We start from the raw sequence: 57,671 nt of genomic DNA on the forward strand, positions 1-57,671 counted from the left end.
AACAAGTCTTTGAGCCGCTCCCATTGGTCATCGCGCAGGGCATACCGTCGTGTCATTGCTCAGCCTTTTCTTCTCTCTCTTGCTCTAGCTTATCTAATTGATGACACGCCCTAGCTTATCTAATTGATGACACGCCCTAGGCGTGTCATCTCAATATTGAAGCTGGCAGGGCCACCGCCACAATCTAGAATTTTTAACTGGAGGTCGTCAGGCGTTAAGTTGAACATCCTGATGTATTCTGCCAGGGAACGTCCCCAAGGAATGACGCTTTCAAGTTTTAATCCCATTTTTTCGAGCGATCGCATACTTTCCTTGGCTGATTATAAAATGACTGAAGGCTCTGTAATCAACCAACTAAGATGGAAAATTGACTTGGTGATGGTTAGATAGTTGAGTAAGTTATTTAAATTTGCTGCACAAAATTTTAATAAATATAAGAGATTTTGAGTAGATCGTTTTTGTGCCATCCTCATACAGGAAATGCCGGGTTCCGTACCTCAAACTGGACTTTCCAATTTATAAGATGACTAGCATTTTTTCTGTGTCTGGCAATGTCACTGATGCCTTTCTAGTTTAAGTTTCACTTTCCTCAGTCTCTATCCATGAGGTTGTCTGTGCTGTTGTTGGCTGTAGCGGAGGCTTTGGGGCAAGTTCTGTTTCTCTTTTAATAACTCTCATTGGCTGCAAAGAAATGGCTGATGCGAGTAGAGCGGGCACTCCCACAAGCGTTGTCATGAGCAACGAAGTCAAAAGCGATTCTCCTGCATTTTTAGGTTTCTGTTCGGAGTGATTTTCTAATGAGATTTCGACCTCTGTCAGATTTTGTTGAGGTATCTTGAAAAGTAGCTGTTTGACTACTTTTCCCAGTAAAATAAGGGGTAAAGTAATGAGTGCTGCGGGCAGAACTACCAGCCACACAAGTAAGCCGGAAATTAACCAAAATACAGTCGAATATACCATTTCTGAAAGTTTATGCATTGCCCTAGCCTTGCCCTCCATTGGTTGCCACACAGCTAACTCATGAGGAATCGTTGTTTGGCAGGAATTGCCTTTTTGCCTAAGCTTATAATCGGGTAGTATCGTCGCCGCACTTCGCCTCGTATATTTCAATTTTAAGGGTACGGCAATCAGGTACCCCTACTTTTTGGTTGAGTTGTAAATTGAGAAGTCAGACTTTGACGTACAATACTTCCCGATTCCAAGCTAATTCTGCTTGCCAGAGCGATCGCTCGTTCTCGATCGAAGATGATGTAGACAAAGCCGAAGCTTTCATGCCATTTTTTCGCACTCTTGGGCGTCGTGCCCATGTTGCGAGAAAACTACTATCTTATGGCATGAGTGATTATTGTTGATGGATTTGTATTAAAACCTAATTTAGTTGCTAGAAGCGATCGCAACTTTTGAGAGGATGGGGGATCGTAATCTCGATCGGCGTTGAGGGGGTAGACACGTCCCCATCCCCTAGAATCTATTTAACTTTGTACAACTTAACTTTGTACAACGCCAGAATTTTAGGCTTTTACTGCCAGCGGTAACACCTGATTGAGTTTGCCACTGCGGTAGCCTTCTAAATCGAGGGTGACGTAAATAAAGCCGAATTCTTGAAAGGCGGAAACCAGGGTGGATAAATCGGTGGTAAAAACAAATTCTTTAATTTGTTCTGACGGTAACTCGATTCTGGCGGTATCACCTTCGGAACGAACGCGGAGATTTTTTAATCCTAATTTACGCAGATAGATTTCTGCGCGTCCGACTCGTTGCAGCTTGCTGACGGTGATTTCTTCGCCGTAGGGGAAGCGGGAACTTAGGCAAGGTTGGGCGGGTTTATCCCACCAGGAAAGTCCGAGGTGTTGAGAAAGTTGGCGGACTTCAGCTTTGGTAATGCCTAATTCTGCTAAAGGCGATCGCGCACCCCTCTCTTTTGCCGCTTGAATTCCCGGACGATAATCCCCCAAATCGTCGGCGTTCACGCCATCTACAACATAGGGATAACCCAGTTGAAGTGCCAGGGGTTTAAGGTTGTCGTGAAGTTCGCTTTTACAAAAATAGCAACGGTTGACAGGATTCGAGGTGTAATTAGGATTGTCCATTTCGTGCGTCTGTATCACTTGATGGGCAATTCCAATCGCTGCTGCTTGGATTTGGGCGTCTTCGAGTTCTTCTGGGAGGAGGGAGGGAGAAACGGCGGTAACGGCTAAAGCGCGATCGCCCAAAACGTCGTAAGCAATCTTGGCAACCAAGGTACTATCGACGCCCCCAGAATAGGCAATTAATGCCCGATCCATTTCTGCAAAGAGGGTTTTTAGTTGCTCAAGTTTCTGCTTTATCATGGTTTGTTTAAAATCGAATCACAGAGGACGCAAAGGTGCTTCAGGTGCTTCAGGCGCTTCCGGTGCAGAGGAGATGGGGAGAAGTTTTTCATCCTTCCCTCAGTCCTCAGTCCTAAGTCCTCAGCACTCTCCAAATGGTGCAGAGGAGATGGGGAGAAGTTTTTCATCCTTCCCTCAGTCCTCAGTCCTAAGTCCTCAGCACTCTCCAGATCGTAACGAATTTCAAGCTTTATTCAATTCGTCTGGTGGCTGGATCGGTAAGTGTAAAGTAAAGCAGCTGCCTTGTCCCAGTTCTGAATCTACGGTGATATTGCCGCCATGAAGGAATGCCAGTTTGCGGGATAAAGCTAAGCCGAGACCCGTTCCTTCATATTGACGATTTAAACCACTATCTATCTGTAGAAACGGTTCAAAGAGGTTGGCATGATTGGCTTCGGCGATGCCAATTCCAGTGTCAATCACTGAAAATAAGATGGCGTCTGCGGTTTTTTCCACTTTCAGCGTAACTGAGCCAACTTGTGTAAATTTCACCGCATTAGAGAGCAGGTTGACTAAAATCTGCCTCAAGCGGTGATGGTCGCCTAGGCAGGTGGCGATGTCTGGGGCAATATCTACAATTAATTGCAATCCTTTGTTTTGCGCGCGTTCACGCACGACTGAAATAGACGCCTGACACACTTCCTCCACTAACAAGATTTCTAGGCTGAATTCTTCTCGACCGGCATCAATCATGGATAAATCTAAAAGGTCGTTAATCAGTTCCAATAAATGTTCGCCACCGGATGTAATGGAAGTGAGGTATTCTTGCTGTTTGTCATTGAGCGATCCGACAATTTGATCGACTAGCAGGCGAGAAAGCCCCAAAATGCTAGTTAGAGGGGTTCGCAGTTCGTGGCTCATCGTAGCGATAAATTCGCTTTTGGCACGATTCGCGGCTTCTGAGAGTTGTTTTTCTTGCTCTAATTGTTGGGTACGTTCTTTGACAAGTTGCTCGCTTGCTTCATAGCTTTGGGCATTGTAAAGCGCGATCGCCACTTGGTCAGCAATTCTTTCGAGAAGGTGAATTTCGTCTTCGGTGAAAGTTCGGTAACGGGTTGTGGATTGTAACGAAATTCCACCAAAAATCTGACCGCGAATAAAAATTGGCACTCTTACCATAGACAGGATTTGTAGCTGCCGAATTTGCTCTTCGCGGTTGGGAGAAGAGGGGATGTCTGCAATTTTGGGGGCATGAAAAACTTGATGAACCGAATAGTTAGAGGAAGGAGCTAATACATCGGGGTTTTCCGATCTAGGAAATTTGAGGTTCAAGACGGAAACCACTTGTTCGCTGACTCGCCATTCTTTGAGAATCTTAATTTCCTCTGGTTCTAAGGCAAAGATAGCGACTCGATCAATGCCGAAGAACTCTCCAGTTAGATTCACAATTTCCTGCAAAATATATTGTGGATCGAGGCTGGAATTTAAGCTCTGACAGATATTATTTAACAATCGCTCCCGCGTTGCTTGTTGTTGAACTTGAGCGAACAGCTGCGCTTGGTGGATGGCGATCGCGCATTGATTCGCGATCGCACTTACCAAAGCGATTTCATCTTCTGTCCATTGCCGTTCGCTAACACATTGATGCAGGCTAATCCCCCCCACCAAGGATTGCTGATACAACATCGGCATCGTCAGCATGGAGCAAACTTCATACTCTCTGGCTAATTCTTGCAGTTTGAGTGGGATGCGGTCGTCAATTTGGTTGAATATCAGCGGCTCACCTTGAGCAAGGGAGGAATGGTAATAGGAGTAGAAGCCGCAATAGACGCCAATCAGGCTATGCCTTTGAGGGGTAGATTCGCTAGCAAGGCAAGCCTGCATTTGTTGATTGGGATCGGGCAGAAAAATTAGACACCGACTGAGGTTGAGCGCTTCGTGCAGCAAATTGACGGTGGTTTGCAGCACTTCCTCCAGAACCAGCGTTTCTCGCATTGCTTGCACAATGCGGTTGATAATTGCCTCTCGCTGAGCTTGCTGCTGAATTTTGACAATGCGATCGCGCTCGATTCGGTGTTGTTCAAATTCGTGGAGCGATCGCATCAAAATCTCTGGCAGATGTTTCATCTGTTCTGAGCCAACATCGGCGATTTCAGCTTCCGGCGCGATCGCAATCAAAGGAATAAACTGCCCGGATTGTTGGACTAACTCTAATGCTTCTAAGGAGCTTGGGGCATCTGTGAGGGGGTGAGAAGGGGAATTTTCTAGTTTTCCCTGCCTCCCAGCCTTCCTATCTGTCATTGAGCTAGCATCCCCGCTCCCCTGGACTGACAACACTGCATCGTAGGTGTTTTGCTGCAATTGTTCTCGACAAGCGGCAGATGTAGCGGCAATTTCGTAAGTAAAATCAATGTCCGCTTCCCGCAGTGGATTTGTAATCAGCCCGACATCCGCGCTTGAAGCTATCACGATCAAGAGGCGGAGGGCATCTGGGGACGGAGCTTGTTGCAGTTGTGGCATCACGAGGCGAAGTACGAGCTGGAAACAAGGAGTAACGGACGAAGGATTAGGGACGGGTTTGCTTCTTTTACTTTCGCGCTTCTTCTAGCTAGTTTGTATCGCGAGGCAGCTCAAAACTCACGTCGCGAAAAAATTATGATAGCGATCGCTAAGAGGAGGACGGTATACACCAAACCATACAAAGCATCGGTTAGGAGCGCCGAGGAAGAAGGCAAAAGACCATAAACCGCCTGATTTTTGAGGTCTAGCCGAGATAAATCTGGCAGTACCACATATAAAGCATTTACGATCCGTTCGATGTCTACATTCCGACTTAATTTTCCCAGCTCTACTAAATCTCGGCTGGAATGTCCCATCAAATACACTGCAAATGTAAACAAGGTCGCTAACAGCGAACTTGTAAAGACGCCAAACATCAACGCGACAGCAGTCAGTAAAGATAGCTTAAAAAACAAGTACAGCGCCGAAATCAGAATGCTACCTAGCGGGTAAGAAATCTTACTTAAACTGAGGATGCCAAGATAAATTGCCGTCATAGCTGCGATCGAGACGCCTAAAACGGCTGATAGCCCCAGATGTTTGCCAATAATAAATTCGGCGCGACTGAGCGGTTTGGGAATTAACACTAAGACAGTGCGCTTTTCGATTTCTTTATTAATCAATCCAGTCCCGACAAATACAGCAACAATGGTTCCCAGTACATCCATTGCTGCTAATCCAACATCTTTAAGAATTTTATCCTCTGTTGTTGCTGCCACTTCTGGCAACAGTCGCCACGCCGCCACCATTAACAGCGCAAACAAACCGATGATATAGAGAACGCGATCGCGGATGACTTCCCGAAACCCATTCACTGCGATCGCCCAAATTCTCTTTAAACTCTCGATTGCTGCCCGAAACACATTTTTTTTCCTCGATTCTACTGTGCTTAAACTCATCGTCCTTCTAAATCATCATTGATGATTTCTCTCAACGATTTATATTTTATCGTTGGCACGAATACAAAATAACTCTTTTGTTACTAATAGTTAATTCTTTATGCGCTCAACTATCTTCCACGAGCAGCCACTTCCTAGCTCTATTGATAAGTTTTAGAGAGAGACTTCATCATTCATAGCTTTTTAGTTCGCTGATAGGTTGACAATTGACTTGTGCAACCGCAATATTTTGTGCTGCTGTCTGGCTAGGCGTCGTCCTTGCTCCAGTTACTATTGGTTGATAGCTTTGAGTAATTTGACAGTTTTTTTCCACATAATATGCTTCGGTTTGCGAACGAGGACCTTGCCAAATTGCGCGTAATTGTAAGTTGTATCCTGAGTTAATCGAACCAATATTATAGGTATAACGCCACCAAAAATCTTCTTCCACAAGCGGAATTTTTTTTGCGGCTTCTGCCCGAATTGCTTCTATACGCGGTTGTGGTTCTAGCAGCCATCGCTCCACTTCCGACCAAGGTTTATTTTCTAATTCTTGTACGATCAAGGGTTCCATAAATTCTAAAATAACCGTACCTCTAAGAGTCCTTGTTGATTGAGATGCTGATTGGGATACCATCGTGGTTTTCCCAAAATGATCCGACAGCAAGGTAGGATATTGTTCTAACCAATCTTGACTAATAAAATAAAATTGAATCCAGCAGCTAATTACCATATTGCTGCCAATCAAAATAACACTTCTTTGACGAAATTGCAGCGCCGGTACTTTTAATCTAAATCTTTCATCAAAAAAGGTTGGAAACACAGCAATCACTGATGAAAGCGTAGGCCAAACTATTAAAGCAATCGGTGGGATACTCCCAGTCCAATCGCCAAATAAAAACATACAGATTAAGGCACCCGTAATCCAAGGACCAATCGGAATACCCCAAATTTTTATTGGATTCTCTGTTGTAGCCCAGCTCACTCCAATAATTAAAAATAACCAACCGCAATGAGTGATAATATCATGTACTAAGTCAGTTGCAAAAAATGACATCACCCAAGAAAAGAAACTGAGATAAATAAACGTTTTCCAGGAATAAGCACGGGAAGGAGCTAGGGATTTCCATAATACTTTAAAAGTATTGATTAAGTATTTGAAAATAAAAAAGTCAAGAATTGATGCCATATTCTTTGTAAGTCTTTATTAAGTTAAGCCTAACTTGATAAATTGGTCGCAACTAAAATTTAAATTCATCTGTCAAAAGATGATTAACTCAAAAAATGTTTGTAGTTTAACTAAATTGAGTCCGAATAAATAGAAGCAACACGAATCCCCCAAAACTGTATATATTAGCCTGAAAAATAGTATTAGTTAAAAGAGGGTTGGAATTAAAAGTAAGAAGTCGAAAATCTTGTAGGTTAAACTTTTCTTGGTTTTGTCTTTCCCCATAAGACGGTGTTTCAAGTAACATTTGTAAAAGTTCTAATCCTTTTAGTTTAACGATAAAGGTGGCAAAGAAGACAACAAAGCCACTTAAGATTAGTTCTGTTACAATATTGGACGACTGAGCAAATGGAAAGAATCGATCAAAAAAGATATAACTGATTAACTGAGATTTCAGCGATCGGGGAAGCCAAGGATGTACATAAAAGAAAACTACCCAACCCAAAATTGTTGAAAATAAATTAATCGAAATGGCATAGTCAATGCTTCTTCTTTGGCTAAGATTTAATTGTCGGTATAAAATGAATGATTCAATTGCAATTCCAACCAACAGCAATAAAAATTGAAATAAAATCGTTTGAAGCGGGAAAACATTTGCAAGCATAAGGTTGTCTCTCTGACACCTGTTTAATTAAGTTTAGACGTAAATTTTGATGTTGTTGATGGCAGCTTGTTCTTTACTTCTATTATCCTGCGGATTTGGGAATATCAAGAAACCTTTTATGTAAAGAAAGCATATTTGAAATACTCATAAATTAAGTAGAGGGGTGGGTAGTTTAGCGCGAAAAATAACTCAGTAGAAGAGAAAAAAGAACTGACAACTGAATGATGGATAATTGAGTCCCTATCCCCGACTACCTATTCCTAGTCTCAACTTTAGCTTTTGTGGAACGGCTACTCTTGATTCTTTTCACTTTACCCTTCTAAGCTGCTATTGTTAACAGTTTGTGACAGCTAAGATTCATGAGAATTATGAGTAGAATGGGGATCGGCATTCGCACTGCTCAAGTGCGTTCTGAGCGTCTCGTCGGTCAGATTCATGTTTACGATGGGGCGGGGAAGGGAAAGTCCCAGGCAGCGCTGGGCGTGGTGTTACGCTCAATTGGGCTGGGAATTAATACTGATTTAGCAACGAGAGTGCTGCTGTTGCGGTTTCTCAAAGGACCGGGACGCTCCTACGATGAAGATGGGGCGATCGCGGCCTTGCAACAAGGCTTCCCTCACTTGATTGACCAAGTTCGCACAGGGCGGTCAGAATTTTTTGGTGCGGAGGAAATAACGCGCTTTGACCGGCAGGAGGCGCAGCGCGGTTGGGATGTGGCAAAAGGCGCGATCGCATCTGACCTCTATTCTGTCCTAGTTCTGGACGAACTGAACCCGTTACTGGACTTGGGTTTGTTGCCAGTGGAGGAAGTGGTTCGGACGCTCAAGCATAAACCGCAGGAGTTGGAAGTAATTGTTACAGGTCGGGCTGCCCCCCAACAACTGCTAGAAATTGCGGATTTGCACTCTGAGATGAAGCCGCACCACCCGATTACCGAAGGTAGGGACGGGGTTTCCCTGCCTTTACAGGGGATAGAAATCTACACGGGTGCTGGTAAAGGCAAGTCTACTAGCGCATTGGGTAAAGCATTGCAGGCGATTGGGCGCGGGATTAGTCAGGATCAGTCGCACCGAGTGCTGATTATGCAGTGGCTCAAAGGTGGGACTGGATATACTGAGGATGCCGCGATCGCAGCTTTGCAACAAAGTTACCCAAACTTAGTCGATCATCAGCGCTGCGGACAAGATGCGATTGTCTGGCGCGGACAACAGCAAGAACTAGACTATGTGGAGGCTGAACGCGGTTGGGAGATTGCTAGGGCAGCGATCGCGTCTGGGCTTTATAAGACAATTATCTTAGACGAACTCAATCCTACAGTTGACTTAGAACTGCTGGATCAACAACCAATCGTAGACGCACTGCTACGCAAACCCCGCGACACGGAAGTGATTATCACGGGGCGCTGTCTAAATCGTCCGGCGTATTTTGACCTTGCCAGCGTCCATTCAGAGATGATTTGCCATAAGCATTACGCTGACAGAGGGGTGGACTTGAAGCGTGGCGTAGATTTTTAGAGTTTCAGCGATCGATCGATACAAATGTAACCTGCTCCCGGCAGGTTTCGTTTGTGTGCTTGCTGTCGCTGTACGGTTTCAACCGCCCGTCCGGAGCATGATGTGAGGCAAATCTCTAGGAGGAATTGTATAAAGAAGTTCACCAATGCAACTATCCATAGGAGTATTCTAGAAAAGAAAATAATTTAGTTAGCACTCGCATGACTTTCGGCAACGAGAGTTAACACCTCCGGAGTCTTCCCATGTTCGTACCCATTTCCCTAGTCATCACGGCATACAACCGGGAACTTTATCTTGCTGCCACGATTGAAAGTATTCTGGCGCAGACTAGGCAAGACTTTGAGCTACTGGTGTGGGATGACGGTTCTACAGATAGAACTGTAGAAATTGCCCGTGACTACGAAGCCCGCGATCGCAGAGTTCGGGTAGTTGCAGCAGAACATCAAGGACGAGTCAGCGCCTTGCAAGCAGCGATCGCGCAGACTACCGGCACCTACATCGGTTTGGTAGATAGTGACGATTTGCTTGCCCCCACAGCAGTGCAAGAGACAGCAACCGTGCTGGAGGCGAACCCGGAGGTAGGTTTTGTCTACACCGACTACATCGACATTGACCAAAGCGGCAAAGTCATCGACTACGGGAACCGCTGTCGCATCCCCTACTCCAAAGAGCGGCTTTTGCTCGATTTTATGACCTTTCACTTCCGGTTGATGCGTCGCAGTTTCTTCGACCAAGTGGGGGGAATCGAAGAGTCCTTCGACTACGTTGAAGACTACGATCTGTGCCTGAAGCTGTCAGAAGTTGCCGAAGTACGGCATATTAACAAGCCACTTTACTACTATCGTTGCCATCAGGCGAGTGACTCGCACACCTATACCAAGCAACAGGCGAAAAACGCCTGCAAAGCGATCGCGCGGGCACTGCAAAGGAGAGGATTAAGCGATCGCTTCTCTGTAAAACTGCACATCCTCAGCCATTTCCCTTTCAACTCTAAAGTCCTATTAGTTCGCAAAAAGCAATCAATCCTCGATTACCAATTCTCAATTATTAATTCTCGATTACCGATTGCTAAAAACATCGCCTCTTGCCTTCTCATCCTCACCTGTAGCCTTTCTCCAACTTTTGCCCAAGCACAATCAATTACCACCGCACCTGACGGCACCAACACCAATGTCACCACCTCTGGCAATCAATTCAATATTACTGGTGGAAAACTTTCAGCCGATGGAGGAAATCTTTTCCACAGCTTCAACGAATTTGGCTTAGAACAAAATCAAATTGCCAACTTTCTTTCTAACCCATCTATCCACAATATTTTGGGTCGCGTCACGAGTGGCAACCCTTCTATTATTAACGGACTTATCCAAGTTTCCGGCAGCAACTCCACCAACTTATACTTGATGAACCCGGCTGGCATTGTGTTTGGTTCGGGTGCCACTTTGAACGTACCAGGAAGCTTCACCGCCACCACCGCCACCGGAATAGGGATTGGTGACAATTGGTTCAATGCCTTCGATCCTAATAACTACGCCAACTTGGTAGGCACGCCCAATCTCTTTGCCTTTACCACATCCCAGCCGGGTAGCATTATCAACGCTGGGAATTTAACGGTGGGAGAGGGAAAAAATCTCACTCTTATCGGCGGAACTATCGTCAACACCGGAGAACTCAAAGCACCAGCAGGTAATATCACCGTAGCCGCCGTACCGGGCAAGAAGACGGTACAGATTTCGCAAGCGGGAAACGTGCTGAGTTTAGAAATTCAGCCATCCGTCTTACCTTCCAGCTTTAATGCCCAGTTATCAAATCCTCCCTCACTGCCGCAATTACTCTCCGGTGGAGGTGTCGCCAATGCCACCAAAATGACCGTCAACAGTGCGGGAAAAGTGGTGCTAAGCGGATCGGGTATTACCATTCCCACAGAACCGGGAACTGCAATTGTCTCTGGGAAGCTGGATACCGCCAACACTCAAGCCGGTATTGGCGGTGCAGTAGCTGTACTAGGTAATCAAGTTGGTTTAGTCGAGAACGCCAGCGTTAATGCCTCAGGAGATGCAGGCGGCGGTCAAGTATTGATTGGCGGAGATTATCTGGGGAAAGGTAGCGTACCCAATGCTGCTTTCACCTTTGTCGGCGCAAATGTGACACTCAATGCCGATGCCATTACTAATGGCAATGGCGGTAAAGTCATTGTCTGGTCAGATCAAGCCACCCGTACCTATGGCACCATTAGTGCCCGTGGCGGCGCACAAGGCGGTAACGGCGGATTTATCGAAACTTCCGGCAAAGTTTACCTGGATGTCACCAAAGCAGCGGATGCCAGCGCCCCCACAGGTCTTCCCGGCACTTGGCTGCTCGATCCCTCGAATATCACTATCATCAATGGCGGCGGTTATGGCTATGGTAGCTTGGACAGCTTTTCACCAAATTTCACGGCGAATGCCGACAATTCTACGATTAGTAATGGCGCAATCAATAACGCCCTCAACTTTGGCAGTAGCGTAATCATCTCCACGAATAATCCTTATGGCACCCAGGTAGGCAATATTACGCAGAATGCTGATGCAGCGATTGGCGGTGGGTATTTTTTTGGTGGTCCTGTCACTCTTACTCTTGAGGCAGCCAATGACATTATCCTCAATGGCTCTATCGGCGGTAATGGCTACGCCCTAAATGTCGTGCTTCGAGGTCAAGGGGGTGCGGGAACTAGAGCAAACAATGTAACAATTAATGGTCTGATTGATACTGACGGCGGTGACTTCAGTAGCCTGAGCAACACTTTCAACAGTAGCGCTACTACCATTACCACCCAAGGCGGGAATATCAACATTGATGCTACTGGCAACATTACTACAGGCTTCCTCAACGCCAGTTCTACTTTTTTTAATGGTGGAAATATTGACCTGATAACGAGTGCAGGTGGCAAAATTGCAATTGGAGGCGATCTCAATTCCTCTGGCGGTGCTTATGGTTCCGGATCTGCTATCACCCTCACTGGCGATGTCTTGCTCAGTAACAACGCCACATTCACCACAATCGGTGGTACTGGTTATGGTTATGGTTCTGGTTATGGGGACGGTAACATCGAAATCACCGGAACGGTCAATGGCACGGGTGCAGGCGGTCAAAATCTGACGCTGAATGCAGACACGGGTAACATTACATTTGGGAACGCTGTCGGCAATATTACACCTATCGGAAATTTGAGCGTCAATAGTGCCTCCAATCTCACCCTGAACGACAACGTCACCACAACCAGCGGCAGCACCCTTAGTTTCAATACCCCTGTGACGCTGAGTAACAATGCAACCCTAACCGCAGACGAGATTAACTTTAATGGGGCAGTCAGTGGTGCGGGATACCAGATTGGACTGGCACCCGCAACGGCATCGAAAAATATTCAGGTTGGGAATGCGACTCCTGTAACCGATAGTTTGAATCTGACCGCCGCAAAGTTGGGACAATTGCAAGATGGCTTTAGCTCTATTACAATTGGACGCCTTGACGGCAGTGGTGCCATTACAATCGACAGTGCAGGTGTCACCTTCAAAGATCCTCTCACCATTCAAGCACCCTCTGGCTCAGTGGCGGTTAATGGAGCCATGACAGGCACGGGGGACGCCTCCATCACCCTTGATGCTGGATTAACCACCCTCAACGCAGATATCACGACCGCCGATCAAAACATTACTATCAACGGCGATACGCTTCTGGGTAAAGACATCACCCTCAGTACCGGCGCTCAAGGGGGTGGTGATATTAATCTCAGTGGTAAGACGAATGGAACGGGCGCAGGGGGGCAAAACCTCACTTTAACTGCCGGTACCGGCAGCCTTAAAATCGCTGATGCAGTGGGCAACAGCACTTCCATCGGAGCCTTAACTGCTAACACCAGTGGCTTCACTAGCTTGGATGGCAGTGTCAATGCAGCTAGCGTGACGATACAGGGGAGTAGCGTCATCGACGGGAATGTCACCACCAGTGGAATTCAAAACTATGGCGGCGATGTTTACCTCGTCGGTCAAAACCCGATAGAACTCACCAGTAGCGCTGGCTCGATTACATTTGGCGGTATCCTCGCTAATAGTGGCAATGCTCCCGATCTAACCATCAGTGTCAGCGGCAATGCTACCGACCTAACCATCAGTGTCAGCAGTGATGTCACTTTCCAGGATGCAGTGGGAGGAAATGGTTATTTTCTAGATAATCTGACTGTGAATAGCGGCAACAATGTCATTGCAAAAGATATTACGGCTACCGGGATTAAAATAACAGCGAACAATAGTATCAGTACAGGTTCGCTCAATACTAGCCAGACGACGGGAAATGGGGGAGCGATCGCTCTTACTGCTAAAAACAACCTTGCCACTGCTAACATCGACTCTCATTCTGATAATGGGGTTGGCGGAAATATTACCCTCATCAGCCAAACAGCCGCGATAAAAACCGGAAATCTAACCGCCTCAGGCACCACGAAAGGCGGGAATATCTTTGTATCCGCCATTGACAGCATTACAACGCTGGGAATTAATTCCAGCGCTAGCTTCGGAGATGCTGGTAATGTCACCCTTGACCCCGAAAACGACATTCAAGTTAGCTTCATTAATGCCCAAGGCGGAACGGGAGGCACAGGGGGCATCGTTGACATTACCACCGAAAGTTTGTTTCGAGCTACGGGTACCTTCACTGACCAAAATGGGCAAAAAGCAAGTATTTCCGCCGCTGGGGGTGCTGGTGAAGGTTCCATCATCCTGCGCCACGGAGGCGGTTCCAAAAACGTTCCCTTCGTTGTCAGCAACGCTAGTAATAACGGCACAGCCGGAGTCTTGACAACTGGGTCAGGCAATACAATTGCTTCAGGATCTTTCCCCGGCAGCTATACTCAGGGCAAGATTCAGCTCGTTACTGCCGATCAAGCCGATCAACCTGATACACCGTCCTCACCGAGTCCCCTGCCAGAGGAAATCAAGCCTCCACAGGAAACGCTAACACCCCAATTGTCGGTGTCTGCCAGTTCGGCTCTCGCGGAAGTTGACACCTTGTTCGCTGACCTAGACGAACCGTTCACGCGCCAGTTTGAGCAATATTTTAGTGGAAGTGCGGATACTCCGATTAGAACCCTCACCGAAGCCCGCGATATTCTTCAAAACATTGAAAAATCGACTGGGATAAAACCGGCACTTATCTACATCACTTTTGTTCCTGCCACGGCGGCACCTCCTTCAGCTACCGATAAGACTCTATTACCTGCAACACCGCCAGAATCAGACATCCTTTGGCAGTTTAATCCCCAAGGCTTTGCCCTCAGCCAAGCATCCCCGCAACCCGCCGCTACTCCCGCTACCAGTCCCCCCGCCCAAGACAACGACCAACTCGAATTAGTTGTCATCACTGCCAAGGGTCAACCAATTCGCAAACGGGTGCATGGGACAACACGCGAAGAAGTTCTCACAGTCGCTAAACAATTCCGCAGCGAAGTTACTAACCTTAAAAAACCCAATGGCTACCTGGCACCATCTCAGGAACTTTATCAGTGGATGGTGGCACCTTTAGAAGCCGATTTACAAGCCAGAGGTATCCAAAATCTAGTATTTCTGATGGATACAGGTTTGCGATCGCTGCCAATGGCTGCCCTCCACAATGGTCAACAGTTCCTGGTAGAAAACTACAGCATCGGCATGATGCCCAGTCTTAGCCTCACTGATACCCGCTATGTGAGTATCAAAAACACTCAAGTTTTGGCAATGGGCGCGTCAAAGTTTACCGAACTGAATTCCTTACCAGCCGTGCCGATTGAATTATCTATCATCACTCCGACGCTGTGGTCGGGGAAATCTTTCCTCAACGAGAAATTTACGCTAGGAAATCTCAAGGCACAGCGTCAGCAACAGCCTTATGGAATTATCCACCTGGCGACGCATGGCGAATTTAAACCTGGGAAAATCGAAAACTCCTACATTCAGTTATGGGATACCAAGCTACGACTCAACCAGCTGCGCCAATTGGGCTGGAATGACCCGCCAGTGGAATTGTTGGTACTGAGTGCCTGTCGCACCGCACTGGGAGATGAACAAGCAGAGTTAGGCTTTGGGGGCATAGCAGTGCTGGCAGGGGTGAAATCAGTTGTAGCCAGTTTATGGTATGTCAGCGACGAGGGAACTCAAGGATTGATGGCGGATTTCTATGCCCAATTGAAGAAAGCCCCGATCAAGTCAGAAGCTTTACGGCAAGCGCAGATAGCAATGCTCAAGGGGCAGGTACGCTTGGAGGCGGGCGAACTGCGCCTCCCCACAGGAAACATCAAGCTGCCACCCGAACTCGCCAACCGGGGCGACACGCAGCTAACGCATCCTTATTACTGGGCAGCTTTCACGATGATTGGCAATCCTTGGTAAGAGAAGTAAGGGGTAAAGACTGAGGACTGAGGGCTGAGGGCTGAGGGCTGAGGGCTGAGGGCTGGGGGCTGAGGACTGAGGACTGAGAACTGAGGACTGAGGGCTGAGGACTGAGGCAGAGAAAATCGTACTTGCATTCAGCCCTTCGCATTCGTAACTGATTTGGAAACTCTATTTTTTTCTACGTTTCTATGCGTCCTATAGCCCAGACAGCGCACGACTAAGCGAATCCGCGCCGCTATCGGCTTCGCCAGAGGTTACGGGTTCGCCCTCCATGCACTGGTATTCTCTGGAAAACACAAGGAAGGCGACAATCGAACCCGGTGACTTCGCCCGTCAACAGGTAACTGTGAAGTGTTGTTTGTTTTAGAAGCCACTGGTTCGCCTTTCAGCTTTTTGAAGCTTAGTTATAAAATACTTTCACGCAATGGCAAAATTAGCACTTGCTAATTTAAGTATTGCTACCAAGCTTTAAATTGGTGGTTTCGGCTATTTTAGGAACAGTCTCCAACGTATATCAAACTTAGCTGCGCTTCAACCTGAGGCGTGCCGACAGGAACAGGGGTAAACAGTGCCTAGTGGAAAAATCCACTGCCAGGAACGACTCCCCCATAACCAGGTGACTACACAAAATTGTTGTTTTGAGGAATGCTGCCGTGGAGTCGGGAAAGATTTTAGGCTTTTTCATCGAGGAGGCAAAAGAACACCTCGAAACCCTGGAAAAAGGGCTACTGGATTTGCGAGGCGTAATGGCAGATCAAGAAAGGATTAATGAAATGTTCCGCGCCGCCCATTCTGTCAAGGGAGGGGCAGCGATGCTGGGCTTTAACAGTATTCAAAAAGTTTCCCATCGGTTTGAGGATTGTTTCAAGCTCCTCAAGGAACATCCAGTCAATATCGATAACGATCTGGAGTCCATGTTTTTAGAAGGGTATGACACCCTTAAGCACTTAGTTGACCAGCTTCAGGGGCCATTTGGTCTCCGAGAAGAGGAAGGCGAGAAAATCGTACAAGCAGCAGAACCTAATTTTGTTAAGTTACAGGCACACCTTAACCACCTGCTTGGGGCGGCAGGAAGCGCTCCAGAAGCGAGCAAAACGTCAACTCCAGATATTTCTGCTCAGGTGACTGGGGTTCTAAAACAAATGTTGCCGCTGTTTAAACAAGCAGAAACACCCGCAAATCGTCAACAACTTTGTGCTTTGTGCAGTCGTCTCGTGCAGATGAGTGCTGAAATAAAAACCTGGCAAGTGCTGGTAAGAACTGCAAATCGAGCGATCGCTAATCCCAAAAATACTTATGCCACCTTGGCACCGATTGTAATTAAGGAACTCAAGCAGGCTAGCGATCTGTTGCCACACGGAAAAACTGACGCGATCGCGCCGAGTGCCAGTTTGCGGCTGTTGGCAGCTTCCCCTGAAGCAACTACAGCCCCAATTCCGCCGGCAAAGGTGGCAGTTGGGGAAGGGCCACCCAGCCCAACGGAGTCAAAACCCACTCCGACATCCATCAAACAAATCGCCGTGCCTGTAGAACCTAGGGCGGCGGCAAAGGTTTTGGCTCAAGTGTTTAATAAAGAGCAACTGCTGCTGCTAGCAAAGTTACTCCACCAAGCTTCTCGCTGATTCTCTCTACCACAAAACGCGGCTGTTGCACAAAGCAAGCGGCTACTTTTCCTTTGCTCAACCAGCTACAGAATCAATCGATGGGGCAGTACCCGAAGCACTGCCCCATCGTTTTTTTTGCAATTAGACGAACATTTATCATTAAGCTGTCTTTTGCAATTCAAAAAATAGGTATAAAAACTGCTTTTTCCTTTTACTTTAATTTTTGATTAGGTCAAAACTTTCAGTATGTTTGCGTGTAAAAAATAACGAATACTGACTGGCGAATAACCGATCAATCCTTAGGAATAGTCCTTGTGGTTAATTCCAGAGAACAACTAGCAACAATTTAGCTTTTTGGACATTAAGAAAAGACAAGTATTATTTAAATATTTAAAAATATATACAGAAACCTAAATATCCTATTCAATTTTTTAACCTAGTTTTAGGAAAACAACTCCTTTTAGACCAGAAATTCTCATTACTTGTTAAAACTGATACCAATACAAACTCAAAACCCTTAGCTACAGTGATTAGAGTGTAACTTTTAGAAAAAATAAGCATCTATCTATTTGTAGACAAACTTGTTAATCTGGTGGCTTCAAAGACTTAAATAAAATAGTCTGAAAGTTACGACTCAGGGTGTATGCAGCTCCACAGCTAGAAAGGCTATACCAGAGTAGAGACAAAAGGGTGTATCCAGTCCAACGGCTGAACGAGTTAACAAAGATTGCCATAATAAAAACTCCAGGTACTCAGCCAGTGCCTTGATTGAAAGCTATGCGAAGTTTACAAGCGAATCAGCAAGGCGCTGCCCAATCAGCGCCCAGGATGGATACCCTCCCTCAGGCACTTCTGAGCGAACTAGCAGTTGGCGTCTTGGTGATGGGAGCGCAGGGGGAAATACGCTTTACGAATCAGGCGACACTGGACTTGCTGGATTTAACAGCAGACCAGATGCTGGATCAAACGCCGCTCGATCCCGCTTGGCACGTTATCCAAGAGAATGGAACGCCATTTCAGATGAAACTCCACTCGGCACCAGTCCGGGCAAAGCAAGCATTGTTGCTGCTTTCGACCCGACAATCGCTGCGAAACCTGGTGCTAGGGGTTTATAGACCGACAAAGCGCGATCGCATTTGGATATCTGTTAACACCGAACCGCAGTTAGATCCAGACGGTTGCGTCGAGCAAGTCGTCTGCACGCTGAGTGAAATCACCAACCAAAAGGCAAGCGAACAATTTTCAAAAATCAATGAATGTTTTTCGGGTCTTGGTTCCGACCCAGATGAGAATATTAACCGCATCACGGCATCCGCAGGGGAATTACTAGGCGGTGCTTGGGCAGTCTACAATCGACTGCATCAAGGCTTACTGTGGTCTTGGGGTCAATGGCAAACGCCGTCGGAGTTCCCAAATGTAGGCGATCCGGACGGACATCTCTGTTATGACGTGATTCAGCAGGGAAGCAACCAGCCCTATGTCGTTCAGGATTTACCCAACACCCCCTACGCACACAGAGATCCTTGGGTTATTCCTTACCAACTGCAAACCTACGTTGGACAAGCAGTTAGATGCGCGGGTGAATATATCGGCTCGCTTTGCGTGGTCTATCAGAACCAGTTTGTTCCCACAGAATCTGATAAGAAGCTGATCGGGATCATGGCTGCGGCGATCGGTGTAGAAGAGGAACGCAAGAGGGAAGCAGTGGTGTGGGCGCAAAACGAAGGGAAATGGCGATCGCTACTGCAAAACAGCTCCAATTTGATCACAATCTTGGAAGCCGATGGCACCATCAAATACGCAAGTCCTGCCATTGAGGGCATTTTAGGATACAAGCAAAAAGAATTAATTGGCAAAAATACCTTTGACCTTGTTCACCCAGAGGATGTTTCTTTAGTCAAAAACGATTTTCAAGGCGTCCTCGAAAATTCAACAACTGCTTTATCCATTGAGTTCCGATTTCAGCACAAAGATGGCTCGTGGCGTTATATCGAAGCAACCCACAGCAATCTGGTAATGGATGCACCAGGGGTTCGCATTGTTGTGAACTCTCGTGACATTACCGATCGCAAACTGGCTGAGACAGCTTTAATTCAATCGGAAGCGCAACTGAGAGACAAAGCAGCTCAGTTAGAACAAGCCTTATACGAACTGCAACAAACTCAAAGTCAACTGGTACAAACAGAAAAAATGTCCAGTTTGGGGCAGTTAGTCGCCGGTGTTGCTCACGAAATTAACAACCCGGTTTCTTTTATCTACGGTAATCTTCCCTACGCGACGGAGTATACTCAAGACCTGCTGCACCTCGTTCACCTCTACCAGCAGGAATATCCACAACCGACACCCGCCATTCAAGAAGCAGCAGAAGCACTGGACATAGATTTCCTCAGTGAAGACCTTCCAAAACTGATGAATTCAATGCAAGTGGGAGCTGAACGTATTCGACAAATTGTGCTGAGCTTGAGGAACTTCTCTCGTCTAGATAAAGCGGCAAGAGAGCCTTTCGATCTCCACAATGGAATCGATAACACTTTACTTTTGTTACAACATCGCTTGAAGCCGAAAGCAGGACGCACCGAGATCCAGATAGTTAAAGAGTATGACAACCTGCCTCGTGTCGATTGTTATGCTGGGCAAATCAATCAGGTATTTATGAATATTCTGAGTAATGCGATTGATGCCCTAGAAGAGTCAATCATTAATGGTGAATGGTCAGTTGCCAGTAGAAAAACAACTGACATTCCTACTATCCGGATTCGCACCGAACTGGCAAATGACAAGAAGGTGGTCATTCAGATTACTGATAATGGCCCTGGCATACCATCGGAAGTGCAGCAACATATATTTGACCCTTTCTTTACTACCAAACCAGTCGGTCAAGGTACTGGCTTGGGGTTGTCAATCAGCTACCAGGTTGTTGTAGAAAAACACGGTGGCGTCTTGAAGTGTCAGTCGGCACCGGGAGAAGGAACGGAATTCTGTATCGAGCTGCCCGTAAATCTTCCCCAGCCGGAAGGAGTGTAAAAATTAGCGAATGGCACTTACTTAAGCATAAAAAGCTTAAACAGAAAAAGTAATTTGTTGGTTGGGTTTCACTATGATTCACCCAATTACTCGCTAAACTTACTAGATGTTAGTTTTCGTGCCTCAACCCAACCTCCGGGCTTATTATAGGCTAATTAACTAAACCTCTAGTTTTGGGGATAAAAAGAAGGAAATGTAGAGACGCGCAACTGCGCGTCTTTAGCTCGTTGAAGTGTCAAGCAAAAGTGGAAAAGCCCAAATCTGGCGGGACATCTTGAATACGTCCCGACCCTATCGCTTGCAGGGCTGCTTTGAGCGAAACATCACCTGTATAGAGGGCACGACCCACAATCACACCGCTAACTCCCAAAGGTTCGAGTGTTAGTAAACTCAACAAGTCAGTAATCGAACTAACACCGCCAGAGGCAATAATGGGGATGGAAATAGCGTTGGCGAGTTCTCTTAATGCCTCTAAATTAGGGCCAGAAAGCGTGCCATCTCGATGAATATCGGTGTAGATAATGGCAGCAACCCCTAATTGTTGCATTTGCTTAGCCAAGTCGATTGCCGCAACTTCAGACGTTTCTAACCAGCCTCTCGTGGCAACTCGTCCATTCCGGGCGTCAATTCCTACGATAATTTGCCCTGGAAATTCCTGACAAAGTTCTTCGACCAGCTGGGGTTGTTCTACAGCTATGGTTCCCAAGATTACCTGCTTCACACCCATGTTTAGCAGCTGAGAGACTGAGCTTTTGTCGCGCAAGCCGCCCCCTACTTGGATTTCTCCCGGCACTACCTGTAAAATCGCCTCGATTGCCTGCCGGTTAACCAGTTGACCCGCCTTAGCACCGTCGAGGTCTACGATATGCAACCGGGTTGCCCCCTGTTCTACCCACTGTTTAGCAATATTAGCGGGGTTGTTATCAAAAACTTGCGATCGCGCGTAGTCTCCCTGATATAACCGTACGCACCGACCTTCTAGCAAATCAATCGCTGGAATTACATTCATCTTCAGCTATTCAAATAATCAAATGAGTAGAGTGGGCAGCGCCCCCCTACTCAGTCCAGACTATCAGCTAACAGCTATCAGCTAGCAGCTAATTGTTGTGGCGGCAGCCCAAATAACTCTTCGAGATAATCAGGCGTAAGCGTTTGGTTCCACTGACGCAGCTGCACCATGAGTCGGGCAAATGTGAAAACTAATTCCACTGCGTACAAAGCATAACCAATTTGCAAGACATCATTCCCTTTCGGGCGTTCGCCCTGATGATGTTTGAGAAAACCCATTAAATTTTTAGTGGTGCCCTGCAAACGGGTGAGATAGGAATCTCCAAACGCCCAACGGCTAATCCCCCAGAACTTTGCTAAGTGATTGATTTCGTCTTGCATGGGTTGCGCGATAGCGAAGCGCCGACCTGTCGGTTCGCTTGTTGCAATGCTCCCGTCGAATGAGCCATTAACCAGAGATATACAGAGGTTGCTCCCCACTCGGTTGAGATCCGGGCGATCGCGTGTTTATAAACATCTTCTCGCAGATTCCCCCTCGATTCATAGCCTTTGACTGAGTTCGGATGGGATTGTAGTTTTTCACCCGTTAATTGTTGATAGATTTTGCTAAAAGTGGGGCGGTGTTGCCGTTCTTCTTTCTCCCATATTCCCACTTCTAGCATCGTGCCATCCACTGCAAATGTACCGCCCACAAATCGTGCCATTGGAAAGTGGACTGCCTGCAAATAATCCCAGCTTTCCTTAGCATAAGCGCGAATCGGCGTTTCAATCTCCACTGCATTTGCAACTGTTGCAATAAATAATTCGGGAGCGACACCGATAATTTGATTAGAAGTAATTGCTTGCCAATCAATTGTTTCCCAGCGGCGCTGACGAGGATTTTTAAACTGTCTCGGTAAGTCTGACAGGTTATGCTGGAGAATCTCCAACGATAGATAGCGCTCAATCAAATAATTAATGCGCGATCGCGTTTGTAAATAATGCGGCTGGGGATATTGATATCCAGCTAGATCGATCGACCGCTCTTTAATGCTAGAATTATTCATAGATTCAGTGATTCCTTCTTGCTTTAGCCTTGATTAATAAGTACCTATACAACCCTCTATCAAGTATCTTTGTAACAGCATTCTGATATTCAAAAGCTTAGATTCTTGATAAAGATTGATGCTTCTAGGACAAATTTAGTATCGAAGAGCAATTCAGATTTTCTTTAAATTTTGTGATACTTAAAAAATTGACATACTTTGAAAGTCTTAAATTAGCGATCGCTTAGCGATTTCTAATTACTTTAATAGGCGATAGATGCCATTTTCCCTAAACTGCTGCTTTTTGGTAAAAACGGAGAACAGTTTGTGACAGTTTAAGCAGCGACCTCCTAGGGAATAGCGGACAATTAGCAATGAGTAGCCAGTGAAAAAGGGTGGACAGTGCCCACCCTTCTGACTTTATTCACCCTTATGAGGACGGTGCTAGTTCCTCCAAAATCGTAAATCTCACATGATTTAGAGATAATTCTCCAATGGAAACGGACTGCTTATTGACTCTTTCCCCATGACTCATCAAGCTTTCAAAGGTGATACCTTTGCCCATTTCAGCGTGATACCAAGCTAAACCCATGAAAAACCGCGATGGATAGGGTCCTTTTTCGACCACATCATCCGGATTGGATTCCATCGGCAACCAGCCAAATCCAGGCAGGTAGAACTCCATCCAGACATGATTAAAATCAGGTTGCAGGGGCAAATTCATCAATTCAGGATGGGGAGGGCACTTGTAGCGACCTACCGTGCGGCAGGCAATGCCATTCAGCCGCGCCAGGGCAAGTAAAACCCCCAGGTACTCGCCGCAGGAACCAACACCCCTTTCTAAGGCGACATCTGGCGGGTCAATGTAGGGCTTAATCCCGTAGGAAAGACGGTCATAGACATAGTTGCGAATTTTGAAAATTTTCCGCAGCATATTCGTTTCGCTGCCAATCGCTTCCTTGGCGGCATTGAGGATGATATCGGTGTCCATTGCCAAATCATCATCATCCGTCAGATATTTGCTGCGTAACTCAGGCGGGAGGTCGGGAAGTTTTTCGGCATCTCTGGGCGTCAGGCGATATTTGATGCTCCAGACTTCTATCAGGGCTTTCCAGCCAAATATATGGCGATCGCCAGTTTTGAGGCTGTTAAATTTAAATACAGCCACCCGCTGTCCGTCTTGAATTTCTTCGGTGAAAGGCAATCCGACCGCTTCAATTTTTCTGATCTTCTGCCGATGAGTCTCCGAGGGTAGAGCAATTCGCCACTCCACATTTTCTAAATCCACCTCGTCTAGGGGGGAAAGTTCCTCGACGTAGGAAATTTCCATCAGATAACCATTCGAGAGAGCGTAGTGTTCAGCCTCGTTGTAGTAAAAATACAACGGGTGAATAAACGTGCGATCGCGGTACTGTAATTCGTAATTCGGGTCGGCGTTCGGGTTATCGCGCAGGTAAGGCTCCTCACCTGCATAAGCTACGTAGAGAATATCTTTCCCCGTTTGAGGATCTGTGTAAAAAGCTAGCCCTGTCGGGCATTCAAAAGGCGTCAGTACGCTGAATTTGATCTCACCCGTAGCTCGGTCAAGGCAGTAAACTGTTTGCTCAATGCTATCGGAAACCCAGAGTTCCTCACCTTTGACTGTGATATTTTCTACCCCTACTCCAGGGGCATAAAATCGGGTAATTTCTTGACCTGTCTCACGGCTAAAAACAAGAATATATCCCGCCTTCTGGGAAGTCACGTAAACAGTTGATTCCCAAACAGCAACCCCATTGGCTGGGTAGGGCAAGGTGACAAAGGACTGAGGCGTTAAATCAGTGGTGGAGATGCCATTAATGGCGTTTGGACAAAAGAAAACACCATTTTCCTGGGTACACCAGAGGGTATCTTCCCAAAGAGCTAACCCAGTCACGCCGAGAAAATATGGCAGATGATTGGCATTGAGTATAGTAGTGTTGTCACTCTTCGGATCGATTTGCAGCAGATACCCGTTAGTGGCGTCAATGGCGATAAGTGTATCTTTCTGAGAAGCAATGCCGTGTATGGCAGCAGCTGCAATCGGTCTAATTGTCCGATGCCAAGGATTTTCTTTGAGTGGTAGAGCCGCTGAATCAGGAATCATCTCAAATCTCAGTGAAGTTTATGTAGAAGTGGATACCCAGGGAGGCAGAGGGGTTTGAAAGTTGGGATTTGGGATTATGAGGATTTAGTCAATCTAGAATAGCGATCGCCACTCTCAAATTGGTTTGACCCTAGTCTTAGCCCAAGTTACCAAAAATGCAACCAAGACAACTGCTTTATACGAACTTGAGTACGATCTTATTTGTCTGTGTCAGCCGGGAACTCTAACAACGGTTAGGACTTCTTTAATTAATGACCCAACTAAGGATTGAGCCGACCCATTGCCTTTAGATGCCCCCACTGGGGATTCTTGCAGAAGGGCAGACTTCATGACTCGATGTCCGAATAGAAAAACAAATTTTCCGTACATGAGTTTGATATATAATTATGGACACGCGATCGGACGAGCTTGCTGCTCCAAAGCGATATCAATCTAGCGATTGGTTGTTAAACAGAACCTTCAAAAGCGTAAGAGTGCAGAGCCATCCACAACTGTCTGGATGGGCAAAATCTTCAGGCACTCCGCTTGAAAAGGTTTGGAAATTGAAAGAGACCGGATTCATGAGGTCTACACAAGAAACTACAGTGCCGCAAAAATTAGGGGTCGATTGCGATACGCTCCCTAAAGGAGAAACCCTCGGCAAAATTCAACCCAATTTCAATTTTTTAAGTAGACTCGTTGAAGTAAAAATCCCACAGCTTAAGTTCTGGGGAGTGTCAACAGAAAACAGTTCTAGCATGATTTGGATGAAACGCTACTCACAGATTACAACACTGGCTGTTTCCTTAACGCTCGGACTGGTTCTGAACGTGCCTTCCCAGGCACAGGCACAGCCTGCCTCACTCAGCCGCAGCCTACTACCCGATACTTTAAACTTCAAGCCGCCAGAGCGAGGCACCCCTGATGGCAGAGAACAAGGTGCAACCCGCTATCCCACCATTTGCACGCAAGGTCTCACTGCCTTAAGACCCTTGGATGTTGGGTTAACGGTTGCAGAGTATCCAACCTTCTCATGGTATATGTCTACAACGTCGGCTCGGTCAGCGGAATTTGTGCTGAGAGATGCAAGCGACCGAGAAGTCTACAAAGCAAATTTTGCAATCGCAGGAAAACCTGGCATTTACAGCCTCAACCTTCCTCCATCCGCCAATTTACCACCCTTGGCGCAGGACAAGGAATATCATTGGGACGTCTCGGTGATTTGTGATGCTAACGACCGGGAGAAAGATATTGTCGTCGGGGGTGCGATCAAGCGCATCGCACCCGATTCAGCCTTGGTCAGACAAATCCAGCGAGCCACTTTACAAGAGCGCGTTGGTCTCTATGCACAAGCTCGCCTTTGGCATGAGACACTCGCTACCCTGCTGGAGCTACGCCGGTTGAATCCTAATGATTCTACTCTGGCATCTGACTTGAAAAAGCTGTTACTGTCAGTTGAACTGAACAAGGTTGCGAGCGAACCTCTAGTTCAGAGCGCAGCTAGTCGAAGAACAACTGGCTCAAACTAAAACAACCAGTCTTTAGGTTGTTATATCTGCTAAAAATTAGGAATATTTGACCCACTCGTTCAGAGTTTTCAACCCCAAAATGCGACTTGATGAAGGCAGAAAGCCGAGTTCGGATCGTGAAGAAAACGATTTACGGGTTGGGTAGTCAGTCAATCTAGGGCGGGACAATCAAATCTTGTTGGTTGAACCGCACCTATCTATTCAAAACTCAAAATTCTTTGGAGCAGTTCTGCTATGGACTGGATGAAGTCCCCTAGGTTAAAACGAGCCTTAGCTATCTCTATGGAAGTGGCACTGCTCACGGGTTTCTCAACTCTGATAGGGACACCACCAACACTACTCGCCCAAGGAATGCCCGATCGGTGGATAGTTGCTGGATATAATCCACCTAAAACCGTTGGGGCACCAGGGCGCAGAGAAGGGGGCGGAACTCGCAGTCCTGGAAGTTGTCCAGTGGCAGGCAAGCCGCTCACCGCGCTGATCCCTGCCAATAATATTGGGCTTACAGTAGCAGCATATCCGAGCTTTTCATTCTACGTCCCTCCAGTGCCCGCCCAAGCGTCGCCACTGGCGCTAGAGTTTGTACTGAAGGATGAAAAAAACGATCGAGAGATTTATACAACAACCTTTATGACTACGGGGAAGGGGGGTATTGTCAGCATCAGTCTTCCAACTTATGCTGGATTACCACCCTTGGAAGTCGGTAAGAATTATCAGTGGTCCTTGTCGATGGTTTGCGATTCCGAACAGCGATCGCTCGATGTTTTTGTACAAGGTTCGATTCAGCGGGTTCCACAAACCGCGCAGCTTGATAATCAGTTGAGGGTGGCTACACCGAATAAGCGCCCAGATGTTTATGCAGAGGCGGGGATGTGGTTTGATGCCTTAACTACTCTGGCAGAGCTGCGCCGCTCCAATCCGAACAATTCCGCTTATTCTGCTGAGTGGGAACAACTCTTGAAGGCAGTTGGGCTGGACAACATTGCCAAAGAGCCTTTGCTCCCCAGTATGACGACATCTGCTAGCCAAACGACACCCCTTCAGCGCTTGAGAGAAAATCAATAGTTTTGAATCAACTGCTCCCTCACTTTAAGAATGAAAATATACTTAATTTCTCATCCTTGAAGACTCAGCAGGCAATGGGGCAGGGAAAAAGCCTATGCCCCTACCACTTAACACTGCAATTTTCTGTAAATATGAAATGAACGGCTAGAGGACAGCACATTATTGGGGCTGTACTTTAATTCTCGCAGCCCTTTTTTCTAGCGATCGCGTTGTGGCGCAGATGCACTCTCTTTGCAGGGATTGGTGTCTCTGATGTACCATCTTTTGTGAAATGGTACTATAACCTTTTACCTTAATATCGCCTAAAATAGATTGCTGAAAGTGGCTACTGGCAAGACTTGTGCCATCCAAAATCGGCAATTCAAAATCTCAAATCCTATAGAGGGACGCATCACACTTTTACCCTCTCGCCATTATTACCTCGTACTCTCAGCAGGATATTCTGGATAGCAGGCTAGGGGAGAAAATTAGCAATTTCGTCCTGGTTTAGCCCAAACTGGGTAAAGCTGTCGGAAAAATACGTTCCCTGGCTGAATAATAGTGCCGCAGGTGATATCGATCCGTTTGTCTTGGGGATCGCGAATCCAGTCTGAAATGAGAGTGCGCGTGCAATCAGGTGCAAAAGTCATTGATTGGGCGTTTGAGTGTGGTAGCAAACCGATCTTGTTCGCGAGCAAATTCGCTCGCCTTCCGAAGGCACAATGTAACTAGCAAAGAGGCGACGCCATTGACAGATGATGGCATAATGAAAACATAAAATTGAGTCTTCAGATAGATGCAATTTTTGTGAAAACCGCAAAATCATGCCGCTCGTTTGCTTGCAAAAGTAACATTCTCGCTCCTAAAAGCGAGAATGTTACTTTTGGAGAGAGAAAAGGAAAAAAGTTGAATTAAGTAAAGAAAATACGGATTGGATACAAAAAAATTGTATTAATTGAAGTTTTTAGACAATTCAACCCGTGGAGAACACAGCTACCATGCGTTCAAAATTTCAATGGTTTTGGTGTGGAGTGTTAATTGAGGGTGCGATCGCTTGTGTCTCTGCCAGCGGTGCTAATGCCAAAACACTACCGGCAACGCCCGATCTGAATGGATTGAATTTTCATCGCGAAATGGAAACGATGAAAGCGTTTTCCAGCGACGAGAGAGCAAAAAAAGAACCCGCTAGGCGTTCAGTTGCCCCGTCAAAGGGCATACAGCAAAAGCGCGTGGGAGTTGTTCAGCCTGAGCCAGAGAGGTCTGAAAATAGGCGGCTGCAAGCGCAGACTCTACCTGCTTCACCGCAGAACCAACCACAGCTAAATCAACCCCTGCAACCCCAATCCGATCCTAACCGCGATCGCTTTCCGCAGCCTGCACCCCTTCCAGAACCTCTGCCGGAAGAGTCACCGTCGCCCGTACTGACGCCCCCAACACCAGCGCCTGATGCTGCGCCGTCCTCAGACACTCTTGAGGTGAAAAAGATTCAAGTCACTGGCAGCACCATCTTTGGGGCAGAACAGTTGAACTCGATTACTCAAACTGTAGAGGGGCGGACTGTCACCCTAGAAGAACTCAGAAACGTTGCCGATGCGATCACCCAGCTATACCTCAACCAAGGCTACATTACCTCAAGAGCCATCCTGGTAGACCAAGCCATTACGGATGGTGTCGTCCAGATTCGCGTCATTGAAGGCAGCCTAGAAGAGATTAGGGTAGAAGGAACGCGCCGGTTGAATTCAAATTACGTGCGATCGCGCGTGCGTTTGGGGGCTGGCAAACCGCTCAATACGGGCAAGCTAGAAGATCAATTAAGGCTATTGCGCGTCGATCCCCTATTTAAAAATGTAGAAGCCAGCCTCCGCTCTGGGAGCGGGGTGGGTCAAAGTATTCTCGTCGTTCGCGTTACCGAAGCCAACCCCTTTTATGGCAGCTTCGGCGTCGATAACTACTCGCCTCCGAGCGTTGGTTCCGAACGATTGGGCGTCAATCTGGGTTATCGCAACATCACCGGCATTGGAGATGAAATTTTTGGCTCCTATTACCATACGACCACAGGCGGCGCTGATGTTCTTGACTTAAACTATCGGGTGCCACTCAACGCCATGAACGGCACCTTGCAACTGAGATATGCTCCCAACCGAAATAGAGTCACCCAAGCCCCTTTTGAAGTTTTCGACATTCGGGGAGAATCGCAGCTTTATGAAATTAGTTATCGACAGCCGTTAATCCGCTCACCGCGTGAAGAATTTGCCCTTTCTTTAGGCTTTACTCACCAGAATGGTCAGACTTTTACTTTTGCAGGGCCAACCCCGTTTGGTTTTGGCCCCGACGAAGAAGGTCGGAGCCGCACCAGCGTGATTAAATTTGGGCAAGACTATCTGCGTCGGGATGTTAAGGGTGCTTGGGCATTGCGATCGCTTTTCAGTCTTGGCACTGGCTTATTGGATGCCACCATCAATCCCGACCCCATACCCGATGGTCGGTTCTTAAGCTGGCTGGGCCAAGTGCAGCGAGTTCAAGTCCTGAATAACAATAATTTCTTAATTGTGCAAGGAGATATTCAGCTATCAACCAGTGGCTTATTACCCTCCCAACAGTTTGTAATTGGCGGCGGTCAATCGTTGCGCGGCTACCGACAAAATGTGCGTGCTGGTGACAATGGAGTGCGACTTTCAATTGAAGATCGCATTACCGTTCAGCGAGATGAAGCCGGTGCCGCCACATTGCAGTTTGCTCCTTTTGTGGATGTGGGTTGGGTGTGGAATGTGTCTGATAATCCCAACGATGCCACGTTACAGGATGAGAGATTTTTAGCAGGTGCTGGCTTAGGGCTAATCTGGCAACCTCTGCCCAAGCTAAATATACGACTAGACTATGGCATTCCACTGGTTGATATTGAAGACCGTGGCGAAAATGCCCAAGATCGGGGATTTTATTTCAGCGTTAACTATCAATTTTAGAAAGAATTAAAAATTAAAAATTGAAGAAATCCTCATTTTTAATTTTTAATTCTGCATTTTGCATGGATTACCACGGGTTGCCAATCATCGTAAAAGCTGCCCAATAATAAGGATGAGATAAATTTTGATTCTCCAGCTTCGCGAGTTCGGGCGTTAGAACTACATCCCCTCTGGGAGTTTGCAGTTTACCTCCCTGTATTCGCACTTGCCCCTTCAGCATCGCTACCTGTGCTTGCCGCAGTGCCTCCACTCTCACGGAGGCTTTTTTCAATTCTTGGTAAAATTCCGTCATCAATCCCAAGGTGCCTTGGTCGCTGACGTACCAAAGACTTGCCAGCGCTGATTTGACTCCTGCCTGCACCGCTAACCCAGCAAAACCCAGCTCCGCCTGCTCATCACCCAGCGCAGTGCGGCAGGCACTCAAGACTAACAAATCCACCGGCGGGTCATTCCAGTCAAGCTGTGGTAGTTGGTTCAAGGACAGCTTCGTGTCCCATAGCTGAATGTAGGAGTTACTCGGATCTCCGGGTTCAAATTCTGCATGGGTTGCCAGGTGAACAATTCTAAACGGTTGTAGGCGGCGCTGGGTCTTGAGATTTTTGAGAGTGAAGGCGTTGTTGAGGAAGGATTTACCAGGCCACAACTCAGGTGTAATGATTGATAACTCGGTTGGCACAGCGGGAAGCGGGTCTTGGTCGGGAAATTCCGATGCTCCCATTGCCAAAACTTGAGAGTTTTTTAGGTTGCGTTGGAGAGTGTCCGTTAGGCTAAGGCTGGGGATCAAGCTGACGCTGTATTTCTCCACCAGAAATTGTTGACCATCATATAAAGCTGCAAATGGTACAGAACGCAACCCACTATCGGGCACGAATACGAGATTTTGGATGCCTCTAGCTTGTAAATCGCCTTCTAGCGGAGCGATTAGCCACTGATACAGTTGCTTGGCTGAGGTTAGGTAAGTGGGAGTGCGTCTGATCCGAATGACTTCCTTGCGAAATTGCTCGGCGACTTTGAGAACTTGCGATCGCGAAGCGTATGCGCCTTGCGCTCCTAGCACGGCTCCCGATAACCGCTTGCGGATGGGTGGACCCTCTGCCGTTACCAGCACTACTTCCAGCTCGTCGCTCTGAGGGCTAACGGCTGTAGAGGCTGGGGTTTCCTGCCCCTGCTGAGTGTTGAGTGAGAGGGATTTTTCAGTCCCTTGTACTCTCCTACTTTCCTGCACCTCTGCTGCAATGGTTTTGGGAACAAAAGCAACATACATCAGCGCTGGTCTGACTCCCGTCTCTGTTTCAATTCTTGCGAGAGTCTGACGAGCATCAAGCAGAGAATTAACACGAGTGGGAAGATTATTAAGACCGAAATATTCGGCAAATTGACGGGTAAAAATTTCTTCGCGTTCAGTCACGACCGCGTCAATTTCAATTGCCGGGATATCCGGCGGGAGTTCTGTGGGTGGCTCCTCTTCTGGGTCGTCGATTAAGATTGTGGGATCGATTATTTGATCGGGATCGGCAGTAATTAATTGAATATTTCCCTGGGTGTCTGGCCCAGGAAAAGATTGGAAGGTCGGAATCGTGAATTGCCCATTGTTCAACGCTCCGGCTGTCCCGTTTGTTGTTGGATTTCCAACTAAAAAAGGAACTAAATTATTGCCGCCACCGTGCTGGATAGCGATCGCGCCTCCTCCAATTCCTCCGGACGTAGAGATACTGGCAGAGATCCCATCTTGGTCTAGAAAAGTGCCCGTAGCTTTGAAAAATTGACCAGTTGCAATGTTAACGTTTCCCCCCACGCCATTCGTTCCCCCTTGGGCATTGATGGAGGCAACTTGAATATCTCCAAGCGGATCGAGGGTGACAGATCCCCCATTCCCAATTGCTGAACTAGAGTTGATGACTCCAGCGTTGATTTCGTTCAGAGCCAAAAGCGCGATCGCGCCCCCGTTACCAGCGTTGGAAGAGGAATTGATAGAACCAGCAATATTAATTGTCCCTGTCGGACTGTTGGGTGAAGTAATATTGTTAATTTTGTCAAGTGCCGAAAGAGTAATTGCACCTCCATTCCCAAGATTTGATGAAGAATTTAAAAAACTTTTAATGTTAATTGAACCTGCTGTACTCGTTAGAAAAATATTGCCGCCATTACCTGAGTCAGAAGTTGTCAAAATCCCGTCTAAGGGCGAACTCAGGATATTAATATCCTTAAAAGCGGACATCGTTACAGAACCCCCATGTGCCCCTAAAAAAGTGGCAGAGGTATCGATTTTTCCGAGGACTGTAATGTTGTTAGCAGAAGCCAAATTCACAGAACTCCCCAGTGAGGGCAAGGAAGTTTTAGAAGTGGCTCCCTGCACCACGACATCACCCGCGTCTACCCGGATGTTAGATCCAGACAGTTTCACCTCCCCAGTGCTGCTAACCGTTACTTTTGTCGCATTGTTAGCGCCTCCACCTGTGAGTAACTGGGGCAAAGAGAGAGGAGAAGCGATGGAGAGGGGGAGAGAAGGCGAGAGAGGTTGAATCTCTAAACTCAGCAGGTTTCCCGCCTGAGAAAGGCGAACCATCTTTTCACCTGGTACAGATGCAACCGCGATCTTCCCCCCAGGTGCCGAGAGATTACCGACGGAGACAACCGTGCCACCGAGTAGATTGAGATCCTGCCCATCTTTAACGGCTAGCTGTGCCTCGTTGACAATCGCTCCGGGAGTTTGAGGGGTGGCGAAGGCAAAGGTATTGGGCGTCCCTACCAGCGCCGCATAGCTATTAGAACCGATGGCATTAAACCATCCTGAGTCAAATTTAATTCCAGTCGCTGTGGTAGCGGTGAAGCTTCCAGGTACGTTCAAACTAGCTCCTGCGCCAAAAACGATCCCAGCGGGGTTCATCAAGAAGAGGTTGGAATTGCCGCCAGAGACTTGGAGAAGCCCATTGATGACTGAGGGATCGCCCCCCGTAACGCGCCCCAGGATATTTTGAAGGGAGGGGCTAGAAATGAAGTTGGCAATCTCACCTTGGCTAAGACCAAATTGGGTGAAGCTGTGGAACAAATTGGTCTTATCAGCGGATGTCGTGCCGCCTTGGATGTCATATTGGGTTCCATTGGGCTTCACAATGGTGCCGGTGCCGTCAGTCGCCGGGACGATCGATTGTGCCTGCACGCTCAGAAAGCAAACGGATATTCCCAATGCCAGATGTGGAAGGGCAAAAAGCAAAAAGGCGATAGATTTTGGCCTTTTCCTTTTGACTTTTCCTTTTTGTCGTGCTAACAACAATTTAATTCTTTTGACAATTGATTTCATAAGGCCGCTCCTAAAAGGAAACACGTTCCTCAAGTCTTTAGATTTTTCAACGCTAGCTTTTGGGGCAACTTTTGCGCTAGAGGCAGTGTTGAAATGGCTACAGGCTTTTGTTTATAGTGTTTGGACAGTGTAAAGGGAGAAGTCCTCGCTCTGCGGTAAATTGCCGTATCGTCCTGTCCGCCAAAACTAATTAGGAAGGATATAAAAAGAATGGATTTCACCACCACTCAATCAATGAACAGGAGTTTGAGCGCCAACTCATCGCTTTTAGGAGATAAGCTAGTGAATTAGCCAGCTCCAGCCTGCCCATCTGGAGAAAGCTCAAGTCGGGCGGTAACACGGACAGAGCAATTACCGATCGGATTTTCCGGTTTCTTCCCAAGTGCCGGACTATCCACAAATTGCGTAAAGCAAAGCGATCGCTTCTATCGAATCGCTTCCGGGTGCCAAAGAAAGTAAACAATAAATAGTAGAAACATTCTTTGTTTGGGAAGCGGTACACCCCGCCCCGCTTTCCCCCAACCCTCAAAAGGGAAGGGTGTCCAGCGGAAATTTTTATGACTGACGCTTTTGCCCTTAGATGGCACCGCACCCTGATTGTTCCTGCCACGCTGCTGGCTCTTTGTCTGACCACTATATCAGCCAGAGCGCAAAATAAGGTGTACAGCCCAATTCCTGTACCGGCAAACAACGAAGTTTCCGACACGCTGACTGAAAAAGATATTCCGACTGGTGAGGGAGGTTTTGCTCGTGATTACGTGGTGAGTCTGGATGCTGGAGATCAGGTAGCGGTTGACTTGATCTCTGATAGTTTTGACACGATTGTGACGCTGATGTCGTCGGATGGCGCTACTGTGGCGGAAAATGATGACGGTCCCGACGGCAGCACTAACTCGCTTTTATTTTCCCGCATTACCGAGCCGGGTGATTATATTATTCGGGTTCGGGCTTTTGGGGAAACAAGTGGCGGTTCTTTTAAGCTCAAGGTAACGCGCCTAAAACCAATGTGAGTAGAAAGTAGAAATTTTGAATTAGTTGAATTATAAGTGTTGAGTTTTAAATTTAAAAAAACACTCAATACTTATAATTCATGAGTCTCAAATCCGCTCAACATTTAGGCTAATTTCTCAGGCAAATCTTAAAATGCTTATCCGATCGAAGTTTAGCCAAACCATTAGAAATTGTTATCAGTTGGTAGCGGTAATGAGTCATCAGAGAGTAGAGGGAAGGATGATGGAGAGATGGGTACATCTGAATTTTCGATGCGTTTGCCCTGTTTTCCAGCCCAAGCGCGATCGCTAGTTGTCTTGCTCCTAATCTTCTAAGTGCAAGGAACTAATAGAAATCCAAAATTTAGGGGAGACTAATTAACTTTGGTTCTGTGAAATTAGATTTTATAGGGTAGTCTGGGAAGTCATCAATTCCGATATCGTCAATATTTATATTTATGAATTGAGGAAATCCATGAAATCCCCTCTTAGAATCGACTCTTTGTTTTTTGCAGGAATTGGAATTTTTACTTTAGCCTGGTTTGTTTGCCATACCGAGAGTTATGTTCTGCCTTATCCTTTAATTGATACAAAATTACCTCCAGGCTTTTCAGAAGAAAAATTCTCCAGTATCCAATTAGGAATGGGCAAAGATGAAATTTTAAAAATCTTACCTGCTCCCGAACATAGCCTCGATCGTGAGAATTGGAGTTATGGTGTGGATGGTGCAGCTCTTTGGGGTGATTTTGCTTGGATTTCGTTTGAAATGTCTTTTGATAAAGAAGGCAAAGTAATAGGGAAAAAACGCTACATTAATCATGATTAACTAAATATATACCCCCTTTAAATAAATACACAGAGCGCTTTTCTCAACCATTCGATAGCTGGGGTTAATGTGTTACGGCACTATTTCAGCGAGGCGTTGCTGAAGTAGTTGAGGAAATTGGGCGTAGTATTTTTGATTGAGTGGGGAAGGATGAGGGAGTGGCAGTAGCATCACTGAACGTTGATGTATATTGCCTTCTGTGTCCTTCGCCTGAAGCGTAACTTGAATGCTGGCAGAGTAGCGATCGCTTCTTGTAAAAAACTGCTTCAATTCACCCTTAGCCGCATAAGGGGCAAACCAATTAAACGCTTCATTTCCCAAAGTGATAATTTTATCCCCTTGCCAATGCAATACCAATAATCGTTCTAAAAAGGGGCGAAATCGTTTTTTCACAGCCTCAGCGTATGCTTTGTTACCCGGTGGTTTGTAAGGCACGGTATTTGTCAGTAAAACGCGATCGAGGACAACCTGTAAATCGGTATCCTTATTGGGTTCGGTGGCTGCGATCGCACTGTACAAACCCCGACGCACAAAGCCACCAGCAGCACCGCAAAGCGGTTGACGTGCCCGTACTTCATCTTTTCCCAAATCGCGGGCAAAAAAGCATAGCTTGCTCTCTAGATTGCCTGCATAGAGAATTGGCTGCGTAGGCTCCAAACTCGCTGCCAGATACACAGGTTCATCAACGGGAAATGTTTCCCGTTGCGCTTCCTGCTGGATATCTGCAATTAACTGTTTAATGTCTGACATAACGTTTTATCTTACTTAAGATAGATGCAATAAATTATGTTTGTAAACACCAAATCTATTGAATGATACGATGTTGGCAATTTAAGAGACTATCCTATATAACGTCTAGATTAAAGGGCAAATTAAAAGCTACAGTGTTTTAACGACTAAGTTTTAACGACTAATTACGATTTGGAGTTTCCTATGGCGATAGAAACCACCCTAGATGAAGCTTCCATTAAGCAAAGCTTGGAGCAATTTCTGCTAGTGTTGTCTATTTCCTTGAGTGTGGCGACACTCTCGCGAATTTTCAGTTGGTTACGCCAAATTCCTTACACATTGCTGCTGGTCATTGTCGGGTTATTTTTAGCATTTGTAGATGTGCGGTTGGTGAATCTGTCGCCAGAATTAATTCTAGAGATTTTTTTGCCTCCCCTACTATTTGAAGCTGCTTGGAATATCCGTTGGCGAGACTTGAAAGATGATATATTTCCCGTCACTTTGTTTGCCATTGTCGGTGTCATCATCTCGGTTGTTGGTATTGCATTTCCTCTCAATTGGCTGACTGGACTTCCTCTTACAACTGCCCTCCTTGTCGGTGCTTGTTTATCTGCTACCGATCCCGTTTCCGTAGTAGCTTTGTTTCGGGAACTGGGTGCTGGCAAACGCTTAACAATGTTGATGGAGGGAGAGAGTTTATTTAATGATGGCGTGGCGGTGGTGGCGTTTACGTTGCTAGTGGGAATCCCCCTAGGAACCAATGAGTTTGCACTAGACACTACAGTTGCTAGTTTTTTAGTATTTGTTGGTGTTGGGATTGGAATTGGCAGCTTAGTTGGTTTTGGAATTTCCTACCTTACGCAACGTTTTGACTTGCCATTAGTAGAACAATCACTCACTCTTGTTTCTGCTTACGGCACTTATTTGATAACAGAAGAGTTGGGTGGTTCTGGGGTAATTGGGGTTGTCACGGTTGGTGTGATTTTGGGTAACTTTGGCTCTCGAATTGGCATGAACCCGCGCACCCGGTTATTGGTATCTGAATTTTGGGAATTTTTAGCATTTTTTGTTAATTCCATCGTTTTTCTTTTAATTGGCGATCAAATCCACTACTCGCGTCTAGTAGAGAATTTTAGTCTGATTGCGGTGACAATTGGGGCGGTATTGGTAACGCGAGCAATTGCCATCTATGGGCTCAGTGCTTTGAGCAATTGGCTAGTTAAATCTCAAATAGGTTGGCGAGATCAAACAATACTTTGGTGGGGTGGTTTAAGAGGCTCAGTTTCAATTGCCTTGGCGGTAAGTGTACCCATTATCTTACCAGGAAGAGAGGAAATTATTGATATGGTGTTCGGCGTTGTGTTGTTTACTCTGTTAGTTCAAGGTTTGACAACTCAGTGGTTTTTGGAAAGATTAGGACTGATTGGAGATCAGCCGCTACGCCAGCAATATTCAGAGGCAATTGCCCGTCGCGTTGCCTTAAATCGAGTGTTGAATTATTTATTGGAAGCTGGCAAAGAATTAGAAATCGATCAGGAGTTTTATCGTTACGAGTTAAATCTGGTTCAAGGACAACTCAAGGGTATTGAGGAGGAAATTGAGAAGTTGCAAAATCAATATCCTCAGTTGCGAGCGCTTAATATGCAACAACTGCGAGAAAAACTCTTAGATATTGAAGGCGACACCTACGCTGAACTGATCCGTGCAGGACGTTTGAATAATCGACTCTCACCCGTCATGCAGGAAATTTTAACTGAATCAACAGAGGATGAAAGGAAATAAACTGGAGCGCGATCGCACCCTAAAAGAAAATCCTCTCTTTTCTAATTGGTCTGTGATTACGATCGCGGGGCGATTCGTTTTTTTAATATATATTGTTGCTGTTTCTTGATACTCCTCACACCCATTTACTTTTTTCCCGCTTTACTAATCGCTTTTCTTCTAGCAATCCTACTTGAGTTGTGAGATGCTAGGCGGAGAGTATCGCCGCGAAGCCGACAATTAAGAAAGCTTAATTTGAACTTCAAATTTTTAATAACTTCGCCGTCTCTTGCGGCGTAACCAAAGTATTTGCACACAAAATTCCCGAAGCAGCAACAGCGGGAACGCCAATTCCTGGCATCGTACTATCTCCCACACGATACAATCCAGAAATCGGCGTTTGTGTGCCAGGAAATGTCCCTTGACCTGCTGCAATTGCAGGGCCATAAGTTCCCTGATAGCGGCGTAAGTAATAAGCGTGAGTTAATGGTGTACCAATAAGTTCTAATACAACGCGATCGCGTATATCCGGGATCACCCTCTCTAACGCACGGAATAGAGATTGCGATCGCTCTTTTTTCCTCTCCTCATACCCTTCATCTCGTTGCCATCCCTCATAAGGTTCTAATGTGTAGGCGTGAACTACATGATGTCCCTCTGGTGCAAGATTAGCATCCCACACCGAAGGGATAGAAATCATGCAAGTATTCCCCGGTTCAGTAATATCTTTACTCGCATCGTGAACTACCACATGATGTCCCGTCAGATTTTCCAAACCCTCAGCGCGGATGCCTAAATGTAAGTGCATAAAGCTATCAACGGCTGGCATTTCTAAAGATTGCTGACGATAATATGGCGGCAAATCTTCGGGGCGTAATAGCTTAGTGTAAGTATCCCAAATGGTAGCATTAGAAATTACTATAGGCGCATTAATAATTTCACCATTCTTTAACTTAACCCCTGTTACTTTTCCCAATTGGATTAATATTTGCTCAACCTGAGCATTTAATTTTAATTCGCCACCCCAACGCTTTAAACCGCGCACTAAAGCATCAACAATTGCGCCACTTCCTCCAACGGGATACTCGACACCAGCGCGAGAACGTTCTCCCAACATAAATGCCACTTCTGGGGCAATTGTTCCGTGCGCCTTAAGTCCAGAAAGTAGAAAACATTCCAAGTCAATTAAGCGCCGCACCCAAGGCTCTCGTACCTCTCGATCCATCACATTACCAACAGAACCTTGGACGGTTTTTAGATGCGGTAGCAGTTTCAATACAGATGGTAAATATTTCCTCAAAACCACTGGTATTATCTGCCAATCTGCCCTTAAAGCAATAGTAGGAATCTCCCGCAGCGATTCGTAAAGAGGTAGCAGACGTTTTTCAAATTGTTCTAATTCTCTTGCACCTTGAGGCGTGATTTCAGCAACAGTTTGGCAATATCGTTCAGCATCGCTGTAAACGGGAAAAGTGCCTTCAGGAAAGTGATAATGACCCATAGGATCGTAGCGAACAGCTTGCAACGATTCTCCCAGAACTTCTAACACTTGCTGTAATGGATTTAGACCCCTTCCAGGGGTGAGTCCGCAGTAAAATGAGGGGCCAGAGTCAAAATGAAATCCCTGCCGCGAGAAACTGTGTGCAGCACCACCAGCGATCGCGTGACTTTCGCACACTAGCACTCGTTTTCCGTAACGGGCAAGTAACGCCCCTGCGGTTAAACCGCCAATTCCGCTACCGATAACAATTACATCTAAACTCATGTTATGACAATCTCATTTAATTTATGAACACTATCTTTTTTAAACGAATCGCCTTAGCGTTAGCGAAGCCATGCGCGTTAGCGCTTTAGAAGCTGAGAACGCAGAGGAAGAGAAAAGAGATTATTCTTTAAATAGATTGGATTTATATTAGGGAGATTTATTGGATAATTATATTAATAGCTTTTGGAGCTAATCTTTATGGTACAGCACAACCCGGAAACCAGATTACCAACAAGTGCTGAACTTCCTTGTTCGGATGATACACCTGTGGATAACGAAGACCAAAATTTTATCCCGAATTTTCTATTATTCTTGCTAGAGTTCATTTGGGGTAATCGCCTTGACTGGTATTTTGGTGTAGATATGGGCATCTATCACACGACAGGCGTGAATCCAAGAGTACCCGTGGTGCCAGATGGATTTCTAAGTTTGGGAGTGGAACGGAGGAAAAACAATGGTTCTCGCTCCAGCTATGTTCTCTGGGAAGAAAATAATATTGCCCCCATTTTTGTCTTAGAAATTGTCTCTCACACTTATGGGGGAGAATACGATACAAAAATGGCAATTTATGCCAATTTAGGAGTGTTGTATTATGTAATTTATAATCCGAATTTCTGGCGGCGCGACCAGGAACAACCTTTTGAAGTTTACCGTTTAGTAAATGGGCAATATCAGTTACAAATCGGAGAACCATTCTGGATGCCAGAAATCGGTTTAGGAATTGGGCGATTTGTGGCTCAAGTCGGAGGCATACAGCGCGAGGTATTGTACTGGTACGATGCCCAAGGTGTGAGGTATCAGACAGGGGAGGAATTAGCTGAAATTGAGCGGAATCAGCGGGAGTTAGCACAACAGCAAGCTGAGTCGGAACGACAACGCTCAAATGAGCTGGCAGAGTTATTAGAGAGATATCGCGATCGCTTTGGTGACTTAACCCAAGGGTAAGGATACGGAATTGCTATCGAGCGCGATTGCTAAATCCATAGTTACCAGATAAGAGATAATCAAATCGAAGTGGACTGAGATTAGATTGAAAAAGTGACTCTTGTAGAAGACCACTTTCAAGATTACTCTGACCGTAAAATAAGAATGAACCCGTATCGTGGTGATGGAACGAGAAATTTATATCAGAGAAGCTTTTCCAGAGGAAGATTCTCTAATTGCTCAACATTTTTATCAAATGTGGCTGGATAATCATGTTCCTTCTGACTCAATAGAATCAGACTGGCTCAACATTACGCTCCAGTTTATAGAATGCGCTCGAAAAGAGGGATGCCATAAAGCTTTTGTGGCGGAGATTGATGGGAGAGCGATCGCTTCAGCAAGTTGTCAGCTGTTTGCTGGTCTTTACCCGCATATCCTCAAACCGGAATCTCGCAAATATGGATACATCTGGGGAGTTTACGTTGAACCGCCTCACCGCAGACAGGGACTTGCCAAGAAACTTACGCTTTGTGCGATCGACCATCTAAAATCGCTTAACTGCACAAGGGTTATCCTACACGCCTCCCCACCAGGTAAGCCAGTCTACTCTAGTCTTGGCTTTAGCGAAAGTAATGAGATGCGGTTGGATTTGCTGTAATTAAAGAGACGTATCCTTGCGAAGCGGCACACGATCTCTACCCTATCTCCTCTGAAAAAGGGTGTACAAAATTCCAGCGGTGTTTGCGAAAAATAACAACCCTGACCGACTTTCACCTCAGAATGTGGTTGGGATCTGGCAGAAGATGGGCACTGGCTCATTTCGATGACGGAGGCGGTCTATTTTAACTGTCTCAGCAATTGCAATGCCTTTTGAGAGTCAGCGGTTAATCCTTGCTCGAAGAAAAGTCGCGCAGATGCTTGTAAATCCTCAATTGCGCCTCTAGCATCGCCGGTTTCGTAGCGCAGCAGCCCCCGGTTGCCATAAGCTTTAGCAAAGTTGGGAGAAATAGCGATCGCCTCGGTATAGTCGGCAATGGCTGCTTGAGGATTGCCGATTTGCTGACGGGCGATCGCTCGATTGTAGTAAGCTGCTGCATTGTTGGGATCGTGCTGGATGGCTTGGTCATAATCCGCGATCGCTTCTTTGATATTTCCCAGTCGCCGCCGGACAATCCCGCGATTGTAATAAGCTTCTACTAGATTGGGGTTCAGACCCAGAGCCTTTGTAAAATCAGCGATCGCTTCCTGGGTTTCTCCCAGTTGAACGCGAGCATTCCCCCGATTCACGTAGGCGGTGGCATCCTTAGGCTGAAGCTGAATCGCTTTGCTGTAGTCCTCAACGGCTCCTCTAGGATTTCCTAGGGCACTGCGGGCGTTCCCCCGGTTGTAATAAGCGATCGCATTTTTCTGGTCGAGATTCAGCGCCTTAGTGTAGTCCTCAATTGCTTCCCCATACTTTTTTTGGTCGGCATAAACTATACCCCGGTTGAGGTAGGCATCGGCATTCTGGGGATTTCGCTTCAGCAACTCCGTATAATCTGCGATCGCTCCCTGATTATCTCCTAGCTTCCGCCTTGCCAACCCTCGGCTGTAGTAGGCTTTAGTCAGGTTGGCATCCTGGCGAATTGCAGCGGTGAAATCATTGAAAGCGCCGCTATAGTTTTCTTGGTTATACTTCTCCATCCCCCGATTGAATAATTCTTCTGCACTCGACTGAGCCACTATAAGAGTGCTAGGGAAAGAGTGCTGAGGAAAGAGTAGGGGCTGAGCCTGTGCATAGATAGCTGTCGTTCCTCCACTAAGTAAGGCGGCAGTTCCTATAACGGTGATAGCTTTATATCCGTAGTGCATCGCTTCATTACTAGAAATTACGGAATTAAGTAACTCGGTGAAAATAAACATAACTCAATAAGCCCGTTTATCGTTGATTGTTCATGGTAATTTTCAATTTTCCATGAGCGATAAACAGTCCTATCCGTTAAGTTTATTTATCCCAATCTACTTAGACGCTCATCAAGTAAAAGCTCACAAACGTTAGCTGAAAACCTTCCTAACTCTACTCAGTCCTCAGCCCTAACTCTACTCAGTCCTCAGTCCTCAGCCCTCAGTCCTAACTCTACGCAGTCCTCAGTCCTAACTCTACTCAGCCCTAACTCTACGCAGTCCTCAGCCCTCAGTCCTCAGTCCTAACTCTACTTAGCCCTCACCACTCTGAAAGCTGTAGATTTTCTGGGTTTCTAACTGATGGCAAACTGACGAAGGCAGGGTACTTGCGGGGAAGTTCTGCCGGTCTAGCTGGATTTGTAAACCTGTCAGGGGGTCTATTCCAGTCGAAACCATAAATTCTAGATATTGCAACTGAGGCCACGCGCTCAAAGCATCCAGAATTTGCGCGATCGCTCGCACATAAGGATGTCCTGTCTGCTGATACCAATCCGGTGACGCCAGATTGGGTTGGTCAAAACCTAAGTGAACGGTTAACGATGGCGTGCCGAACAGAGCGATCCCAACAGGTCGCGTTTCTTCCTGCAACAACAAATCGTGAGTTTTTGCCAAATGCCGTAGTTTCTCTAATCGTTCGTAGCGCTTTGTGACTGACTCCGGCTCATCCTGCCAGTGCAGCGCTACGGTGATTAAATACGTTTGCAACAGCATATGACCCAGCTTTTTCGCTTTGGTCGCTAGATAGATGGAATTATAATCATTCGCCTCAATTAACAGCGGCACCCGATCCACCACCTCTAAGCCATAACCTTTTAAACCTGCAATCTTGCGGGGATTATTCGTGATCAGGCGAATTTTTTTCACTCCCAAATCGTTGAGAATTTGCGCCCCCACCCCGTAATCCCGCAAGTCAGCAGGGAAACCTAAGCGCTCGTTTGCTTCGACGGTATCCAGCCCCATGTCTTGCAACGAGTATGCTTTCAATTTATTAACCAGCCCAATTCCCCGTCCTTCTTGGCGCAGGTAAACCACAACCCCCGACCCGGCATTCTGAATCATTTTCAGCGCCGCTTGCAACTGCATGCGGCAGTCGCAGCGCATAGAACCCAAAGCGTCACCCGTGAGGCATTCCGAGTGCATCCGCACCATCACTGAGTGGTCTGAGAACTCGGCTGGGTCTCCCTTGACAATTGCGACGTGTTCGGATTGATCCAGGCTGTTGCGGTAGGCGTAAATTTGAAAATTCCCAAACTGAGTCGGCAGTTCAGCAATCGTCTCCCGGCAGACAAACCGTTCGTGGTTGAGGCGGTAACTAATTAAGTCAGCAATGCTAATAATTTTCAGTTGGTGAGTCTTGGCGTACTCGATTAACTGTGGCAACCGCGCCATCGACCCATCAGGATTTTGAATTTCACAGATCACCCCAGCCGGGTACAATCCCGCCAATCTTGCCAAATCAACACCGGCTTCTGTATGACCGGCTCGTTTCAGGACGCCCCCTTCCCGCGCCCGCAAGGGGAAAATGTGACCGGGACGGCGCAAGTCATTTGGCTGGGTTGCTGGGTTAAGGGCGACTTGTATCGTCACCGCCCTATCCTCCGCTGAGATGCCGGTACGAACTCCCATATTCGGTGCGGCGTCGATGCTGACGGTGAAGGCAGTTTGGTTGCTGTCGGTGTTGTTGCTAACCATCAAGGGCAGATCCAGTTCGTCCAAGCGATCGCCTGTTAGCGCCAGACAAATCAGACCCCGTGCATTCACCGCCATGAAATTAATCATGTCGGGCGTCGCGAACTGAGCCGCGCCAATTAAGTCGCCTTCATTTTCCCGGCTCTCATCATCTACTACCACGACCACCCGCCCCGCCTTCAGGTCTGCCAAGGCGGCGTCAATCGCGTCAAATTTAAACGGTTGGGTTGAAGAAGCGCGATTTTGCGCCTCTTTGCTTTGAGACAATTCCACAGATTAATTAGCGCAATAAACCATAGATCCAGTATCTCTTTTTGAGAGTAGCCTGTGGGCAGCCCCCAGCGGCGCGATCGCGCGAATTCGACAGCGATCGCTCAAATTGATACTTATCGTCTGTAGACTTATCGTTATCTAAAACAACCTTCTTTCTCAATTATGGCGGCTAATCCCGAACTCGAAAAATTTGGCAAACAACTCCGAAAATTGAGAAAGGCACGGGAACTTTCCCAGGCAAAATTAGCAGAATTAACTGGGTTACACCGCACTTACATCGGTGGTATTGAGCGGGGCGAGAGAAATGTTTCCCTTGTTAATATCGTCCGTTTAGCAAAAGCTTTAAGCGTATCTCCCTCCGAGTTGTTAAAACAAATTGAATAAATGAATCTCACATTATTAGTTTTTTTAAAGTCATCTCTATGAAAGTAATTCGATTAAAATACAAAATATTACCGTTTTGGGATTAAAATATAAACTTAAAAAATAATTATATAAATAACTAAATCGAGATTCATAGATAGCAACTAAAAAAAACTGAAATATTCTTTTTTCTCCGTTTCTCTTATCTTCTATATTCTATAGCGTGGACGCCCTCAGCTATGCTCGCTCGCTAAGACGATTCGTTTAAAATATCTCATAGAAATCCCCTCGGACTGCTATAGCGATCCAAATTGAGTTGTGTGATGTCAGCCCTTCAGATCCCCCACTTCGTAAGACTTGTCGAGGATCTCGCCTTCACAACTCATTTATGACTGCTATAAGTAGGAATTAAGGGAAAGAAGAAGGATTCCCTCGCACCTTGCCTAAAAGAGAGTTATGGCGTTAGGTTCAAGTGAGAAGCGCAATATGTCATGATATTGATTTATAACGCTAATTAGACCACGCAGCACCGCCCAAAATATCAATTGGAGCGGTGCTTTTCTATAAGGATAAATTTCCAAAAGAGTCGGTTACTCCCCGAACAGTTGCTCTAGCCAACCTTGAATTCCCCGCAGCTAACCTTGTAACCCTAAATGATGACGCTGATATTTCTACCACCAAATCTTGGTTTTAATACTACAATGCAGCAAAAGTCGCTTTCAGCCATCAGCTTTTAGCAGGACTGAGGAATAAGCAATGACAAAGAAATTCTATTCAGCAACCATTAGGGACATGGCAATGCCGTATCCTGATCGCTCAGTACTGACTTTGGTTGACTGCGCTTTGCTGACCGCTGAGCGTTTAAAATTTAAACTTTTTAGGGAACAAGCATCATGGGTGATTTAGGGCGCGTGCCTGTTGGAATTGTTGGCGCGTCAGGCTATGGTGGTGTGCAACTTGTAAGACTCTTGATGGAGCATCCAGGAGTCGAACTGGTTTACCTAGGTGGTGAGAGTAGCGCTGGAAAGTCCTTTTCCGACCTTTACCCCCATTTAGGTCATCGCGTTGACTTAAAGATAGAACCGCTTGATTTAGATACCATTGCCAATCGCTGTCAAGCCGTTTTTCTCTCTTTGCCCAATGGTCTTGCCTATCAGATGGCACCGACGCTAGTGGCGAAGGGGTGCAAAGTACTGGATTTATCCGCCGATTACCGATTTTCCAACCCGGAAACCTATCAAGCTTGGTACGGGGGAGAACGTCAAGACCGAGAACTCGCAACTACGGCGGTTTACGGCTTACCGGAACTATACCGCGATCGCATTGCCGACGCCCAGTTAGTGGGTTGCGCTGGTTGCTACCCCACCGCCAGTTTGCTAGCACTCTCGCCGCTACTCAAGCAAGGGTTAGTCTTACCAGAAACTGCGATTATCGACGCCAAATCTGGCACCTCCGGCGGTGGACGGCAAGCGAAAACCAATTTATTGCTGGCTGAGGCAGATAATACGCTAGGAGCTTACGGTGTTGGCGGACGGCACCGACATACCCCCGAAATTGAGCAAGTTTGTAGCGATCTCGCCGGTCACGAAGTTACAGTGCAGTTTACCCCTCACTTGATTCCAATGGTGCGCGGGATTCTCGCAACCGTTTATGCCAACTTGCGCGATCCGGGGTTAGTGCGAGAAGACTTAATTACCATCTTTTCAGCTTTCTACCGTGCTTCGCCTTTTGTGAAAATATTACCAGGCGGCATCTACCCTCAAACGAAATGGGCTTGCGGGACTAATCTTTGCTATATCGGCATCGAAGTTGATCCCCGCACGGATCGGGTCATTGTCATGTCAGCGATTGATAATTTAATCAAAGGTCAAGCTGGTCAAGCTCTCCAATGTCTCAATTTGATGCTGGGTATGGAAGAAACCCTAGGTTTACCTCAACTCGGTTTTTACCCGTAGCGATCGCCTTTTAGATTTTTGGGTGTTGAGTTGGATGGCTGAGGGATCGTTTTTTCGGAGTCGTCGAATGAGCGGCTGGTGTTGGCAATCAGAGGGGCTTACTGAAGTTAGCTGCGACGAGAAAAAATTTGACGCGATCGCGCGACTCAGTCGCAGCCCAATAAAATATTGGATCGCTAGGTACATACCAAAAACCCGTTTTCTAGTCTAGAAAACGGGTATCTAAAATAATTGGCTGGCAAAGAGCGATCGCTAGTCGTAGTACTTATTCACCCCTAATTCCTGGTGTAGGGGCATGGCACAAACACGCCCCTACAAAATGTGAATGAGTTTATGTGAAAAAATACTCCAAATGCTTTGATTACGGCACTAATTGAAATGAGCCGAAAAACTTTTGAACATCCTTGGTATTTGAACCAAGCGTACTGACTTGATACAGCCGCTTGTTCACCAGAAAAATCCGACATTGACCAATAGAACCGTCCGAATCTTTATACTTAATTTCTCTGCCGGGACTTCCATGCAGTGAAATTGGGCGCTGAGCGATTAACTTCGCGCCATCCGTTATATAACCCTCAGTCGCCGCATCCAAGAGTTCTTTAGCCTCTAGCCGATCGATCTCGTTGGCAAAGTCAGCATAGGAGACTAAAAAGACACCATCCGACGTAGCGGCTGTAAACAAATGCTGCTCAACGTCACCTTCTTCAGCTTTTTCGGTATGTGTTTCTTCCTCTGGGGTTCCCGGCATTAGCACCACAAAGCCTCCTTCAGAGGAAGAAAACTCCTGCCAATCCTCTTGAGCGTCTGGCGTCGTTTCAGCAGCGCCGATGAGCTGACAGTTATTACAGGGTTGGATTTGAAGTAATGGTCTAACTGCTTCGGCGTGGACGGCTGCTGACACAGACAGGGGAGCAAATAGGGTGGCGATCGCTAGGATTTTTAGTTTCATATTGAGTTGTGCAAAAGTCGGTCAATCCTTTTATAGACAACAGACAAATTGACTGAATTCCTGAACGAGCCACCCGATTATCTGGCACAAACTGCCCGAATTAATCCGCTTTAGCGGGGGCCTAGCCCAATGGTAGCGGCATAAACTGCGCGATCGCCCAATTCATCTTCAATTCGCAGCAGTCGGTTGTACTTCGCCACCCGTTCGCTGCGACAAAGCGAACCTGTTTTAATTTGACCGGCTCTCGTGGCTACGGCTAAATCGGCAATCGTGGTGTCTTCAGTTTCGCCGGAGCGATGGCTGATGATTGACCGGAATCCGTTGCGAGTAGCGAGTTCAATGGTTTCCAGAGTTTCCGTGAGAGAACCAATTTGGTTGAGTTTGATCAGGATCGAGTTAGCGGCGGCTTGCTCGATGCCTTTTTGCAGGCGGATGGGGTTGGTGACAAAGAGATCGTCGCCGATGAGTTGAACGCGATCGCCCATTTTCTCGGTTAATAGTTTCCAGTTTTCCCAGTCTTCTTCGTGCAGTCCGTCCTCAATTGAGACAATCGGATATTGTCCTACCAACTTACCCAGATACTCAATAAAGTCAGCCGGGGAATGGGAGGAGCCATCGTAAACATACTGCCCTTCTTTATAGAACTCACTGGCAGCAACATCTAGCGCCAGCGCCACGTCTTGTCCGGGTTTATAGCCAGCCTTTTCAATCGCCGCCACTAATAGTTCCAAAGCCGCTTGATTGGACTCTAAATTAGGAGCAAAACCGCCTTCATCGCCAACGCCAGTCAGCAAGTTTTTGTCCTTTAAAACTTTGCTGAGAGCCGCAAACACCTCGGCACCCCAACGCAGCGCTTCCTTAAACGAAGACGCCCCAACTGGCACAATCATAAATTCTTGGAAATCCACGTTATTATCCGCGTGGGCACCGCCATTGATCACGTTCATCAACGGCACCGGCAGCACATTCGATAAGGGACTACCGAGATAGCGATAGAGCGGCAATTCCAGAGCTGCTGCACCCGCTTTTGCAGTTGCCAGGGAGACGGCGAGGATGGCATTTGCTCCCAAATTCGATTTATTTTCCGAGCCATCCAGCTCAATCATCGTGCGGTCAACCAAAACCTGATCGAGCGCATCCATCTCCAACAACTCAGGAGCAATTTTCTCCTCGACATTCTGGACGGCTTGGAGGACGCCTTTGCCACCGTAGCGGCTGGCATCCTCATCCCGCAGTTCGTGGGCTTCAAAAGTCCCTGTAGAAGCGCCACTGGGAACTTGAGCCAATCCCATCACACCGTTGATCAGATAGACTTCGGCTTCCACTGTGGGACGCCCCCGCGAGTCGAGAATTTCACGAGCCACAATGGCGTCGATGGCAGTATCTGGCGTGTTAATCATTCCGTTTCACCCTTCAGTAGCAAAATTGCAAGTGTCTCACACATCAGCAAACCTTAGATAGGCTTTTTAGCCAGATGGTTATAGCGGTGGTCATCCCTTGTCGAAAACACCTAGCGTGGCTGAATGTAATATGGTTTCTATGGTGGTATGGGTTGTTGTGTAAAGATCCCGATCGGGGATTGAAATAGAATACGTCCTGAGCGGACACTCAAACGTCATATTAAAAAGGAATTCGGGATCAAAACGATGCGAATGCTACATACGATGTTGCGAGTCGGCAACCTAGAAGAGTCTTTGAAATTTTACTGCGACGTGCTGGGCATGAAGTTACTGCGCCGCAAAGATTATCCGGATGGGAAGTTCACGCTGGCATTTGTGGGTTACGGTGACGAATCTGACCATACAGTTGTGGAATTAACTTACAACTGGGGCGTAGAGCAGTATAACCTGGGAGATGCCTACGGTCATATAGCTCTTGGCGTTGATGATATTTACGCCACCTGTAACGAAATTAAGGCGCGGGGCGGCAAGGTGTCGCGGGAACCGGGGCCAATGAAGCACGGTTCGACGGTTATTGCTTTTGTGGAAGATCCGAATGGCTACAAGATTGAGCTGATTCAGCTAGGAACTCAAGGATCTGCCCAAAAGCAGGAAACGGCTGAAGCAGCAAGTCGGTAGGTTTTAAAAGTAAGCGATCGCATATTTCTAAACATTTGAGACGTGCGATCGCAGATTTCCTTTTAACGCCGATCAAGTTGGAATTTTTGATCCCAAATTCTTTTTTAATATCAAGACCGTGAGGCGTAATTTTGAAGCCGATAGCCCCCTTAATGTGGAGGCTACAAATTACCATTGCACAAATGAAAGTAAAAATACCTAAAAATCCAACCCCTATTAGAGGCAAGGATTTTCAGGTTGCTGGTTCCTAATAATTGAAATTGCAGATACCAGCAGATAAACGCTTGATAACCCACACCTTTATCTCGCGGCAGAACCCCTGTAAATTCGTTCTGCTTGCTCCGGAGATAACAGCATTGAGGCAATTCGCTCAGGTTTAGGCTCTACAGATTCATCCTGATTGGTGGAAAGTTGACTGTAGAGTGGCAGGTACTCCTGACGAATCGGATCGTATCCCCAAACATCTCCCGTTTCAATGTGATAAATCCAGGCATGGAGAGACAGTTTGCCTCGGTGAAGTTTAGCGCGAATTGCTGGATAAGTCCGCAGATTTTCGATTTGCGTTAGCACATTCTCAGCAATCGTGGCTTCCAGAAGTTCTTCACCAGAAAGCTCTGTGTAGTTCTCTTTAATCAGCCGACGGGTCGCTTCTGCGTGCTTTAACCAGTCGTGAACTAACGGCATTTCTGCTGCCAAACTGCTCAATTTTAACAGTCCCTTCATTGCACCGCAGTGAGAGTGACCGCAGACAACAATTTGCTGAATATCTAAAGCGTGAACGGCGTATTCAACGCTTGCGCCTTCGCCGCCATTCGTTGCTCCAAACGGCGGAATCAGGTTGCCAGCATTACGGATGACAAACAGTTCGCCGACAGCCGCTTGAGTAATCAAATTCGGATCGATGCGAGAATCAGAGCAGGTGATGAACAGTACCCTCGGTTTCTGACCGTGAGCGAGTTGCTCGAACAATTCCTGGTGTTCGCTGAAGTAGTTACTTTGAAACTCACGCAGCCCTCTAATCAGTTTCTTCATATATAGCCAATATTTGCTCTAGCGATCGCGATCCCTTCCCTGTAAATCATAGGATGCGAACCGACACGTCGGCGTTTTGCGATCGCACTTCCGAAAGATAACAGCACGCCCGCAAGATCGTTCACACTCAAGAAAGACCTTGCTTAACATTACTTAATTTTATCCCCATTCTGTTGCCTTCTATTTCTGAACTATGACCACAGCCACGAAACCGTCAATCCGTAAAGCTTGGGCAAATGCGGTCGCCCAACCTGCACAAGAATTTCCCCTGACTCCCCTCCCACTCCTTTCCGGCAACATACCGGAAGGTTTGCGCGGCACTCTCTACCGCAACGGCCCAGCCCGCTTAGAGCGTGGCGGCATCCGGGTGGGGCACTGGTTTGATGGGGATGGTGCGATTCTAGGGGTGCATTTCAGCGATGCTGGTGCCTCTGGTGTCTATCGCTACGTTCAATCAGAGGGATACCAAGAGGAAGCCAAAGCGAATCAATTGCTCTATGGCAACTATGGCATGACCGCACCAGGCCCCATCTGGAATCAATGGTTCAAACCGATTAAAAATGCCGCCAATACCTCGGTACTCGCTTTGCCGGATAAACTGCTGGCACTGTGGGAAGGCGGCAAACCCCACGCCCTCGACCTGCAAACTTTGGAAACTTGGGGATTAGATAATTTATCGGAACTGAGTGACGGATTACATTATTCCGCTCATCCCAAGCGCGACGCCCAGACTGGGGAAATTTTTAACTTTGGGGTTTCACCCGGACGGAATGCAACGCTGAATATTTATAAAAGTGACTCCACAGGCAAAATTCTGCAAAAGGCGGCAGTTCAACTAGATGGCATCCCAATGGTGCATGATTTTGTCCTCGCTGGGCAGTATTTAGTCTTTTTCGTGCCGCCAGTGCGAGTGAACGTGCTGCCGTTGCTAACAGGCATAACCAGCTATAGCGATGCGCTGGAGTGGCAACCCAACCTCGGTACTCAGTTTTTGGTTTTTGACCGCGAAACCCTGTCGTTGGTGAGTCGTGGCGAAACTGAACCCTGGTATCAGTGGCACTTTGCGAACGGCTATGTAGATGCCAGCGGGTCAGTGATTGTGGATGTTGTCCGGTACGAAGACTTTCAGACCAATCAGTATCTCAAGGAAGTCGCGACGGGTGAAACCCGGACTCCTGCCAAGAGTACGCTGTGGCAAATCCATCTCAACCCGGCAATTAGCCAGGTAACAAGCATCCAAGAAGTCTTAGATCGGCACTGTGAGTTCCCGGTTGTGCCACAGCATCTGGTTGGTCAAGCTTCGCCCCAAACCTATCTATCGGTACATCGGCAAGCTGTAGAGATTAGCCAAGAACAATTTGGCGCGATCGCTCGTTTTGACTCCAAAACTGACACCCTAGAGGAAGCCGATTTGGGTGAGAATCGCTATCCCTCAGAACCCATCTATGCCCCAGATGCCCTGAATCCCGAACAGGGTTGGGTATTAACGGTGGTGTATGACGGCAACACCGATACCAGCGAAGTCTGGATTATGAATAGCGATCGCCTTTCGGAGCAACCTGCGTGTCGTTTGGGATTACCTAGTACAATCCCCCCTAGCTTCCACGGCACCTGGAAACCAGCTTAGGGTTCTATCAACGTTATTTTGAAGTCTTATATTGTCTCTGTAGGGGCACTCTTGCTTGCGCCCCTACAGACCCTCAATGCGCGAAATCTCGCCTTTTTTATCATCCGGCGACTCCTTCATCAACCCAGAGGGCGATCGCCCGCTTCGCTGATTTTCAGGGTTACATCTACAATTTTTTTGCTAAGTAATTAGCTAATTTTTCAAAACTAAGGCAAAGTAGACGAATTCAAAAAGATAATATAAAAAGCCCGCTTTATTCAAGAAAACGGGCTTTTTATATTTGGCGATTATTTGGCTGATGTTGACTGTTTTAATCCTCACAGAAAATAGAAAAACCGACCTGTAGAACTAGGGGAAGCTGGGTTGCGCTTCTATGTCAAATCAAGATGAAACAACCCCCTCAAAGCGGCTTCAGAATTTCCTCTTCCTCTTCGTCCGCTACCGCGATGGGCACTGTCCTGCCTTGAATCATGAGTAAATAAGTGTTTTTGGGTTGAATCTGCTTGGTGCAAATTTTCCGAGCGATCCCGAAGGTTTGGTAAATTCACCGCGAAGCCAGTAACTAATAGGCTTGATAAGAAGAGGGAGCTGTAAAGGCGCATAGTAGATGTCTCGTCAGAGCTTCTATTGCCTGATTCGGACTCTCTGATGCATAATCAGGATAAAATTGCAAAACAATTTGAATAACTGAGTTTAGGATGCTGTAATTTATTGCGGAATTCGTAGAATAAACGTCCTACTTTGTTCCCGCAATTTTTTACAAGCGTCAGAAAATATAGGCTTGCCTGAAGATTCAAGAACGCTGACTCACCGCTGCTTGGATCGTGGGTGCTTGGGCACCGTGAGAGCGATCGCTCTCGAACTTTGGCAACGCTTACGGGCAGTTCTGGCAGTTTTAGATGTAAAGACGCGATAGCTGTATTCTCCAGATAGGTACTATAGATATACAGTTCCGATTATTTTCATTGATTTGTTGTAGCCGTCCATGACCACTTCTCCCCGCCGGTATCACATCACCACCTTTGGCTGCCAGATGAACAAAGCCGACTCAGAGCGTATGGCTGGCATCCTGGAAAATATGGGCTTTGAATGGTCAGAAGAACCTGAAAATGCAAACCTGATCCTCTACAACACCTGCACCATTCGGGATAACGCCGAGCAAAAAGTTTATTCCTACCTAGGCAGACAGGCGAAACGCAAGCACGAGCAACCAGATTTGACCCTGGTGGTTGCGGGTTGCGTCGCTCAGCAGGAAGGGGAAGCACTGTTGCGGCGGGTGCCAGAATTAGACTTAGTCATGGGACCACAACACGCCAATCGCCTCCAAGATTTGCTGGAACAAGTTTTTAACGGTAATCAGGTAGTGGCGACTGAGGCAGTTCATATCATTGAAGACATCACCAAGCCGCGCCGCGACAGTAAAGTGACAGCTTGGGTGAATGTAATTTACGGCTGCAATGAACGCTGTACTTACTGCGTGGTTCCCAGCGTTCGCGGCGTCGAGCAATCGCGGACTCCAGAAGCGATTCGCGCCGAAATGGAGGAAGTCGCGCGGCAAGGATATAAGGAAATCACCCTGCTGGGGCAAAATATCGACGCCTACGGACGGGATTTGCCTGGAATCACGGCAGAAGGGCGACACCAGAATACGCTCACAGACTTGCTTTATTACGTTCATGATGTGCCGGGAATTGAGCGGATTCGGTTTGCCACCAGCCATCCCCGCTATTTCACCGAACGGTTAATTCGAGCTTGTGCCGAATTGCCCAACGTGTGCGAACATTTCCACATTCCCTTCCAGTCGGGAGATAACGACATTCTGAAGGCAATGGCGCGGGGTTATACCCATGAGAAATATCGCCGCATCATTGACACGATTCGCCGGTATATGCCAGATGCCTCGATTAGTGCGGATGCGATTGTCGGCTTTCCGGGAGAAACCGAGGAACAGTTTGAGAATACGCTGCGACTGGTGGACGAGATTGGTTTTGACCTGTTAAATACGGCAGCTTATTCTCCGCGTCCGGGAACACCCGCAGCCTTGTGGGAGAATCAGCTGAGCGAACAGGTAAAAAGCGATCGCCTTCAACGTCTCAATCATTTAGTTTCAATTAAAGCGGCTCAAGCGTCCCAGCGTTACTTCGGTCGCATCGAAGAAGTCTTGGTAGAAGATCAAAATACCAAAGATCCCACCCAGGTGATGGGACGTACGCGGGGCAACCGTCTCACCTTCTTTACCGGCAACATTGCCGAACTCAAAGGTCAAGTGGTGAAAGTCAAAATCACCGAAGTTCGCGCGTTTAGTTTGACCGGGGAACCATTGGAAGTGCATCAGCCAGTGCCGGTATAAGATTTTTAGGTGGATCGGAGGATTTCGCGGTGCTAGCATCTGCTATGAAAACATTTATCACCTTGTGGAAACTTGAAGTAAGCTCCCGCCTTCCACTCCTCCGGCGAGACTTACAGGAAGCCGTTTATCTTCCCCCTCGCATTGCTTACACTTTATACAACAGTCTGATATTGGTGTATTGGACGGCAATTGCTGCGGGAAGCATTGCTTGGTTGACTTGCCGCTTTACTTACTTATTGGGTGCTAGCACTCGTCAACTGATTCTTCCTAAACAGGAACCGCTTCAGCTCAAGGGCAAAAAACCCCCGGTACAGGCGATTCAGACTTCCACCGCCACGGCACCCCTCCCCACCGCCAAACCAAGCCTCCAGGCTTCCACCGCCACAACCCCAGTCCCCACGGCAATACCCACCATTCAGGCTCCCCCAGGCCTGACGCCAGTCGCTAGCGCACCTCTAGCCGTGGTGGAAAAAATCGCACTTAGCGAGTTGACCACTACGGCGGCTCAAAAGGTCAAAGCAGCGAATCCCGATCGGGTCGTCCTGGCGCGACCTTGGGGCAGAGGATGGCGGATTGCCGTGCTAGAGCCGGAAGAAGCAATGACTGTCCAACGTCCCTGGAAACTCGTTGTCCGCTCCTGAGCGAGGCAAATAACACTGGCATCATAACAAAGAGGGTTGAGGGAGTTTCCGTATCGGAGTTCGTCTCACGCCTCTCGGCTGTAGTAAACTATCGGCGGTGTGCAGTGTCAGGAGTATCCGAAATGAATAAAATGCGGGTGGGATTGCTGTTTGGGGGTTGTTCGGGAGAACATGAAGTTTCGCTAAGTTCGGCACGGGCGATCGCGCAAGCTTTGAGTGCCGACCAAAACAGCGCTAAGTACGAACTCCTGCCTTTCTACATCCACAAAGATGGACGTTGGCAAGCCGGGGAAGTGGCTCAACAAGTTTTAGCATCTGGAAGACCCCCGGAATCCCAACTGGCCTCAGAAAATTCTCCGCAACAATTACCCAGTAACGAAAACGCATCACCGAATACCGAACTTACGATCCCATCGCCAGACCTCAATCGTTGGCAATCTCCCCCCCAAGCTGCTGAGGTAGATGTCTGGTTTCCCATCCTCCACGGCCCGAATGGGGAAGATGGCACCATTCAGGGAATGCTTAAATTAATGCAAGTGCCTTTTGTCGGGACTGGGGTTTTAGGTTCTGCGATGGGAATGGACAAAATTGCCATGAAAATGGCATTCGCCAATGCAGGATTGCCTCAAGTGAAATACATCACCGTTAATCGCTCGCAAGTGTGGTCGAATCCCTGTGTTTTCCCCAAGCTTTGCGAACAAATTGAAGCGACACTCGGTTATCCCTGTTTTGTGAAACCGGCGAATTTAGGTTCATCGGTGGGAATTTCCAAAGTGCGATCGCGTGCTGAGTTAGAAACCGCCCTCGATAACGCCGCCAGCTACGACCGTCGCCTGATTGTGGAAGCAGGTGTGGTGGCGCGGGAGTTAGAATGTGCTGTTTTGGGAAATGACAATCCTAAGGCTTCCGTCGTTGGAGAAATTACCTTTGACAGTGATTTTTATGACTACGAAACGAAGTACACCGAGGGACGAGCGGATTTAGCGATCCCGGCGAACGTGTCAGACGCCGTTGCCACTCAGATCCAAGAAATGGCTCTCCAAGCGTTTGCCGCAGTTGATGGGGCTGGTTTGGCACGGGTGGACTTTTTCTACGTTGAAGCCACTGGCGAAGTATTGATTAATGAAATTAATACCATGCCTGGTTTCACAGCAACGAGTATGTATCCCCAACTTTGGGGGGCGACGGGTGTTGCTTTTCCAGAATTAGTAGATCAACTGATTCAATTAGCCTTAGAACGTTATAACGGGTAGATCGGCAGCAATTCATTTAAACTCTTAACGCAAAGGTAGGCGAAGGAAGCCGCAAAGGTACGCAAAGAAGATTTGGGTGAGATGCTCAATTTGGGAGTGTCAACGCGGTTGGAATTTACTTAAAGTTGATCTTCGTGTCCTTTTGCGTAAACCTTTGCGCCCTTTGCGTTAAAAAGCCTTCTAGTCTAATCTGTGTTTTGTATCAGTTTGTAAAATCTAAAGGAGATAAACTTGGAACGGACATTTGTCATGGTCAAGCCTGATGGTGTACAGCGCAACCTCGCGGGTGAGGTCATCCGGCGCTTTGAAGCCAAAGGTTTTACTCTGGTTGGCTTAAAGTTGATGAGTGTGAGCCGGGAACTGGCAGAGCAGCACTATGACGTACACCGAGAAAGACCGTTTTTTGCGGGTCTGGTCGAGTTTATCACCTCTGGCCCAGTAGTCGCGACGGTATGGGAAGCCGATGGAGTGGTCGCAGCCGCTAGAAAAATGATTGGGGCGACTAACCCACTGACCGCTGAACCGGGTACAATTCGCGGCGATTATGGAGTCAGTATTGGTCGTAACCTCATCCACGGTTCCGACGCTATCGAAACCGCGCAGCGCGAGATTGCTCTGTGGTTTAAAGATGAAGAACTGGTGAGCTGGAAGCCGAGCTTGACTTCCTGGATCTACGAGTAAATCACCAACGGCTAATCGCGAACGGCGCTTAAACAATGTGCCATCGGCGATTAGCCATTTTCAATCTTTTTTTGCCTAACGCTTTTGCTCTTCCTTCTGCTGAATCTCTGCGGTTTGCTCAGCGGGGACGCGCTGAGAAAATCCCCAGGCAAATATCACCCCAATACAGGCAATGGTTAACCACTCTGGCGGCACCAAATCTGGCTGAATCGCTTTGCAGAGCAATCGCAATCCTACAAGGGCAACGGTGATATAGCCAGCATCCTGAAGATGGACAAATTCATCGAGCCAACGGATGAATAAGCCAGCCATAAACCGCAGCGTAATCACTCCAATCGTACCTCCGGTGAGAACCAGCCAGGTATCTTTAGAAATTGCGATCGCTGTAGTGACGCTATCGAGGGAAAAAGCTAAATCGGTGACGGCGATTATCGGAATTGCATGCCATAGAGAAGCAAATCGCGGCCCATGATGTTCCTGAGCTTCCCCTTCATCGGAAGTAAAATACTGAAACACCAGCCAAAGCAGATAGAGTGCCCCTAATAACTCAAACTGCCAGAACTGAATTACCCAGGTTGCTGTCAGAATCAAAGTGATTCGGAGGATGTAGGCAACTGCTAATCCAAAGTTGAGGGCGCGACGCTGGAGCGTGCTGTCTTCTAAGCCTTGGGCAATAGCTGCTAGGGCGATCGCGTTATCCGCTGACAGCACTGCCTCTAATACAACTAGAACAAGCAGTACAAGGGGAGC

At 47.1% G+C, this 57,671-nt stretch carries 44 protein-coding genes and 1 pseudogene (1 of these 45 running past the window's edge); 21 read left to right on the forward strand and 24 right to left on the reverse strand.

What is annotated here, in order from left to right; all coding sequences use genetic code 11:
* Positions 1 to 134: 134 nt before the first annotated feature.
* The 7 genes and pseudogenes from NDI34_RS03265 to fraC form a co-directional block, all read right to left on the reverse strand.
* Positions 135 to 287 (reverse strand): annotated as a pseudogene (locus tag NDI34_RS03265) (SAM-dependent methyltransferase); the annotation flags it as partial.
* 286 nt (positions 288 to 573) lie between these two features.
* The gene (locus NDI34_RS03270; protein WP_348231839.1) at positions 574 to 1,110 is read right to left on the reverse strand and encodes a hypothetical protein; all 537 of its coding nucleotides are present in this window, start codon (positions 1,108 to 1,110) and stop codon (positions 574 to 576) included.
* A 401-nt stretch (positions 1,111 to 1,511) separates the two neighbouring features.
* Positions 1,512 to 2,330, reverse strand: coding sequence for an ATP-dependent sacrificial sulfur transferase LarE (larE, locus tag NDI34_RS03275; protein ID WP_190984493.1), 819 nt, complete (start codon positions 2,328 to 2,330; stop codon positions 1,512 to 1,514).
* Positions 2,331 to 2,552: 222 nt separating this feature from the next.
* On the reverse strand, positions 2,553 to 4,829 hold the full coding sequence (locus NDI34_RS03280) for a GAF domain-containing protein (RefSeq protein WP_348231841.1): 2,277 nt from the start codon (positions 4,827 to 4,829) through the stop codon (positions 2,553 to 2,555).
* 110 nt (positions 4,830 to 4,939) lie between these two features.
* Positions 4,940 to 5,767: an ABC transporter permease gene (locus NDI34_RS03285; RefSeq protein ID WP_348231842.1), complete on the reverse strand. Its 828-nt coding sequence runs from the start codon at positions 5,765 to 5,767 to the stop codon at positions 4,940 to 4,942.
* 169 nt (positions 5,768 to 5,936) lie between these two features.
* Positions 5,937 to 6,935 carry a DUF5357 family protein gene (locus NDI34_RS03290; RefSeq protein ID WP_190681632.1) on the reverse strand — a complete coding sequence of 333 codons (999 nt, stop codon included), beginning with the start codon at positions 6,933 to 6,935 and terminating at the stop codon, positions 5,937 to 5,939.
* Between the two features lie 106 nt (positions 6,936 to 7,041).
* The gene (gene fraC / locus NDI34_RS03295) at positions 7,042 to 7,578 is read right to left on the reverse strand and encodes a filament integrity protein FraC (RefSeq protein ID WP_190430429.1); all 537 of its coding nucleotides are present in this window, start codon (positions 7,576 to 7,578) and stop codon (positions 7,042 to 7,044) included.
* Between the two features lie 368 nt (positions 7,579 to 7,946).
* Here fraC and NDI34_RS03300 point away from each other — a divergent pair, with 368 nt between their 5' ends.
* Positions 7,947 to 9,092: a cob(I)yrinic acid a,c-diamide adenosyltransferase gene (locus NDI34_RS03300; protein ID WP_190413257.1), complete on the forward strand. Its 1,146-nt coding sequence runs from the start codon at positions 7,947 to 7,949 to the stop codon at positions 9,090 to 9,092.
* Positions 9,093 to 9,334: 242 nt separating this feature from the next.
* Positions 9,335 to 15,487, forward strand: coding sequence for a CHAT domain-containing protein (locus NDI34_RS03305; protein ID WP_348231843.1), 6,153 nt, complete (start codon positions 9,335 to 9,337; stop codon positions 15,485 to 15,487).
* Here the strand turns inward: NDI34_RS03305 and NDI34_RS03310 are convergent.
* Positions 15,448 to 15,624 carry a hypothetical protein gene (locus NDI34_RS03310; RefSeq protein ID WP_348231844.1) on the reverse strand — a complete coding sequence of 59 codons (177 nt, stop codon included), beginning with the start codon at positions 15,622 to 15,624 and terminating at the stop codon, positions 15,448 to 15,450. The genes NDI34_RS03305 and NDI34_RS03310 overlap by 40 nt on opposite strands.
* A gap of 519 nt (positions 15,625 to 16,143) precedes the next feature.
* On the opposite strand from NDI34_RS03310, the gene NDI34_RS03315 reads away from it, so the two are divergent.
* On the forward strand, positions 16,144 to 17,112 hold the full coding sequence (locus NDI34_RS03315) for an Hpt domain-containing protein (protein ID WP_190432269.1): 969 nt from the start codon (positions 16,144 to 16,146) through the stop codon (positions 17,110 to 17,112).
* A 566-nt stretch (positions 17,113 to 17,678) separates the two neighbouring features.
* Here NDI34_RS03315 and NDI34_RS03320 read toward each other — a convergent pair.
* Positions 17,679 to 17,828: a hypothetical protein gene (locus NDI34_RS03320; protein ID WP_190413262.1), complete on the reverse strand. Its 150-nt coding sequence runs from the start codon at positions 17,826 to 17,828 to the stop codon at positions 17,679 to 17,681.
* A gap of 43 nt (positions 17,829 to 17,871) precedes the next feature.
* Here NDI34_RS03320 and NDI34_RS03325 point away from each other — a divergent pair, with 43 nt between their 5' ends.
* Complete coding sequence (locus tag NDI34_RS03325) at positions 17,872 to 20,118, forward strand: PAS domain S-box protein (protein ID WP_348231846.1); 2,247 nt, start codon at positions 17,872 to 17,874, stop codon at positions 20,116 to 20,118.
* Between the two features lie 235 nt (positions 20,119 to 20,353).
* Here NDI34_RS03325 and hisA read toward each other — a convergent pair whose 3' ends face one another.
* The 4 genes from hisA to NDI34_RS03345 form a co-directional block, all read right to left on the reverse strand.
* Positions 20,354 to 21,127, reverse strand: a complete 774-nt coding sequence (gene hisA, locus NDI34_RS03330) for a 1-(5-phosphoribosyl)-5-[(5-phosphoribosylamino)methylideneamino]imidazole-4-carboxamide isomerase (RefSeq protein WP_190533194.1) — start codon at positions 21,125 to 21,127, stop codon at positions 20,354 to 20,356.
* A 77-nt stretch (positions 21,128 to 21,204) separates the two neighbouring features.
* Positions 21,205 to 21,507, reverse strand: a complete 303-nt coding sequence (locus NDI34_RS03335) for a hypothetical protein (RefSeq protein ID WP_348231848.1) — start codon at positions 21,505 to 21,507, stop codon at positions 21,205 to 21,207.
* Positions 21,483 to 22,172 carry a hypothetical protein gene (locus NDI34_RS03340; protein WP_348231849.1) on the reverse strand — a complete coding sequence of 230 codons (690 nt, stop codon included), beginning with the start codon at positions 22,170 to 22,172 and terminating at the stop codon, positions 21,483 to 21,485. The genes NDI34_RS03335 and NDI34_RS03340 overlap by 25 nt, the downstream gene beginning before the upstream one ends.
* A 409-nt stretch (positions 22,173 to 22,581) precedes the next feature.
* Positions 22,582 to 24,276: a transglutaminase domain-containing protein gene (locus NDI34_RS03345; protein ID WP_348231850.1), complete on the reverse strand. Its 1,695-nt coding sequence runs from the start codon at positions 24,274 to 24,276 to the stop codon at positions 22,582 to 22,584.
* 560 nt (positions 24,277 to 24,836) lie between these two features.
* Between NDI34_RS03345 and NDI34_RS03350 the strand changes: the two genes are divergently transcribed.
* From NDI34_RS03350 to NDI34_RS03360, 3 genes are all read left to right on the forward strand, one after another.
* A complete protein-coding gene (locus NDI34_RS03350; protein WP_190413274.1) occupies positions 24,837 to 25,784 on the forward strand; it encodes a DUF928 domain-containing protein in 948 nt (315 codons plus the stop codon).
* Between the two features lie 234 nt (positions 25,785 to 26,018).
* Complete coding sequence (locus NDI34_RS03355; RefSeq protein WP_190673320.1) at positions 26,019 to 26,849, forward strand: DUF928 domain-containing protein; 831 nt, start codon at positions 26,019 to 26,021, stop codon at positions 26,847 to 26,849.
* Between the two features lie 977 nt (positions 26,850 to 27,826).
* The gene (locus tag NDI34_RS03360) at positions 27,827 to 29,791 is read left to right on the forward strand and encodes a ShlB/FhaC/HecB family hemolysin secretion/activation protein (RefSeq protein WP_348231851.1); all 1,965 of its coding nucleotides are present in this window, start codon (positions 27,827 to 27,829) and stop codon (positions 29,789 to 29,791) included.
* Between the two features lie 67 nt (positions 29,792 to 29,858).
* Here the strand turns inward: NDI34_RS03360 and NDI34_RS03365 are convergent, their stop codons facing one another.
* Positions 29,859 to 33,092 carry a CHAT domain-containing protein gene (locus tag NDI34_RS03365; RefSeq protein ID WP_348231852.1) on the reverse strand — a complete coding sequence of 1,078 codons (3,234 nt, stop codon included), beginning with the start codon at positions 33,090 to 33,092 and terminating at the stop codon, positions 29,859 to 29,861.
* A 557-nt stretch (positions 33,093 to 33,649) separates the two neighbouring features.
* Between NDI34_RS03365 and NDI34_RS03370 the strand changes: the two genes are divergently transcribed.
* A complete protein-coding gene (locus NDI34_RS03370; RefSeq protein ID WP_190413280.1) occupies positions 33,650 to 34,102 on the forward strand; it encodes a PPC domain-containing protein in 453 nt (150 codons plus the stop codon).
* Positions 34,103 to 34,556: 454 nt separating this feature from the next.
* Positions 34,557 to 34,907, forward strand: coding sequence for a hypothetical protein (locus NDI34_RS03375; protein WP_348231854.1), 351 nt, complete (start codon positions 34,557 to 34,559; stop codon positions 34,905 to 34,907).
* A gap of 72 nt (positions 34,908 to 34,979) precedes the next feature.
* Here NDI34_RS03375 and NDI34_RS03380 read toward each other — a convergent pair whose 3' ends face one another.
* Positions 34,980 to 35,657 (reverse strand): uracil-DNA glycosylase family protein, encoded by a 678-nt coding sequence (locus tag NDI34_RS03380; RefSeq protein ID WP_190681591.1) that lies wholly within the window; start codon positions 35,655 to 35,657, stop codon positions 34,980 to 34,982.
* Positions 35,658 to 35,840: 183 nt separating this feature from the next.
* On the opposite strand from NDI34_RS03380, the gene NDI34_RS03385 reads away from it, so the two are divergent.
* A complete protein-coding gene (locus NDI34_RS03385; RefSeq protein ID WP_190533168.1) occupies positions 35,841 to 37,418 on the forward strand; it encodes a Na+/H+ antiporter in 1,578 nt (525 codons plus the stop codon).
* A 241-nt stretch (positions 37,419 to 37,659) separates the two neighbouring features.
* Here the strand turns inward: NDI34_RS03385 and NDI34_RS03390 are convergent, their stop codons facing one another.
* Positions 37,660 to 39,162, reverse strand: coding sequence for an NAD(P)/FAD-dependent oxidoreductase (locus NDI34_RS03390; protein WP_190533165.1), 1,503 nt, complete (start codon positions 39,160 to 39,162; stop codon positions 37,660 to 37,662).
* Positions 39,163 to 39,360: 198 nt separating this feature from the next.
* Between NDI34_RS03390 and NDI34_RS03395 the strand changes: the two genes are divergently transcribed.
* Both NDI34_RS03395 and NDI34_RS03400 read left to right on the forward strand, forming a co-directional pair.
* Positions 39,361 to 40,107 (forward strand): Uma2 family endonuclease, encoded by a 747-nt coding sequence (locus tag NDI34_RS03395; RefSeq protein WP_190413288.1) that lies wholly within the window; start codon positions 39,361 to 39,363, stop codon positions 40,105 to 40,107.
* Between the two features lie 163 nt (positions 40,108 to 40,270).
* Positions 40,271 to 40,744 (forward strand): GNAT family N-acetyltransferase, encoded by a 474-nt coding sequence (locus tag NDI34_RS03400; RefSeq protein WP_348231855.1) that lies wholly within the window; start codon positions 40,271 to 40,273, stop codon positions 40,742 to 40,744.
* A gap of 179 nt (positions 40,745 to 40,923) precedes the next feature.
* On the opposite strand, the gene NDI34_RS03405 is transcribed toward NDI34_RS03400, so the two are convergent.
* Positions 40,924 to 41,988: a tetratricopeptide repeat protein gene (locus tag NDI34_RS03405; protein WP_348231856.1), complete on the reverse strand. Its 1,065-nt coding sequence runs from the start codon at positions 41,986 to 41,988 to the stop codon at positions 40,924 to 40,926.
* Positions 41,989 to 42,282: 294 nt separating this feature from the next.
* The gene (gene ribBA / locus NDI34_RS03410) at positions 42,283 to 43,992 is read right to left on the reverse strand and encodes a bifunctional 3,4-dihydroxy-2-butanone-4-phosphate synthase/GTP cyclohydrolase II (protein ID WP_339380239.1); all 1,710 of its coding nucleotides are present in this window, start codon (positions 43,990 to 43,992) and stop codon (positions 42,283 to 42,285) included.
* Between the two features lie 162 nt (positions 43,993 to 44,154).
* Between ribBA and NDI34_RS03415 the strand changes: the two genes are divergently transcribed.
* Positions 44,155 to 44,376, forward strand: a complete 222-nt coding sequence (locus NDI34_RS03415) for a helix-turn-helix transcriptional regulator (protein ID WP_348231857.1) — start codon at positions 44,155 to 44,157, stop codon at positions 44,374 to 44,376.
* An 872-nt stretch (positions 44,377 to 45,248) separates the two neighbouring features.
* Positions 45,249 to 46,310: an N-acetyl-gamma-glutamyl-phosphate reductase gene (gene argC, locus NDI34_RS03420; protein ID WP_190413299.1), complete on the forward strand. Its 1,062-nt coding sequence runs from the start codon at positions 45,249 to 45,251 to the stop codon at positions 46,308 to 46,310.
* On the opposite strand, the gene NDI34_RS03425 is transcribed toward argC, so the two are convergent.
* The 3 genes from NDI34_RS03425 to eno all read right to left on the reverse strand — a co-directional run bounded on the left by NDI34_RS03425 (position 46,284) and on the right by eno (position 48,659).
* Positions 46,284 to 46,496 carry a hypothetical protein gene (locus tag NDI34_RS03425; protein WP_190432232.1) on the reverse strand — a complete coding sequence of 71 codons (213 nt, stop codon included), beginning with the start codon at positions 46,494 to 46,496 and terminating at the stop codon, positions 46,284 to 46,286. The genes argC and NDI34_RS03425 overlap by 27 nt on opposite strands.
* 175 nt (positions 46,497 to 46,671) lie before the next feature.
* Complete coding sequence (locus NDI34_RS03430; RefSeq protein WP_348231858.1) at positions 46,672 to 47,259, reverse strand: hypothetical protein; 588 nt, start codon at positions 47,257 to 47,259, stop codon at positions 46,672 to 46,674.
* A 110-nt stretch (positions 47,260 to 47,369) separates the two neighbouring features.
* The gene (gene eno / locus NDI34_RS03435; RefSeq protein ID WP_190529929.1) at positions 47,370 to 48,659 is read right to left on the reverse strand and encodes a phosphopyruvate hydratase; all 1,290 of its coding nucleotides are present in this window, start codon (positions 48,657 to 48,659) and stop codon (positions 47,370 to 47,372) included.
* A 246-nt stretch (positions 48,660 to 48,905) separates the two neighbouring features.
* Here eno and gloA point away from each other — a divergent pair, with 246 nt between their 5' ends.
* On the forward strand, positions 48,906 to 49,337 hold the full coding sequence (gene gloA, locus NDI34_RS03440; protein WP_190432239.1) for a lactoylglutathione lyase: 432 nt from the start codon (positions 48,906 to 48,908) through the stop codon (positions 49,335 to 49,337).
* 300 nt (positions 49,338 to 49,637) lie between these two features.
* Here the strand turns inward: gloA and NDI34_RS03445 are convergent, their stop codons facing one another.
* Positions 49,638 to 50,369 (reverse strand): carbonic anhydrase, encoded by a 732-nt coding sequence (locus tag NDI34_RS03445; RefSeq protein WP_190413306.1) that lies wholly within the window; start codon positions 50,367 to 50,369, stop codon positions 49,638 to 49,640.
* Positions 50,366 to 50,494 (reverse strand): hypothetical protein, encoded by a 129-nt coding sequence (locus NDI34_RS03450; RefSeq protein ID WP_348231859.1) that lies wholly within the window; start codon positions 50,492 to 50,494, stop codon positions 50,366 to 50,368. Before NDI34_RS03450 ends, NDI34_RS03445 begins: the two co-directional genes overlap by 4 nt.
* Positions 50,495 to 50,562: 68 nt before the next feature.
* Here NDI34_RS03450 and NDI34_RS03455 point away from each other — a divergent pair, with 68 nt between their 5' ends.
* The 6 genes from NDI34_RS03455 (at position 50,563) to ndk (ending at position 56,921) form a co-directional block, all read left to right on the forward strand.
* Entirely contained in the window at positions 50,563 to 51,996 is a 1,434-nt protein-coding gene (locus NDI34_RS03455; RefSeq protein ID WP_348231860.1) for a carotenoid oxygenase family protein, read from the forward strand.
* Positions 51,997 to 52,777: 781 nt separating this feature from the next.
* Entirely contained in the window at positions 52,778 to 52,912 is a 135-nt protein-coding gene (locus NDI34_RS03460; RefSeq protein WP_348231861.1) for a hypothetical protein, read from the forward strand.
* A 69-nt stretch (positions 52,913 to 52,981) separates the two neighbouring features.
* Positions 52,982 to 54,346, forward strand: coding sequence for a tRNA (N6-isopentenyl adenosine(37)-C2)-methylthiotransferase MiaB (gene miaB, locus NDI34_RS03465; protein ID WP_190681560.1), 1,365 nt, complete (start codon positions 52,982 to 52,984; stop codon positions 54,344 to 54,346).
* Positions 54,347 to 54,375: 29 nt separating this feature from the next.
* A complete protein-coding gene (locus NDI34_RS03470) occupies positions 54,376 to 54,987 on the forward strand; it encodes a hypothetical protein (protein WP_348231862.1) in 612 nt (203 codons plus the stop codon).
* Between the two features lie 122 nt (positions 54,988 to 55,109).
* Positions 55,110 to 56,240, forward strand: coding sequence for a D-alanine--D-alanine ligase family protein (locus NDI34_RS03475; RefSeq protein ID WP_348231863.1), 1,131 nt, complete (start codon positions 55,110 to 55,112; stop codon positions 56,238 to 56,240).
* 231 nt (positions 56,241 to 56,471) lie between these two features.
* Entirely contained in the window at positions 56,472 to 56,921 is a 450-nt protein-coding gene (gene ndk, locus NDI34_RS03480; protein ID WP_190413315.1) for a nucleoside-diphosphate kinase, read from the forward strand.
* A 75-nt stretch (positions 56,922 to 56,996) separates the two neighbouring features.
* Here the strand turns inward: ndk and NDI34_RS03485 are convergent, their stop codons facing one another.
* On the reverse strand, positions 56,997 to 57,671 hold the 3' portion of the coding sequence (locus tag NDI34_RS03485) for a TerC family protein (protein WP_190413317.1). The gene runs 45 nt beyond the window's last position; the window shows 675 of its 720 coding nt (coding positions 46-720); its start codon lies off the right edge, out of view; its stop codon occupies positions 56,997 to 56,999.

The organism is Trichocoleus sp. DQ-U1 (assembly GCF_039961925.1).
Lineage (GTDB): Bacteria > Cyanobacteriota > Cyanobacteriia > Cyanobacteriales > FACHB-T130 > FACHB-T130.

What these genes read in the sequence shown, in the direction of transcription:
- larE (WP_190984493.1), bottom strand. Translation starts at nt 2,330, where the DNA reads ATGATAAAGCAGAAACTTGAGCAACTAAAAACCCTCTTTGCAGAAATG.
- NDI34_RS03280 (WP_348231841.1), bottom strand. Translation starts at nt 4,829, where the DNA reads ATGCCACAACTGCAACAAGCTCCGTCCCCAGATGCCCTCCGCCTCTTG.
- NDI34_RS03285 (WP_348231842.1), bottom strand. Translation starts at nt 5,767, where the DNA reads ATGAGTTTAAGCACAGTAGAATCGAGGAAAAAAAATGTGTTTCGGGCA.
- NDI34_RS03290 (WP_190681632.1), bottom strand. Translation starts at nt 6,935, where the DNA reads ATGGCATCAATTCTTGACTTTTTTATTTTCAAATACTTAATCAATACT.
- fraC (WP_190430429.1), bottom strand. Translation starts at nt 7,578, where the DNA reads ATGCTTGCAAATGTTTTCCCGCTTCAAACGATTTTATTTCAATTTTTA.
- NDI34_RS03300 (WP_190413257.1), top strand. Translation starts at nt 7,947, where the DNA reads ATGAGTAGAATGGGGATCGGCATTCGCACTGCTCAAGTGCGTTCTGAG.
- NDI34_RS03305 (WP_348231843.1), top strand. Translation starts at nt 9,335, where the DNA reads ATGTTCGTACCCATTTCCCTAGTCATCACGGCATACAACCGGGAACTT.
- NDI34_RS03310 (WP_348231844.1), bottom strand. Translation starts at nt 15,624, where the DNA reads ATGCAAGTACGATTTTCTCTGCCTCAGTCCTCAGCCCTCAGTCCTCAG.
- NDI34_RS03320 (WP_190413262.1), bottom strand. Translation starts at nt 17,828, where the DNA reads ATGGCAATCTTTGTTAACTCGTTCAGCCGTTGGACTGGATACACCCTT.
- NDI34_RS03325 (WP_348231846.1), top strand. Translation starts at nt 17,872, where the DNA reads ATGCGAAGTTTACAAGCGAATCAGCAAGGCGCTGCCCAATCAGCGCCC.
- hisA (WP_190533194.1), bottom strand. Translation starts at nt 21,127, where the DNA reads ATGAATGTAATTCCAGCGATTGATTTGCTAGAAGGTCGGTGCGTACGG.
- NDI34_RS03335 (WP_348231848.1), bottom strand. Translation starts at nt 21,507, where the DNA reads ATGCAAGACGAAATCAATCACTTAGCAAAGTTCTGGGGGATTAGCCGT.
- NDI34_RS03340 (WP_348231849.1), bottom strand. Translation starts at nt 22,172, where the DNA reads ATGAATAATTCTAGCATTAAAGAGCGGTCGATCGATCTAGCTGGATAT.
- NDI34_RS03345 (WP_348231850.1), bottom strand. Translation starts at nt 24,276, where the DNA reads ATGATTCCTGATTCAGCGGCTCTACCACTCAAAGAAAATCCTTGGCAT.
- NDI34_RS03350 (WP_190413274.1), top strand. Translation starts at nt 24,837, where the DNA reads ATGAGGTCTACACAAGAAACTACAGTGCCGCAAAAATTAGGGGTCGAT.
- NDI34_RS03355 (WP_190673320.1), top strand. Translation starts at nt 26,019, where the DNA reads ATGGACTGGATGAAGTCCCCTAGGTTAAAACGAGCCTTAGCTATCTCT.
- NDI34_RS03360 (WP_348231851.1), top strand. Translation starts at nt 27,827, where the DNA reads ATGCGTTCAAAATTTCAATGGTTTTGGTGTGGAGTGTTAATTGAGGGT.
- NDI34_RS03365 (WP_348231852.1), bottom strand. Translation starts at nt 33,092, where the DNA reads ATGAAATCAATTGTCAAAAGAATTAAATTGTTGTTAGCACGACAAAAA.
- NDI34_RS03370 (WP_190413280.1), top strand. Translation starts at nt 33,650, where the DNA reads ATGACTGACGCTTTTGCCCTTAGATGGCACCGCACCCTGATTGTTCCT.
- NDI34_RS03375 (WP_348231854.1), top strand. Translation starts at nt 34,557, where the DNA reads ATGAAATCCCCTCTTAGAATCGACTCTTTGTTTTTTGCAGGAATTGGA.
- NDI34_RS03380 (WP_190681591.1), bottom strand. Translation starts at nt 35,657, where the DNA reads ATGTCAGACATTAAACAGTTAATTGCAGATATCCAGCAGGAAGCGCAA.
- NDI34_RS03385 (WP_190533168.1), top strand. Translation starts at nt 35,841, where the DNA reads ATGGCGATAGAAACCACCCTAGATGAAGCTTCCATTAAGCAAAGCTTG.
- NDI34_RS03390 (WP_190533165.1), bottom strand. Translation starts at nt 39,162, where the DNA reads ATGAGTTTAGATGTAATTGTTATCGGTAGCGGAATTGGCGGTTTAACC.
- NDI34_RS03395 (WP_190413288.1), top strand. Translation starts at nt 39,361, where the DNA reads ATGGTACAGCACAACCCGGAAACCAGATTACCAACAAGTGCTGAACTT.
- NDI34_RS03400 (WP_348231855.1), top strand. Translation starts at nt 40,271, where the DNA reads ATGGAACGAGAAATTTATATCAGAGAAGCTTTTCCAGAGGAAGATTCT.
- NDI34_RS03405 (WP_348231856.1), bottom strand. Translation starts at nt 41,988, where the DNA reads ATGTTTATTTTCACCGAGTTACTTAATTCCGTAATTTCTAGTAATGAA.
- NDI34_RS03415 (WP_348231857.1), top strand. Translation starts at nt 44,155, where the DNA reads ATGGCGGCTAATCCCGAACTCGAAAAATTTGGCAAACAACTCCGAAAA.
- argC (WP_190413299.1), top strand. Translation starts at nt 45,249, where the DNA reads ATGGGTGATTTAGGGCGCGTGCCTGTTGGAATTGTTGGCGCGTCAGGC.
- NDI34_RS03425 (WP_190432232.1), bottom strand. Translation starts at nt 46,496, where the DNA reads ATGTACCTAGCGATCCAATATTTTATTGGGCTGCGACTGAGTCGCGCG.
- NDI34_RS03430 (WP_348231858.1), bottom strand. Translation starts at nt 47,259, where the DNA reads ATGAAACTAAAAATCCTAGCGATCGCCACCCTATTTGCTCCCCTGTCT.
- eno (WP_190529929.1), bottom strand. Translation starts at nt 48,659, where the DNA reads ATGATTAACACGCCAGATACTGCCATCGACGCCATTGTGGCTCGTGAA.
- gloA (WP_190432239.1), top strand. Translation starts at nt 48,906, where the DNA reads ATGCGAATGCTACATACGATGTTGCGAGTCGGCAACCTAGAAGAGTCT.
- NDI34_RS03445 (WP_190413306.1), bottom strand. Translation starts at nt 50,369, where the DNA reads ATGAAGAAACTGATTAGAGGGCTGCGTGAGTTTCAAAGTAACTACTTC.
- NDI34_RS03455 (WP_348231860.1), top strand. Translation starts at nt 50,563, where the DNA reads ATGACCACAGCCACGAAACCGTCAATCCGTAAAGCTTGGGCAAATGCG.
- miaB (WP_190681560.1), top strand. Translation starts at nt 52,982, where the DNA reads ATGACCACTTCTCCCCGCCGGTATCACATCACCACCTTTGGCTGCCAG.
- NDI34_RS03475 (WP_348231863.1), top strand. Translation starts at nt 55,110, where the DNA reads ATGAATAAAATGCGGGTGGGATTGCTGTTTGGGGGTTGTTCGGGAGAA.